Here is a 56,543-nt window from a genome sequence, read left to right on the forward strand (position 1 = left end):
CGACAGCACGAAGTCGACGAAGGCGTATCCGCCGTCAGGGTTGGCGGCCTTGGTCAGCCAGCAGATCGGATAGTCGGTCGAGGCGTTCTGCGCGTCCGGGATGGCAATGCCCCTGACCTTCGTCCCGGCGGCCCGGACGTCGGTCACGTACACCACGGCGGCGTCCACCTCGTTCGTCTCGACCTTGGTCAGCGCGGCCTTGACGTCCGGTTCCAGGGTGACCGGCCTGACCGTCAGTCCGGCGTTGTCGAAGACCTTCTGAGCGGTCGCGCCGCACGGCACCTGGCCCTGGCACAGCGCCACCTTCACGCCGGGCCTGGCCAGGTCCGCCAGGCCGGTCACGCCGGCCGGGTTGGCCGGCGGCACCGCGATCTGCAGAACGTTGCGGGCGAAGGTCGTCGAGTCGACTGCCGCCTTGGCGTCGATCACCTGGGTCATGTTCTTCGCCGAGGCGGAGGCGAACACGTCGGTCGGCGCGCCCTGGGTGATCTGCAGCGCGAGGGCGGAACTGGCGCCGAAGTTCAGCTTGACCTGAATGCCCGGGTGTTCGGCCTCGAACTGGGCGGCCAGGGTGGTGAACGACTCGGTCAGCGACGCCGCGGCGAACACCGTCACGGTGCCGGCGATGCTGTCCACCCACCCGCCGCCCTCCGGTGCCGAGGCGGCGGAGGTGCGGTCCGAGGCGCAGCCCGCGGCGGTCAGCGCCAGCGCGGCCAGCGCGGCGAGGGTTCTGCGGTTCATGGCTGTCCCTCAGCTCTCGGCGGGTACTTCGACGACGACGTTGGTGGCCTTCACCGAGGCGACGGCCAGGGTGCCCGGCTGCAGGCCCAGCTCGTCGGCGGCCTCCCGGCTCATCAGCGACACGATCCGGAACGGGCCCGCCTGCAGCTCGACCTGGGCCATCACGGTGTCGCGCACCACCCGGGTGACCAGGCCGACCAGCCGGTTGCGCGCGGACTCGCTGGCCATCGGCCGGATCGCCGGACGCTCGGCGGTGCCGGCCAGCTCGGTGGCGAAGGCGGCCAGCGCCGCACCCTCGATCGCCAGCCGGCCGCCCTCGGTGACGGTCGGCAGCCGGCCGGCCTCGGCCCAGCGGCGGACCGTGTCGTCACTGACGCCGAGCAGCGCGGCGGCCTCCCGCACCCGGAACGTTGCCATGGATCTCACTATAGAGCCGCAGTTACGGATCTATGAGTCGGTTAGTGCCGCAGATGCCGCATTGACAAGGGTCGGTTATCCGGCTGCCCGGCGCAGGTAGGTTTCCCCGCCGCCGGACAGCTGACCGGGCCGGAGCGCAGTTTCTCAGCTGAGCAGCAGGACGGAGACCTCGTCGCCGGCGTTCACCTGCTGGCCGTCTGCCACCTGGGCCAGCCCGCCGGCGGACGCCGACGCGGACAGCTGGTGCGAGTCCTGACCGGCCACCGGACGGACGTGCAGCCGGCCGTCCGGGCCGAACCGGCAGCCGACCCGCAGGTAGGCGGTGCGGCCGTCGCCGTGCGGGCGGGACAGCGGCGCGTCGGCGATTGCCAGCACCTCGCTCGGGTAGGGATCGGGGTGGCCCATCCGGTGCCGCAGGGCAGGTCGGGCCAGCAGCTCGAAACTGACCAGCGCCGACACCGGGTTGCCGGGCAGCCCCAGCACCGGCACCGGGCCCTCCGGCCCTGGCAGCGTGCCGAACGCGAACGGCTTGGCCGGCCGGATCGCCACCTGCAGCCAGGTCAGCCCGCCGAACTCCTCCAGCGCCGCGCGGACCGGGTCGGAGTCCCCCATCGACACACCGCCGCAGGTCAGCACCGCGTCGCAGTCGCGCACCGCGGCGCTGAGCCGCTGCCGTAGCGCGGGCACGTCGTCGGCGGCCACCCCGAGGTCCACCGGCACGCAGTTGGCCCGGGCCAGCAGCGCCAGCAGCATCGCCCGGTTGGACTCGTAGATCTGGCCCGGACGCAGGTCGCCGGCGGTCACCAGCTCGTCGCCGGTCACCAGGACGCCCACCCGCAGCCGCCGGTAGCCGGTGATCCGCCGGGCGCCGACGCTGGCCAGCACGCCGAGGTGCGCCGGCCGCAGCACCGTTCCAGCGAGCAGCACCAGCTCACCGGCCGGCACGTCGCTGCCGGCCCGCCGGATGCCCGCGCCTTCCGCGACCTCGGCCCGCACCTCGACCTGGTCGCCGGCCGCGCCGAGCTGCTCGGTGCGGGTGGCCGAGGTCCGCTCCACCATCACCACCGCGTCGGCGCCGGCGGGCACCGGCGCACCGGTCATCACCTTCCAGGCCTGGCCCGGCCCTACCGGGCGGTCGGCCACCGTGCCGGCCAGCACCGAGCCGAGCACCGCTAGCCGGACCGGCGCAGCCTCGGACGCGCCTGCCAGGTCGGCGGCGCGTACCGCGTAGCCGTCCACGCTGCTGTTGTCGAAGGGCGGCACGTCGCCCGGCGCGACCACGTCGGCGGCCAGCACGCAGCCGTCGGCCTCGGCCGAGGGCAGCGGCACCGGCTCCAGCGGCGGGCAGGCGGCCAGCAGCAGCCGGCGCGCCTCGACCAAGTCGATCACCGCGTTACCTTATGACCAATCCGTTCCCGGTAGGGCCGCGGCACCCTGCCGTGGCACCACGGGCCGGACGAACCCACCCGGACACCACCGAGCGAAGGAACGGTCATGAAGCTCTGGACGAAGCGCTGCCTCGCGGCAGCCCTGGTGGTCGGCGCGGCCTGGACGATCGGCCCCAGTGCCGCCGCGGCCGACGCGCTCAGCCACCGCACGGTCACTGCTGCCGCCACGGCCTGCGACAACGGCGGAATGATCGGCTCGGGCACCGTCATCTGCTCGCCACCGACTGCCGGCTGACGAGTTCCCGGGACGACCCGGGCGGCGCGGTCCGGCGTGCGCCCGCCCAGGTGATCGAGCCGGCGCCGGGCACCGCGAGGAGCATGCCGGTGGCCACCGTGAGGCAGGCTGGCGATCCTGGGCGGGCTCGCCATCGGGCAGACTGGCCCGGTGCATCCCGCCCAGCCACCGGAGGTCAGCCCGGACGGCGCCGATCCCACCGAGGCGGGTGTCACCGAACTTCCTGCCCTGACCGAGCCCGCCGTCCCCACCGAGCAGCCGTCCCGCACGCTGATCCGGCGCGGGCCGCTGCAGGGACTGCCGGTCGAGGTCGCGGTGCTGTCGGCGGTGGCGTTCTTCGTCGCGGCCGGGTTCGGCATCGTCGCCCCGGCCATCCCGGTGTTCGCCCGCAGCTTCGGGGTGTCGCGGACCGCGGCCGGTGCCGTGATCAGCGCCTTCGCGCTGATGCGGCTGGCCTCGGCGCTGGGCTGCGGCCGGCTGGTGAACCGGCTGGGCGAGCGGGTGGTGCTGGGAACCGGCATCACCATCGTGGCGGTCAGCAGCGCGCTGGCGGGCCTGTCGGCCAACTACGGCCAGCTGCTGACGCTGCGCGGCGCCGGCGGCATCGGGTCGGCGATGTTCTCGGTGTCCGCCAGCTCGCTGCTGCTCAGCGTCACCTCCTCGGGGCAGCGCGGCCGGGCGATGGGTGCCTTCAGCGGGGGTTTCCTGCTGGGCGGCATCGCCGGCCCCGGGCTCGGTGGCCTGGTGACCGGCTGGTCGCTGCGGGCGCCGTTCTTCCTCTACGCCGGCACCCTGGCGGCCGCCGGCGGGGTGGGGCTACTGATGCTGCCCCGCCGGACCCGCCGGCGCGGGCAACCGGCCGAGCAGGCTGCCCGGTCACTGCTGACCGTCCGCGAAGCCGTCCGGCTGCCGGCGTTCCGGGCCGCCGCCGGGGTGAACCTCGCCGACAACTGGGCCGCAGTGGGCACCCGGTCGGCGCTGGTGCCGCTGCTGGTGGTCGAGGCGCTGCACCGATCCCCGATCTGGACCGGGATCGGACTGACCGTGTTCACCCTCGGCAACATCGCGACGCTCACCGTGGGCAGCCGGCTCGCCGACCGGAAGGGCCGCCGGCCGTTGCTGCTGGCCGGCTGCCTGGGCAGCGCCGCCGGCACCGCGCTGCTGGTGCTGCCGCACTCGCTGCCGCTGTTCCTGGTCGCGATGGCGGTCTTCGGGCTGGGCAGCGGGCTGCTCGACGTGGCACCCGGCGCGATGCTCGGCGACGTAGCCGGCGGCCGGGGCGGCACCGTGGTCGCGGCCTACCAGATGGCCGGGGACTTCGGCAGCCTGACCGGACCGGTGCTGGCAGGCCTGCTGGCCGACACCGCCGGCTTCTCCGCCTCGTTCGCCCTGACGACGGCGGTGCTGCTGGCCGCCGCCGGGGTGGCGTTCCGGGCACCGGAAACCCTCCGCAAGGCAGAACCCAACCGCACCTGAGCCGGCCTTTAGCCGCCCTTTTCGGGAATTCGGTATCCGATATGCACGCCAGGGCGGTCGAATCGGATGCGAAACGGCCCCGGGTCGCGTGTGTGATACCCAGCGGTCGTCCTAGCACTCGCTGGGTATTCCACACGCGCTCCTCGAGACGCCGGACGGGGCAACTGTCATAAGGATCGAACGTCCAGGCGGTCGATCCTTATGACAGTCGAGCCCGCGGACTGGAAGGAACCCGGCAGCTAGCGCACGGTTCAGCGGAAGCCGGCGATCGGATGCGGCTGGTAGCCGCTCTCCAGCCGGTCCACCTCGTCGGCGGTGAGCTCGAGCTGCAACGCCGCCACCGCGTCGTCCAGGTGCGAAGCCTTGGTCACCCCGACGATCGGGGCGCTGACCACCGGGTTGCGCAGCACCCAGGCCAGCGCCACCTGGGCCCGCGGCACGCTGCGCTCGGCGGCCACCTCGGCGACCCGTTCGACGATGACCCGATCAGAGTCCAGGTAGAGCGTCTTGCCGAACTCGTCAGTCTCGCTGCGCGCGCTGCCGGCGTCCCAGTCGCGGGTCAGCCGGCCGCGGGCCAGCGGGCTCCACGGGATCGCGCCGACGCCGAGGTCGGCGCACAGCGGCAGCATCTCCCGCTCCTCCTCGCGGTAGAGCAGGTTGTAGTGGTTCTGCATGCTCACGAACCGGGTCCAGCCGTTCCGCTCGGCGACGTGCTGGGCCTTGGCGAACTGCCAGGCGTACATCGACGAGGCGCCAAGGTAGCGCACCTTGCCGGCCACCACCGTCTCGTGCAGCGCCGCCATGGTCTCGGAGATCGGGGTGCGGTCGTCCCACCGGTGGATCTGGTAGAGGTCGACGTAGTCCACCCCGAGCCGGCGCAGGCTGGCGTCCAGCTCGGCGAGGATCGCCTTGCGCGACAGCCCCGCACCGTTCGGCCCCGGACGCATCCGGCCGTGCACCTTGGTGGCGAGCACGATCTGGTCCCGGTCGGCGAACTCGCGCAGCGCCCGCCCGACGATCTCCTCGCTGGTGCCGTCGGAGTAGACGTTGGCGGTGTCGAAGAAGGTGATGCCGGCCTCCAGGGCCTGCCGGATCAGCGGGCGGCTGGCCTCGGGGTCCAGCGTCCAGGGATGGTTGCCGCGCTCGGGGATGCCGAAGCTCATGCAGCCCAGGCAGATGCGCGAGACGTCCATTCCGGTCGAACCCAGCTTGGTGTAGTCCATGCCTTCGACCCTAGGCGCCGAAGCGAACCCGGCCTGTCCCGGAGGCTGCCATCAGGGACGACACGCCGGTGCCGGCTCGGCCGGGCGGCCAACCAGCCGAAAGGGAGGTAGTGGACTATGCCCTGATGCATGGAGATGCCCTGGACTTGGTGCTGGTCGCCCTGGCGTTGCTGTCGGCGCTGGGCGGCTACCGCCGCGGCCTGATCTGCTCGATCACCTCCTTCGCCGGCTTCGTGGCCGGTGCCGCGATCGGCGTCCGGATCGCGCCGGCCATCGGCCGGGCCGTGCTCAAGGCTCCCAGCGACGCGGGTTCGGCGGACCAGGCGATCGGCCAGCGGGTGGTCATCCTGGCCGTGGTGTTCGCCTGCGCCACCCTCGGGCACCTGATCGGCCAGGCGATCGGCAACTGGCTGCGCGCCCAGGTGCACCGCACCCCGTTCGGCCCGGCGGACGGCGTCGGCGGCGCGGTGATCTCGGTGGTCACCCTGCTGGCGCTGGCCTGGCTGCTGGCCGTGGCACTGGCCTACGCGCCGGCGCCCGCGCTGGCCCGCCAGATCCACCGCAGCCTGGTGCTCAACACCATCGACCGGATGGTGCCCGGCGAGGGCCAGCGGGTGGTGGCGAGCCTGCTGCGGCAGTTGCAGCAGCACGACCTGCCGGCGGTGTCCGGGCCGTTCACCACCCTGCTCGCCCCGTCGGTGGCCGCGCCCGACCCGGCGGTGGTGGCACCGGCGATCCGGGTGGCCGGGAACTCGATCGTCAAGATCACCGGCGAGGCGCCGTCCTGCCGGCGGGCCATCGAGGGCACCGGGTTCGTCTTCGCCCGGGACCGGGTGATGACCAACGCGCACGTGCTGGCCGGGGTCACCTCTCCCCGGGTCAGCGCGCCCGGCGGGGGCAGCCCGCTGGCGTCGAAGGTGGTGCTCTACGACCCCAACCGCGACATCGCGGTGCTGCTGGTACCCGGGCTGAACCGGCAGCCGCTGGCCATCGCGGGCCCCGCCGACAGCGGCACCTCGGCGGTGGTGGCGGGCTATCCGGAGAACGGGCCGTTCACCGCCGACCCGGCCCGGATCGCCGGCCGCACCAAGGTGACCGGGCCGAACATCTACCAGGACCGCACCGTCACCCGGCAGGTGTACACGGTGCGCGGCCGGGTGCGGCCCGGCAACTCCGGCGGCCCGCTGCTCAGCGACACCGGCCAGGTGTACGGGGTGGTGTTCGCCGCCAGCGTCGACCAGGCAGGTGTCGGCTACGTGCTGACCGCCGCCGAGGTGGCCCCGGACCTGCAGGCCGGCCGGACCGCCACCGCCACCGTCGGCACCCAGGGCTGCGACTGAGTCAGCTGGGTCGCCCTGAGAGTCAGTCGCGCGGCCGGCTGGCGTAGCGGGCGGCGCTCAGCACCCAGGCGTCCTCGAGCAGCGCGCCGGGCAGGTCGGCACCGAACCGCCGGTCGGCCTGCTGCCGCCAGGCCACCCCGAGCCGGCTGCCGGCCGCGGCGCCGAGCAGCCCCACCACGCTGGCCAGCGCCGTCCGGCGGCGGCTGCCGCCCTCACGGGAGCCGAGGATGGCCCCAGCCACCGCGCCGCAGGCCAGGCGCGGCAGCAGCCCCTCCGGCTGCAACCGGCTCGGGGTCTGCGGCAGCTTGTCACCCAGCAACTCGCCGGCGGTGGCCGTGCCGGCCAGCCGGCGGGTCCACCGGTTGCCCAGCAGCCCGTCCGACGACGGGTTGGTCAGGGTGAGAGCGGCCAGGCCGGACGTGCTCCGGCCGCCGGTGGCCAGGCCCAGCAGGGCGGCGCGTAGGAGAGAAGGCATCCCCGCACCCTATGCAGCCAAGCTGGGCGAACTGGCCGGGAGGTTGCCCGGCAGGCGGCCGTGGCGCACAAAATGCCCGGCGCTGCCGAGTGGCTCCCCGCGTCCCGGCGCCGATGCCCTATCAATGGTCCGGTGGCCATCCAGCACCATCACCAGGTACATCCGGGCGAGCCGCGGCTGCCGGCCGCGCTCGCGGTGCTGACCGCCGTCGCGCTCTACAGCCTGCTGCCCACCCGGCTGCTGATCGAGCCTCGGTTCGTCGTCCCGGTGCTGGAGTTGCTGCTGTTCGTCCCCTTGGTGGCAGCCAACCCGCGCCGGATGACCCGCGGCAACCGCGGCCTGCGCCGGCTGGCGATCGCGCTGGTGCTGCTGATCGCGGCCAGCAACGCGGTCGCGCTGGTGCTGTTGATCCGCCAGCTGGTGGTGGGCCACGCCCAGGAGGACGCGCCGACCCTGCTGCTGGCGGCGGGGCAGGTGTGGCTCACCAACGTCCTGGTGTTCGCGCTGGCCTACTGGGAGCTGGACCGGGGCGGCCCGGTGAGCCGGACCCAGGTCTCCCGGCCGCGGCTGCCGATCGCCGACTTCCGGTTCCCGCAGGACGAGGACCACGACGCCATCTACGAGGTGGCCAAGCGCTCCTCGCAGAAGTCCGGCTGGGCACCGGGGTTCATCGACTACCTCTACGTCTCGGTGACCAACTCCTCGGCGTTCAGCCCCACCGACACCATGCCGCTGTCGCCGCGCGCCAAGATCCTGATGGCGGTGGAGTCGGTGTCGGCCCTGGTGCTGTCGGTGCTGGTGATCTCCTACGGAGTAGGCCAGCTGAAGTAGGCCGCCGGCTCTCGCTCAGTCGGTCTGCGGCTCAGTCGGCCCTGCTCGGTCGGTCCTGGCTCGGTCGGTCCTGGCTCGGTCGGTCCCGGCCCGGTCCGGCGCGGGCAGCCCGGCCAGGGCAGCCGGCAACGGCCGGCGGTGCAGGATGCGCAACCGCTGGGTGGCCCGCGACATCGCCACGTACAGGTCGCTGGCGCCCCGGGGACTGCCGGCCAGGATGGCAGCAGGCTCCACCAGCACCACCGCGTCGAACTCCAGCCCCTTGGACTGCGCCGGGGTCAGCACCGCCAGCCGCTCGCCGGCGCCGGGCAGCTCGCGCAGCTCTTCGGCGAGGCCCGGCTGGTCGGTCGCCGCGGCGATCACCGCCAGCCGGCCGGCCGTCCCGTCGCCCAGCGCCTCCAGCTCCGCGGTGACCACCCGGGCCACCGCCGCGGCCAGCCCGCCCGCGACCCGCTCCGCGGTCGGTGGCCAGTCACCCTGCCGGGCCGAGGTCATCGCGGTGGCCGGGATGCCGGACTCGGCCAGCATCGCGGTCGCCACCTCCACGATCCGGCCCGGTGTGCGGTAGTTGACGGTCAGCTCGGCCAGCCGCCAGCGGCCGCCCACATAGCGGTCCAGCATCTGCTCCCAGGACCGCGCCCCGGCCGGCGAGCCGGTCTGGGCGATGTCGCCGACCACGGTCATCGACCGGGACGGGCAGCGCCGCATCAGCAGCCGCCACTGCATCGCCGACAGCTCCTGGGCCTCGTCGACCACCAGGTGGCCGAACGCCCAGTTCCGGTCACTGGCCGCCTCCTCGACCAGCTCCCGGCGGGACCCGCCCGACCCATAGCGGTCGGCCAGGGCGTCGGCGGTGGTCATCCGGGCCGCGTCCGGGGCCAGGTCGGCGACCATGTCCAGCACCCGGCCGGCGTACTCCACCTCCCGGGCCCGTTCGGCCGCCTCGGCCGAGCGGGCCGCGGCGTCGGAGTCGGCCTCGTCCGGACCCAGCAGCTCAGCCGCCTCGTCCAGCAGAGCCACGTCGGCCGGCGTCCAGGGCGCCGACCGGGGCCGGTGCAGGGCCCGTCGCTCGGCCGCGGACAGCCACGGCGCCAGGACAGCCAGCGCCTCGGCATCGGCGTACAGGTCGCGCAGCAGCCGCTGCGGGGTCAGCGGCATCCAGCACAGGTTGATCTCGCGCCGGACGTCCGGTGAGTTGCGCAGCGCGTTGATCAGCTCGCCGCGGGTGTCGGCGTCCAGGTCGGTCCGCTGCGCCTTGGCCAGCCGGCCGGCCAGCAGCTCCAGCAGGTCGCCGACGAACCGGGCCCGCGCCTCGTTGTGCGGCTTGCGGGAGTGCTGCGCCCGGCCGCGGGCCTGCTCCACGTCGCGCGGGTACAGCGTCACGGTGCTGCCCTCGACCTCGAGCCGGACCGGACCCGCCGGGATCCGCTGCCGGGCCTTCACGGCCGCTGCCAGCAGCCGGGTCATCCGCAGGTCGCCCTTGAGCACCGCCGCCTCCGGGCTGTCGCTGGCCTGGGCCTCCACGCCGGGGAACAGCTGGCCGGCGGTGGCCAGCACCACGCCGGTCTCGCCGAGGCTGGGCAGCACTTGCTCGATGTAGTGCAGGAACCGGTTGTTCGGCCCGACCACCAGCACCCCGCTGCGCGAGAGCCGGTCGGCGTGCGCGTAGAGCAGGTAGGCCGCCCGGTGCAGCGCCACCACCGTCTTGCCGGTGCCCGGCCCGCCCTGCACCACCAGGACGCCGGCCATCGGCGCCCGGATGATCTCGTCCTGCTCGGCCTGGATGGTCGCCACGATGTCGCGCATCCGGCCGGTGCGCTGCGCGTTGAGCGCCAGCATCAGCACCCCGTCGGCCGACACCCCGGCGGTGCCGGCCTCGGAGGCGGCGAACCGGTCGAGGTCGAGCACCTCGTCGGATACCCCGGTGACGGTGCGCCCGGAGGTGCTCAGGTGCCGGCGGCTGACCACGCCGTCCGGTGCCGCCGGGGTGGCCCGGTAGAACGGCTGGGCGGCCGGCGCCCGCCAGTCCAGCAGCAGCCGGGTGCCGTCGGCGTCGGTCAGCCCGATCCGGCCCACGTACCGGTCGCTGCCGTCGGCCATCGCCAGCCGACCGATGCACAGCCGCTCCTCCACCGCGGCCAGCCGCTGCTGGTGCTGCGCGGTCAGGGTCAGGAACGCCTCCCGCTCCACCCGGGCGGCCGGGGTGCCGGCGGTGGCCGACCGGCGCAGCTGGGCCAGGGTGCGCTCGGTCTCGGCCCGCACCTCGTCCAGCCGGGCATAGCGGACGTCGAGGTCGGCCTGCTCGGCGCGCAGCAGCGCAGCCATCGCCGCCTCGGTCACTCAGGCCTCTCCCTGCGCTCGTGCCAGTCCGCGGGCGTCGATCTTGCCCTACCGGGCGGACGGGCCGGCGGGCGGGCCAACCAGACAAGGCGGACGGGCCGACCAGACAAGGCGGACGGGCCGACCAAACAAGCGGGCCAGCCGGACAAGGCGGGCGGGAGCTAGCCGGGCACCCGTTGCGGCACGGGCTTGTCGACGTCGACCTTGCCGAGCTGGATGACCGACGCGCCCAGCAACGCCATCAGCACCACCAGGCCCAGCCCCGACCACGGCCCGCGGTGGATGTGCTCGTCATAGACCAGCACCCCGACCACGATGCTCAGCAGCGGGTCCACGGTGGCGATCGCCGGCAGGCTGGCGGTCAGCGGGCCGGCCTGGAAGGCCAGCTGGCTCAGGAACAGCCCGATGGCGCCCACCACCACCACGGTGTAGAGCTGCCAGCTGGTCAGCATCACCAGCGGGCCGTGCACCGCGCGGTCGGTCAGCCCCTTCAGCAGCGCGGCGGTGGCGGCGTAGACCACCCCGACCGCCACCCCGATCAGCGCGGCGGCGTCGGCGGCCGGCCGGCGGCGGTGGGCCAGCACCAGGCAGGCCAGCGCCAGCACCAGCCCGGCGACCGCCGCCACCACGGCCGGCAACCGGTCCGGGCCGTCCCCGCCGGCGCCGGGATCGGTGCCGGCCAGCGACAGGAACCCGACCAGGCACGCGGTCAGCACCAGCGCCCAGCGCACCTCGGCCCCGGTCACCGGACGGCCCTGCCGGCGGCGCAGCAGCAGCGAGAACAGCAGCCCGCTGATCAGCAGCGGCTGCACCACCGCCAGCGCGCCCAGGTGCAGGGCCAGCACCTGCAGGGTCAGGCCGATGCCGTCGGCGACCACGCCGGCCAGCCACAGCCGGTGGCTCAGGGTGGCCGTGACGAAGCGGGCCAGCACCCCGACCCGCAGCCGGCTGACGTGCGGAACCTGGGCAGCGCTGGAGTGCTTGAGGTTGGTGGAGACCGCGAAGGCCAGTGCCGATCCCAGGCTCAGGACGACGACGAGCCAGTGCACGGACATCCCCAGCTCCGTTCCGGCCCGCCCAGCGGCTCCCTCACGACCTCGTTCCGGTCGGCCAGCGAAGGGTAACCCGGGCCCCGCTGCCGCCCTCGGAGTTGGCCGCCGTGGCGGTGCCGGAATGCGCCCGCATCACGCTGCGCACGATCGCCAGCCCCAGCCCGGTGCTGGCCTGCCCGCCGCCGTCGCGCTCGGGACGGCTGCGGGCCGCGTCGTGCCGGCTGAACCGTTCGAAGGCCACCGGCAGGAACTCCGGCGCGAAACCCGGCCCGGAGTCGGTGACCTCCAGCTCGGCCAGCCGCGACTCGCCGGCCAGCACCCGGACCGCGATCCGGACCTGGCTGCCGGCCGGCGCGAACCGCAGCGCGTTGAGCAGCACGTTGTCCAGCGCGCGGCGGATCCGGTCCGGGTCGCCGCACACCGGCAGCGGTGCCTCCGGGGCGTCCACCACGATCTCGACCGACCGGCTGCGCGGGGCGGACCACGCCGCCCGGCGGGCCTGCTCGGCCAGCTCCACCAGGTCGAACTCGGTGAACCGGACCGCCTCCCGCTCGTCCCGGTCGAGCACCAGCAGGTCCTCGGCCAGCCGGATCAGCCGCTCGGTCTGCTCGGCGGCGATCTCGACGGTGGCGACCAGCTGCTCGCGGGTACGGCCCGGCCGGCAGGCCAGCTCCAGCTCGCCGCGCAGCACGGTCAGCGGGGTGCGCAGCTCGTGGCCGGCGTCGGCGACGAAGGCGAACTCCCGCTCGTAGGCCTCGTGCAGCCGGCCGAGCAACCCGTTGAGGGTCTCCCCCAGCCGGGAGATCTCGTCCCGGCCGCCGGGCACCGTCAGGCCCGCCCCGGCGTCGCGGGCCTCCAGCTCGGCGGCCTGGGCGCGCATCCGCTCCACCGGACGCAGCGCCGCGCGGGCCAGCAGCCAGGCGCCGGGACCGGCCAGCAGCAGCACGATGGCGCCGAGCACCAGCAGCTGGATGGCGGCCCGCTCGGCAGCCTCGTCGATCACCTCACGGCTGGTGGCGACCGCGACCACCAGGCCGGGCCGGGTGGCGGGCTCGGACAGGATGCGTACCTGCTGCCGGCCCCGGCCCTGGTCGGCCGGCAGCTCGCCGTCGAAGAGGTGCTCGCCCTGCTGCCTGGCCGCCGCGGCCTGCGCCGGGGACAGCAGCGGCCCGGAGCGGGCGTCGTCGGTGGCCAGCACCAGCCGTCCGGAGCTGTCGAGCACCTGCCCGTAGCTGCCGCTGGGCAGCCGCAACCGGCCGACCGGGCCGCTGCTGTCCGGGCCGGTGGCGTCGTCCAGCTGGGCGATCAGGTCGTCGGCCCGCGAGCGCAGCCCGCTGTCCATGCTGCGCTGCAGGTCGGAGCGCAGGTCCAGCACGAACAGCGTGCCGACGGCAAGCAACAGCAGCAGCGTGACGACGCTGAACTGCAGGGCGAGCTTGAGCCGGAGCGGCACCAGGAGCTAGCCGACCGGGACCGGGCGGGGCCTGGCCGTCGCCAGCAGCCGGTACCCCGAACCCCGGACGGTCTCCAGTTGCTCCACCCCGAACGGGCGGTCGATCTTGCGGCGCAGGTAGGCGACGTACTGGTCGACCACGTTGCTCACCCCTTCGTAGGCGAAGTCCCAGACGTGTTCCAGGATCCTGGCACGGCTGAGCACCTCGCCGGGGTGGCGCAGGAAAAGTTCCAGCAGCGCGAACTCCTTGGCCGACAGCTCCAGCACGGTGTCCTCGCGCCAGGCCAGCCGGGCCGCCGGGTCCAGCCGCAGGCTGCCTGCGGTGAGCACCGTCGGCCGGCGGGGGCTGCCGCGCCGGATCAGCGCCCGCAGCCGGGCCGACAGCTCGCTGAAGCTGAACGGCTTGGCCAGGTAGTCATCGGCACCGCTGTCGAGGCCCGTGATGCGGTCCCGCACGTCGGTGCGGGCGGTCAGCAGCAGCACCGGCGCCCACCGGTTGGCCTGGCGCAGCCGGCGGCACACTTCGAAGCCGTCCGCCCCGGGCAGCATCAGGTCCAGCACGATGGCGTCGTAGTCGATCTCGGTCGCCTGCCACAGCGCCTCGAGGCCGTCGCTGACCACGTCGACGGCATACCCGTCCTCGCCCAGGCCACGGCGCAGCATTGCCGCCATCCGGACATCGTCTTCAGCCACCAGAATTCGCATAGCCCGCACTGTAGGAACTAGAACATGTGAGGAGGATGTCACCGTACTCCCCGCTAGGCGTGCCGGGCCCTCGGGCCGGGGCCAGCATGGCTACCATTCGCGCAATGCCTGCTCATCCCGCCCCGCGTAGCGCTGCCCGGCACCCGGCCGGGCAGCGGTGTGTTCGCGGCCGGCAGCCCGGTGGCCGCCGCGGATGAGGATCGCCCACGTCACAGACTGCTACCTGCCCCGGATGGGCGGCATCGAGCGCCAGGTCCACGGCCTGGCCACCGCCCAGCTGGCCGCCGGCCACGACGTCACGGTGCTCACCTCGGTGCCGGCCGGCAGCCCGGACGGCGCTGACAGCACAGACGGCATCCCGGTGCTCCGGCCGGCCGGCGCGGGCTCCCGGCCGGGCGCCATCCGCTACCAGGCCAGCCTGCGCGGCCGGCAGGTGGCCGCCGGCTACGACCTGGTGCACGTGCACCTGTCCACCTTCTCGCCGCTGGCCTTCACCGCCGCCGCCGCGGCCCGGCGGGCGGGGGTTCCGACGGTGGCCACCGTGCACTCGCTGTGGTCCTACGCCACCCCGATCTTCCGCGGCTCGGATGCCGCGCTGGGCTGGCGTTCCTGGCCGCTGGCCTGGACGGCGGTGAGCAGCGTGGCAGCCCAGGAGCTGGCGCGGGTGCTGCGGCCGGGCACCGAGATCTCGGTGCTGGCCAACGGCGTCCGTCCCGAGCTCTGGCAGCTGCCGGCCCGCGGGCCGCGCGCGCAGGACCGGGTGGGGATCGTCAGCGTGATGCGGCTGGCGGCCCGCAAGCGGCCGATGCAGCTGCTGCGGGTGCTGCGGGCGGTCCGCGACCAGGTACCGGCCGGCATCGCGCTGGAGGTCCGGATCATCGGCGACGGCCCGCAGCGCGAGGCCATGCAGGACTACCTGCGCCGGCACCGGATGACCGGGTGGGTGGAGCTGACCGGCCAGCTGGACCAGCCGGCGATCCGCGACCGGTTCGCCGACGCCGACCTCTACGTCTCGCCGGCTGTCCTGGAGTCCTTCGGCATCGCCGCCCTGGAGGCCCGGTGCGCCGGGCTGCCGGTGCTGGCCTTCGCCGGCACCGGGGTGGCCGACTTCGTCACCGACGGCCGCGACGGCGTGCTGGTCGGCAGTGACGGCCAGCTGGTCGCCGAGCTGGCCCGGCTGGCCTGCTCGCCGGCGGCCCGGGCCGAGCTGGCCGGCTACCAGCAGGGCGGTCCGGGCTCCCAGCAGGGCGGTCCGGGTTCCCAGCAGGGCGGCTCGGGCTACCGGTGGGAGGAGGTGCTGGCCACCTGCGAGCAGGTCTACCGGCGTGCCTTCGCCCAGTCCGGCCGGCCGGTGCTGGAGCCGGTGCCCGCCGTCCGGTCTCGATGAGCTTCTGCCTGGTCTCCTTCCACGCCCATCCCGACGACGAGGCGCTGCTGACCGCCGGCACCCTGGCCCGGGCCGCGGCCGAGGGGCATCGGGTGGTGCTGGTGGTCGCCACCGGCGGCGAGGCCGGACTCAGCGACACCGAGCCGGGGAGCGAGCTGGCCGCCCGGCGGGCCGGTGAGCTGGACCGGTCGGCCGCCGCGCTCGGCTGTGCCAAGGTGATCCGGCTGGACTACCCGGATTCCGGGATGCGCAACGAGCACCGCGGCTTCGCCTCGCTGCCGGTCGAGGAGCCCGCCGAGCGGTTGGCCGGCATCCTGCGTGCCGAGCGGGCCGACGCGCTGACCGTCTACGACCGCAACGGCGGCTACGGCCATCCCGACCACGTGCAGGTGCACCGGGTCGGGCACCGGGCGGCCAAGCTGGCCGGCACCCCGCTGGTGCTGGAGGCCACCGTGGACCGCACCGTGCTGTTGCGCGCGGTGGCACTGGTGCGCTGGACCGGGCTGCTGCCCGCCGGCGCCGACCGGCTCCGGCACAGCTACAGCGACCGGACGGCGATCACGCACCGCATCGATGTCCGGCGCTACGCCGGTGCCAAGCGCCGGTCGATGGCCGCGCACGCCAGCCAGGCCACCGGTGGCGACCGCCGGACGCTGGCCCTCTTCACCAGGCTCCCCGGCCCGCTCTACCGCCGGGTTTTCGGCACCGAGTGGTTCATCGAGGCCGGCCGGCCGCCGGGCAGCCCGCCGCTGGGCGATCTGTTCGCCAGCCTGCGCCCGACGGGCTGAGCTCCGGAAAAAGAGTCTTGACAGCTGGCAGATGTTACGTAAAGTAACCGTTCGAAAGCCGCTAAACCTTCGTGTCTCCCCCGTGGCAGGAATGGCGTAGCGGCTTTCGCCTTGTCCGCCAGCCCGGCCTACCGGCCCGGGTTCCCGGCCGACAGGCGGGTAACCGGCTACAAAGCTTCCCGCCGTTGCAGCCACTGCATCGCCAGCCAGCCGGCCGGCACCGGCAGCCAGAAGGTGGCCAGCCGGAACAGCAGCACCGCGCTGATCGCTGCGGCGCTGGCCATGCCGGCCGCGGCGAGCCCGGTGGACAGTGCCACCTCCACCGCACCCAGCCCGCCCGGGGTGGGCGCCGCCGCTCCGATCGCGGACCCGGCCAGGTACACCACCGCCACCTGCGCCAGCGCCGCCCCGCCACCGAAGGCGTGCACCGAGAACCACAGCGCGGCGATGTAGCAGCCGTTGAGCAGCAGCGCGCCGAGCAGTCCCTCGGCGAGCTTGGCCGGTCTGGTCAGCAGGTTGAGCAGCCGGGGCAGCGCCTCGGCCAGCGGCGGCAGCAGCCGGGCGAGCAGCCAGCGCCGGGTGGCCGGCACCGCCAGCGCCACCGAGACCGCCACCCCGAGCGTGCCGAGGGCGAAGAACGCCCAGCCCGGGATCGGCACGCTGTGCCGGGTGGAGACCCCGGTGGCCGCGGCGAAGGCGATCAGCAGCACCACGTGGGACGCGCCGTTGACCACCTGGGCCATCCCGACGCTGGTCGCGGCGTTGGCGGTGCGCAGGCCGGCCTTGCGCAGGTAGCGCAGGTTGACCGCGAGCCCGCCGACCGCCGGCGGGGTGACGAAGCCGGCGAACGAGGCCGCCAGCTGCACCAGCACGGTGCGCAGGAAGGACAGCCGCTCCCCGACGTAGCCGGTCAGCGCCAGCGCCGCGCCGAGGTAGGTGCCCGCCGAGGCGGCCAGCACCAGTGGCAGCCACTCCCAGCGGGCGCTGGTCAGCACCGTGAGCAGGTCGACCGAGCCGAGCTGGCCGACGATCAGGTAGCCGGCCACCAGCACCGCCACCACCGAGATGATGGTGCGCGGCCGGACCCGCTCCACCCTGGCCGGATCCGGCGCCGGTTGCCGGGTCTGCCCCTCGATCTCCTCGCGGACCGCCTCGATCAGGCCGGGGTTGTTGCGGATCGCCTCCCGGGTCTGGGGGGTCAGCGCGATCGGTTGCAGCACCGCGACGATGGCGGCGAGCTCTGAGTCGGTCAGCGTGCCGCGGGCACTGCGCACCGCCCGCGGCACGCCCACCAGCGCGGCGGTGCTGACCAGCAGCTCCACCCGGTCCAGGTTGATCCGCAGGTCGGTGGCGAACGGGGTGCCGTCCCGCGGAATGGGCAGCAGCACCCGGCCGTCCGGCTCCACCAGCAGGTTGGCCGCCCGCAGCCCGCGATGGGTGATCCGGCTGCGGTGCAGCGTCAGCACCCCGGTCCACAGCTGGTCCAGCTGCCGGTCGGTCGGCTCGGTCAGCGGGCTGCCGGTGACCCGGTCATAGACCAGCGCGATCGCGTCCGGGCCGCAGCGCACCCCGGCCACCAGCCGGGGCATCGCGACGCCGGTGGCGGCGGCCGCCATCGCCAGCAGCGACCGGTGCTCGGCCACCCGTTCCAGCGACAACGCCGGCGACGGGGCGATCTCGGCCCGGATCCGGATCAGCCGGTAGAGGTTGTAGACCGCCCCGGAGGCGATCAGGTCCCGGTCCAGCACGTGCACCTGCAGCTGCCGGCCCTCGCAGTCGGTGCCGAGGTAGCTGCGGTGCTCCTCGCCGTCCGGCGCGGTGCGCTCCAGCCGGCGCAGCGCGATGCCCCGCTCGGCCAGCGCCGCGGCGATCTGCCGGCCGTCCGGGCGCCGGTTGAGGCTGCCGGCGAGGTAGCGCACCGCGACGCCCACCACGGCCCCGATCACCAGGCTCAGCATCAGCGACAGCAGAGACACCTTGGTGGCGGTGAACACCGAGATGACGTACAGGCCGGTGGTGGCGACCAGCAGGCCGCGCCAGCGCGGGTCCTGGCTCACCCCGACCACGGTGACGAAGGCCAGCAGCGCCGCCAGGTAGGTGTCCAGCGGGCGGACCGAGGCCGCTGCGCCGGGCCGGATCAGCGCCTCGTGCAGCGCCTCGGAGGCGAAGGCGTCGATCAGCCGGTCGGCCACCTCGACCACCGCGATCGCGATCATGCCGGTGACCAGCGCCTCGATCAGCCGCCGGGTCTGGGCCCGGACGAGCTCGCGCACCATGAAGGCGATCGGCACCACCAGCGCGCCGAAGGCGGCCAGCGTCCGCAGCGCCCGCACCAGCACCGGCGGCGCCTCGGCCAGCAGCCGGACCAGGTCGTCGTTGACGCCACGGCTGGTGTCGCTGGCGACCAGCCCCAGGCCGGTCAGCAGCAGCGCGGCCAGCAGCAGGCCGACCAGCCGGACCAGGTCCAGCGGCCGGCGGACCCGGGCCGGGGTGACGTCGACGACCTCGACCGACGGCGCCACCGGCTGCGGGCGCTGAGGCTTCACTGGCGTTGACACCGTCCGGTCCGGAAGGCGGGCTGGGGACAAGCGCGAGGGTATTACAGCGCCCGGACGGCGATGGGCGCCCGCGCGGGAGCCGGACGACATGCCGAGGGTGCCTCGGTCCGCGCGGGAAGCGGAACGACTAGGTGCCGACGCTGAGCAGCCGCAGCCGGGGCGCGGACTCGTCCCGGCGGGCCAGCCAGGTGCGCAGGTCGGGCCCGGAGATCGGCCGGCTGATGTAGTAGCCCTGCGCGACCTGGCAGCCCAGCCCGCGCAGCTCGTCCAGGGTGGCTAGGTCCTCGACGCCCTCGGCCACGATCCGCAGGTTCAGGTCGGCACCCAGCCCGATGATGGTCTTGATCAGCGCGCGGGTGCTGGCCCGGTTCTCCCCGGACAGCCCCTGCACGAACGACCGGTCGATCTTGACCTCGCCGACCGGCAGCCGCTGCAGGTAGGACAGACTGGAGTAGCCGGTGCCGAAGTCGTCCAGCGAGATGCACACCCCGAGGTCGCGCAGCTTGTGCAGCACCGGCAGCGTCTGTTCCGGGTCGCCCATCACGCTGCTCTCGGTGATCTCCAGGATCACCCGGTCGGCCGGCAGCCCGACCCGGGCGATGGCCTGCGCCACCCGGTCGGGCAGCAGCGGGTCGGAGATGTTGCGGGCCGACAGGTTCACCGCGACGCTGATCGGGTAGCCGTCGGCGGTCCAGGTGCGGCACTCGGCGAGGCCGGCCTCCAGCACCAGCGGGGTGAGCCCCTCGATCAGGCCGGTGGACTCGGCCAGCGGGATGAACCGGTCCGGTCCGAGCACGCCCAGGGTCGGGTGCGCCCAGCGGACCAGGGCCTCCACGCCGGTCACCAGCCCGGTGTTCAGGTCGATCTTGGGCTGGTAGTGCAGCAGCATCTGCTCGGGGTGATCCGACAGCGCCATCCGCAGGTCGGCGACCAGCGCCAGCCGCTCGATCCGGCCGCGGTCCATCTCCGGCCCGTACACCGCCACCCGGCGGTCGTTGGCCTTGGCCTCGTACATCGCGGTGTCGGCCTGGCGCAGCAGGTCCGGCGGCGCCGACAGGCCGGTGCTGGTGATGGCCACCCCGACGCTGCTCTCCGGGGTCAGCATCGCCTCGTCGAACTGCACCGGCTCGGCCAGCGTGTCGGCCACCAGCTCGGCGAGCTCAGCGGCGTCGGCGGCGTTGGGCAGCAGGACGGCGAACTCGTCGCCGCCCAGCCGGGCCACCGTGGCGTTGGCGGGCAGGCAGCCGCGCAGCCGGTCGGCGACCACCTTCAACAACCGGTCGCCGACGTCGTGGCCGAGGATGTCGTTGACCTCCTTGAACCGGTCCAGGTCCAGCAGCAGCACCGCGGCGTCGCCGGTGCCGGTGGTGAGCACGTGGGTGATCTGCTCGCTGAGGTGGGCCCGGTTGGACAGCCCCGTCAGCGAGTCGTGGGTGGCGTCGTAGCCGAGCTTCTCGACCAGCCGGGTGCTGCGGATGGCGACGGCCAGGTGGCCGGTCAGCGTCTGCAGCAGGGTCAGGTCGTCCTCGACGAAGGTGGCCGTCTCGCCGAGCCGGTCCATCACGGTCAGGGTGCCGGCCGATCCGCTGGACAGCGGCAGCGCCACCACCACCGCGTCGCGCACCCCGCGCTCCATCAGCCAGCGCCGCAGCCCGCGGTCCTTGGTGGTCCGGGCGGCCAGCGTCGGCTCCTCCTGCACCAGGGCCCGCACCGCGATCCAGTCGGAGTAGTCGACGGTGCGCCGGCCGAGCACCAGGGCCTCGTCCTCGCCGATGGTCAGGGTCAGCGCCGCGGTCGGCTCGGCGTCGGCCCGGACGGTGGCGAGGTTGGGCAACTGGCCGTCGACGATCATCACCTCGACAGTGGCCGCCCGCAGCAGCTGGCGGATCCGCGAGAGCAGCTGGCCGGCCAGCTGCTCCAGCGACTCGGCACCGACACCCTCGGAGACGAACTCGTGTATCAGGGTCAGCGCCTGGTGGCGCCGCCGGGTCGAGGCGTGGCCGCGGTACGCGCCGGCCCCCACCACGATCACCAGCACCACCAGCGCCGCGCCCAGCGCGCCGTTGCCCAGCAGCAACAGCACGATCACCGCGAAGGCGCTGGCCACCGCGCTGAGCGCGGCGGCCGAGACCAGCACGTCGGCGATCTCGCGACCGCTGAGCGGGCCGTTGTGCAGCCGGATCAGGCTCAGCACCAGCAGGCTCATCAGCTGGTCCACCCCGGCGATCACCACCAGCACCACGACGGCCGTCCAGAAGTCCACCCTGGGCATCGGCTGCAGCCACAGGTGGATGATGGTGGCGTCCAGCGCTGCCTCGCAGGCGTACGCGGCGCCGTTGTAGAGCATCTTGTCGACGTTGATCCGCTGCAGCACGAACGCCACCATGGCCGCGCTCACCCGGGCGATGACCAGGGTCTGCGGTGGGACCAGCAGCACGCCGAGCACCAGCGGTACGCCGGCCAGCGTCAGCGAGTGGGCCTGCCGGCGGAACTCGACGTTCATCAGGAACTGCTCGGCGAGCAGGAACAGGGCGGCCAGGGCGGGCGCCAGCAGCACCGCGGGCACCTTGTTCAGGACCAGGATCGGCGGTGCCTCGGCGTGCCAGGTCAACCCCACGGCCACCGCAGCGAGGATGGCGCTGAGAATCAGCGTCCACCTGGCTGCGCCACCTCGGGTCGATCGGGCCATGTTCTAGTCCCAGCTCGCATCTGACCAGCGCGCCGAGGACCACCGCGCGGACGACCAGCGGGCCGAGGACCACCGGGCCGAGGCCCAGTCGGCGTCCGACCAGCGGGCCGAGGACCAGCGCGCGGACGACCAGCGGGCCGAGGACCACCGGGCCGAGGCCCAGTCGGCGTCCGACCAGCGGGCCGAGTCCAGGTCGTCGGTGCTGGACGCCCAGCCCGGACCGGTCCAGGTGGCGCCCATCCAGTCGCCGCCGTTCCAGGAACGCAGCTGGGAGGACGCGGCCCACCAGGCAGCGGCGTTCCAGGGGTTGCCCTGCACGTCGATCTCGCCGGTCAGCGCGACGCCGTCGGCGTCGACCAGGCTGTCCCCACCGCGGGCGGCGTCCAGCGAGCCCTGGCCGGTGGAGACCGGGAAGCTCTGGGCCGGCGGCTTGAGCAGCCCGCCGAGCAGCTTGGACTGGCTCAGCCGCACCGAGGCGAGGGCCGCGGCGACGTTGAGCTGGCCGGCGCCGGCGTACAGCGGGCTCGCCAGCACCGGGGTGGCGGTGCCGACCAGGGCGGCCTTGACCTGGTCCGGGGTCAGGTTCGGGTAGGCCTGCAGCAGCAGCGCGGCGGCGCCGGAGACCACCGCGGCGGCCTGGCTGGTGCCGCTGCCGCGGAACAGCCGTCCGGTGGTGTCACCGGCGACCCGGCCCTCCGGGTGGTAGGTGTCGATGAACGAGCCCGGGTCGCGCAGCGAGACGATCGAGGCGCCGGGTGCCAGCAGGTCGACGTGCCGCTGCCAGGAGCCGCCGCTGGAGAACGGCGCCACGTTGGGGACGGCCCAGCCGGTCAGGCTGTTCTTGGCGTCGGACGCGCCGACCGCCAGCACGTACGGGTCGATGGCCGGGTCGGTGAGCCGGCCGGCGGACAGGCCCTCGTTGCCACCGGAGACCACCACCACCAGGCCGTGCCGCCAGGCGTTCTCGGCGGCCGCGGCCAGCGGGTCGAGCTGGTAGGACTGCACCGAGTCGGTGCCGAAGGACAGGTTGACCACCCGTACCCGGCTGCCGTCGTAGCTGGTCTGGTGCTCGGTGACCCAGTTCAGGGCCGCGATCACCTGGCTGACGTCGGTGCTGCCGTCGGTGGTGGCCAGCTTCAGCGACAGCAGGCCGGCGTCCGGTGCCACGCCCAGCTGCACCGCCGGGCTCAGGCCGGCGATGGTCTTGTCGGTGAGGGTGGCGGCGTCCCGGCCGGCGATGATGCCGGCCAGGTGGGTGCCGTGGCCGAAGGTGTCGCGGTCGGTCAGCACCCCGTTGGCCTCGATGGACAGGTCCGGGCCGAAAGCGAGCTTGCCGGGTGCGTCCAGGCCGCTGACCGGCGCGGTGCCGGAGTCCAGCAGCGCCACGGTGACGCCCTTGCCGGTGATCTGCCGGCTGGCCGAGTCGCGCTGCTGCCAGACCGACCGGGCGCCGATCGCCCGCTCCACGGTGTAGAGCGAGCCCGCGTCGGCGGCGGCGTCGTTGTGGCCCAGCAGGTCCAGGGCGAGCGTGTCGGCGAGGGCGTCGCCCCAGCGGGCGTCGTTGAAGGAGGCATGCCGGACGGTGCCCGGTGCGGCCTGCAGCGAGGACGGGCTGACGAACGTCGAGGCCGCCAGCGACAGGCCCAGGCTTGCCAGCCCCGCCACGCCGGCGCACGCTGCGCGCAGCCCCGCTGAAGTCGTACCTGTGGCCATCCTTGGCCTCCTTCTCCCGGGGCGTTCCTCGCCCGTATCCGACTGGCTACTGTCAGCCACTTAACACAAACCCTACATTGCGTCGTAGACGCTTCTCAACCGATTCGCAGGATTTGGTCCGCGGCCTTGCAGCCAATTTTCCGCGTTCCTCACCGGTCCGCCTTATCGGCAGATCGACTAGAAAAGTGAGCAGTCAGCGGGCGGCGGCGGGCAGGGTCCGGCGACCGCCGGCGGCAGGTCGCCGGTACCGGGACGGCGAGGCGGGCTCAGGTATCGGCGGACGGCGTCCGGCCCGGTTCGTCCGTCCGGGTCCGGACCGGTTCGGCGTGCGCTCCGTCGCTGCGGGCGTGGCTGCCGGTGACCGGGCCCGTCCCGACCCGGCCGGAGCTGCCGGCAGGATCCGGCGCGGTGGCCGCCCGCTCGCTGAGCCGGCGGTTCTCCCGCAGCAGTTCGCGGCGTTCCCGGCGCAGCCGGATCCGGTGCGCCGCGCCCACCCGCAGCGTCCACAGGCCCAGCGCCAGCACGGCCATGATCGCCAGGCCGGCGATCGCCAGCCAGTAGGCGGCCACGTGGTAGTCGGCATCGAAGACGTGCACCGTGATGGTGCCGTCGTTCTGCACGACCAGGATGATTGCCGCGGCGACCGCGGCGGCTATCAGAAGCAGGCCTATCAGCACCATCTGGGGTCTCCCCACGTGCGGTTCGGACGGGCGTGCGCTGTTTGCCACCCGGGGCCATCTGAGCGGGATTCTACGTCCCGCCCTGCCGCCGAGCGCGCCGGTCCGGCTCTAACGCGGCTCGCGCAGCGGGGCGCCGAGCGCGTGCAGGTAGCCCAGCGCCGCCCGGTACGAGCCGAGCAGGCTGGTCTCGGTGTAGGAGATCCGGTGCTCCTGGCAGTACTGGTGGACCAGCCGGCGCGCGTGGCGCAGGTTGGGCCGCGGCATGCTCGGGAACAGGTGGTGCTCGATCTGGTAGTTCAGCCCGCCCAGCAGCAGGTCGGTGAACCAGCCACCCCGGACGTTGCGGGAGGTCAGCACCTGCCGGCGCAGGAAGTCCAGCCGCTCCCCCGGCGCGACCACCGTCATGCCCTTGTGGTTGGGGGCGAACGCGCAGCCCATGTAGATGCCGAAGACCGCCTGGTGCACCGCGACGAAGGCCAGCGCCCGGACCGGCGAGAGCACCAGCAGGACGGCGGCCAGGTAGCCCACCAGGTGCACCGACAGCAGCAGCCACTCGGTACGGCGGTAGCGGCGCTGCCGGCCGCTGATCAGCGACTGGACGCTGGCCACGTGCAGTTGCAGGCCCTCGAAGCACAGCAGCGGGAAGAACAGCCAGGCCTGGTAGCGCGCCACCAGCCGGTACAGCCCGCCGGTGCGGGCCGCGACGTGCGCGGTGGTGAAGGCCAGGATCGACTCGCCGATGTCCGGGTCGTGCTCCTCGTGGTTGGGGTTGGCGTGGTGGCGGTTGTGCTTGTCCAGCCACCAGCCGTAGCTCAGCCCCACCAGCAGGCCGCCGATGCCGATGCCCAGCAGGTCGTTGGCCCGCCGGGTCTTGAAGATCTGCTGGTGGCCCGCGTCGTGGCCGAGGAAGGCCAGCTGGGTGGACACCACGCCGAGCACCGCGGCGGTGCCCAGCTGGTACCAGCTGTCACCGCCCAGCACGAAGCCGGCCGCCACCGCGACCAAGGCCAGCACCGTGACCGAGATCCGCATCGCGTAGTGGCCGCCGCGCCGGCCGAGCAGGCCGGCTGCCCGTACCTGCCGGCACAGCAGTGCGAAGTCGCTGCCCCGCGTGGTCTCGGCGGTGGCGGTCAACGCGGCGTCCGGGCTGGGGTGGCCGGACCGGCGAGCGGCCGTCGCAGGAACCTGGTCGGGGCTAGGGGCATGAGATCAGCCTGACTGCGCCGCAGCCGGCGCCTAGATAGACGGGCGGCGGCCCGTGAGCTGTCACCGGCCGCCGTCTGTGATGTGGGAACTGACACCTTCGACCCTACCGGTTCCGCCGGGCCGTCCGGTTGTTCTCGATGGCGATACCGTGGAGGCATGGACGGCGGTACCCCACGTCGACGCCCGTCCGCCGGGCAGTGGCTGTGGTACAGCGTGGGCGGCCGGTTGCCGGCGGACCTGTCGGAGTGGGTGCTGCACGACACCACCTGCCGGACCTGGGCGTTGCGCCAGGTGGCGCGCTCGCTGCTGGCCATCTCACCCCCTGATCCTGGTGCTGCTGTTCGTGGTGCCGGGCCCGTTGTGGATTAGGGCGCTCAGCGCGCTCGGCGGCGTGCTGATGAGCCTGCTGTACTCCCTGGGATTCGTCTCCGAGACGGCCGAGCACCGGCTGGTCAAGGCCGGTTACCCGGCCGGGACCGGTGCGGCGGTCCGCCAGCAACGGTCGGTCGAGGGGCGGACCGCGGCCACCGAGCGGCGGCGCGAGAAGATGTTCCGCCGGCTGGACAACCGCCGGCGCTGAGCCGGCCCGAGGGTGCCCACTCAGTCGGCCGGCTGGTCGCGCAGGTACAGGTACCAGTAGGCCCCGGCGACGAACAGCGCCGCGCCGACCGCGTTGCCGAGGAAGGCGAAGATCAGGTTCAGCACCATGTTGGAGGCGGTGACGCCGCCGGTGTGCAGGAACATCGCAGCCGGCAGGAAGAACATGTTGGCCACCACGTGGTCGAAGCCCAGCGCCACGAACGCGGTGATCGGGTAGATGATGGCCAGGATCTTGCCGGCCACGTCGCGGGCCGCCAGCGCCAGCCAGATCGCCAGGCACACCAGCCAGTTGCAGCCCACCGCCCGCAGGAACTGCTCCAGGTGGGTCTCGCTGGCCGCCTTGCCCATGGCGATGGCCCCGAGCCGGGCGTAGCTCTGGGTCGCGGTGACCCCGCCGGTCTTGGCGATCACGCCGGTCTTGTCGGCGAGCACGTAGGCCACGAACACCGACCCGACCAGGTTGCCGATGGTCACCCACAGCCAGTTCATCAGCATCTGCGCGACCGTGACCCGGCGGGCCAGCACCGCGATCGGGACCAGCGCCATGTTGCCGGTGAGCAGCTCGGCACCGCCCACGATCACCAGGATCAGGCCCAGGCTGAACACCAGGCCGGTGAACAGCGTGATCAGGCCGCCCCACTGCTGCGGGTTGAGCCCCGCCGAGACGACGATCGCCAGCAACCCGCCGAAGGCGATGTAGGCGCCGGCCAGGAAGCCGCCGACCAGCGCGTTGCCGGGCCGCAGCAGCGCCTTGGTGGTGCCGGACGCGACCGCGGCCACCGCGATCTGCTGCGGGGTGTTGTACGCGGCGGTGCTGGTCGGCGGGCTGTCGACCCCTGAGGTGCTGCCGGTCGCCGGCGCGGTGCGCGCTGCCGGGGTGGTGCTGCGGTGCTCTCCGAGGTCGTGGGCCATCGCGGCCTCCCAAGGGTCACGGGAGGGCGCTGTTTGCCCTTTCCGCCAGTCAACTCCGCCCGGCCGGGGCGGCGCAAACCGGCGCACCGTCCGGGGCGGCCGGAAGGTGCGAGCACACTGGATCGATGCGGATCGCGATCACCGGAGCCAGCGGCAACATCGGGACGGCACTGCTGCGGCGGCTCACCGCCGGCGGCGAGCACGAACTGGTGGCGATCGCCCGCCGGATACCGGACGGCGGCGCCCCGTACGCCGCGGCGTCCTGGCACAGCGTGGACCTCGCCGCCGGGGATGCGGCCGCCCGGCTGGCCGGTCCGTTCGCCGGCGTGGACGCCGTGGTGCACCTGGCCTGGGCCTTCCAGCCCTCGCACGACGTGGACTACCTGCGCCGGCTGGGCGTGGGCGGCACGGCGGCCGTGCTGCAGGCGGCACGGACGGCGGGGGTGCGGCACCTGGTGCACATGTCCTCGGTGGGCGCCTACTCGGCGGCGCCGCACCGGCGGGTGGACGAGTCCGCCGCCCGGGACGGCATCGCCACCCTGGCCTACAGCCAGCACAAGGCCGAAGCGGAGCGGCTGCTGGACGCCTATGAGCGGGAGGCCGGTGCTTCGGCGATGCTGGTGAGCCGGCTGCGGCCCGGCTTCGTGGTGCAGCCGGACGCGGCCAGCGGGCTGCTGCGCTACGGCCTGCCCGGCTTCGTGCCGGCCCGGATCATCACCCTGCTGCCGGTGCTGCCGCTGGATCGCAAGCTGAGCATTCCACTGGTGCACTCCGACGACCTCGCCGACGGGATCGCCCGCGTGGTGGAGCGCCGGCTGCCGGGTGCCTTCAACTTCGCCGGCGAGCCGCCGATCACCCGCAACGACATCGCCGAGGCGATGGGCGCCCGGCCGGTGCACGTGCCGGCCAAGGTCTTGAGCCTGCTGGCCGCCGCCGGCTGGCACGCCCGGCTGCAGGCGCTGGACCCGGGCTGGATCGACCTGGCCTTCGCGGTACCGCTGGTCGACACCACCCGGGCCCGGACCGAGCTGGACTGGACGCCGGCGGTCGACTCGCGAGAGGCGCTGCGCGAAACCGTCCAGGCGATGGCACACCGGCGGGGTGCCGGCAGCCCGGTGCTGCGGGTCCGGTCCGGGCTGGACCAGCTGCGCAAGCTGGTCACCTCCGGGCCGCTGGGCAACCGCCGGCTGCCCTGAGGTAGGCAACCCCGTGAGGCTCCGGACCGGCGGCGCGCCGGTCGCCCTGCCGGCCGCAGCCGTGCTGCTGGCCGCGGGCGTGCTGCTCGCCGGCTGCACCGGCCATTCCGGCCGGCCGGGCAGTCGTCCCGCGCCGTCCTGCTCGCCGGCCGCCGGCGCCGGCTTCTCCTGGCCGCCCGGCATCCCGGCGAACCTGCCGCTGCCACCCGGCGCGCGGCTCGGCGAGGTGCGACAGCTGGCCAGCGGCTTCACCCTGGTCACCTTCACCGCCCCGGGAACCGTCCGCACCAGCCTGCTGGAGATCACCGCGGCGCTGCAGGCCGCCGGCTACACGGTGGGACGCGGCATCGTGGGCACCAGCCGGAGCCGGTTGCCGTTCACCCGGGACGGCAGGCCCGGCGTGCTGGAACTGACCGCGGTCGACGCCTGCACCACCCGGTGGCAGGTGCAGGCCTGAGCCCGGCACCGGACCAGCTCCGGCCCCGGCTGCTGCCTCCCGCACCCGGCCGGCCCGGTTCGTCAACCGGCCCGGTTCGTCAGCCGGCGCCGCTCACTGGGCGACCGCGGGCAGCTGGGTGGACAGCGCGTCATCGGTCACCGGGGCGAACCGCATCGCGGAGAACCGGCCGAAGTACATGTCGCTGGAGCTCACCCCCTCCCGGTCGTCCGGGCCGAAGCCGCGCTGGTCGCCGTTGGCCCCGGTCACCGACGCACCCTCGACGGCGGCCAGCAGCGGCGCCCCGGTAACGCCTGCGGTGAGGGTCAGCGCGGCCGAGACCAGCAGCATCGCGTCGTAGGAGAACATCGCCCAGTCCGGCGGCTGCAGCACCGGACGGCCACCCGCGCTCACCCCGACCGGGTCGGCGCCGTAGCGCTGCTGGTAGGCGGCCCGGAACCGCTCGAACGGCGCCGGCCCCTGCTCGCTGGTGATCCGGAACGAGACGAAGGTGGCGCCGTCCAGCCAGGCCGGATGGTCGGCCAGCACCTGGCGCACCAGCGGGTCCTCACCGGTCGGGCTGAGGTACACCGGCACCGTCCAGCCGGTCGAGCGGGCCGCCCGGATCACCTGGGCGAGCACCGGCGCGCCGGCCCACACCACCAGCGCCCCGGCCCGGGCCCGCCGGGCGGCCAGCACCTGGGCGCTGACGTCCGGCGCGGCCGCCGGCAGCACGATCCGGGCAACCACCGGCACCCCGCTGTAGGCGAGGTCGGCGTCGAGTTGCCGGGCGCCGTCGCGGCCGTAGGAGGAGTCGTCGCTGAGCACCGCGACGGGCTGCCGGTGCCGGGCGGCCAGGTAGTCGGCCAGCCGCCGGCTCAGGTACCTGTTCGCCGGCGCCAGCCGGAACACCGTCGGATGCGCCTGCGGATCCAGGAACGAGCCGCCGCCGTCGAAGACCACGAACACCGGCAGCGACGCCGGATCGGTCACCCGGGACACCGCCAGCGCGCCGGTGCCGTCGGTGATCAGGGCCGCGGCGTGCTCGCGCACCGCGGCCCGGGCGATGGCCACCGCGGCACTCGGCGAGGCGCCGTTGTCCACCACCCGCACCCTCGGCACCGCGCCCGGCGGGCTGCCCGAGCGGGCCAGCACCGCCTGCGCCAGCTCGGCGCCCCGGGCCACCGACCGCCCGATCCAGGGTTGCGAGGCCAGCGGCGCCGACACCACGACCAGCGGCGCACCGGCTGCCGAGCCCCGCTCGGCGGCCCGGCAGCCGGTGCCGGCCAGCAGCGCGCAGGCCAGCAGCAGCGCACCCAGCACCCGCATGCCCGCACCTCCCCCGCACGACCCGTTCCTGAGTACTTTGGCACCACCAGCCGGCTGGCAGCAGACGGAATCGGGGGTTGTGGATGACGCGAAGCGGACTGGCTGCCCTGTGGACGACGATGACGCTGCTGGGCGCAGCGCTGGCCGGCTGCGCCAGCGGCCCGAGCCCGCAACCGGCCGCCACGATCTCGGTCTCGTGGGGCACTCCCGGCACTCCCACCGCTGCCCCGTCCGTCGCCGCCACCGCCGCGGACTGCGAACAGCGGACGGTGCCGCGGCCGGAGCTGGCCGGCCAGCTGCCGGTCGGTTTCGCCACAGTGGCCGGCTGGCAGCCGACCGGGGCGATGGACCAGGCCCGGACCCGGGTGGTCCGGGGGGTGCTGCCCGGCGGGCCGGCCGACCTGGAAGCCGTCCGGGACCGCGCCGTCGACCAGCTCATCGACGCCGGCTACCACCTGACCGGCACCGACGAAGAGGCCGGCTACGAGGCCGAGGCGGAGCTGGCGGGTCCGCGCGAGGTGAACATCAACGTCAGGCCGCTGTGCCGTGCCTACCTGGTCCTCAGCTACTCGGTCCGGCAGTAACCGCGCCGGCAGTAACCGCGCCGGCAGTAGCCGGGTGCGGCGGGCCGGCCTGCTGGCCGGGGTCATCGCGATGCTGATGACTTCTCCCGCACGAGCCGACACCGTCGACCTGCCCGCGCCGCAGGCCGACCAGCTGGGCGGCAGCGAGCTGTTCGGAGCGCTCGGCGCCGGCCGGGACGAGCTGCCCGGCTACCTGGCACCGGGTCCGCTGCGCAACGACGAGCTGGTCTCGGTCGAGGTGTCCGGCGACGGCCGGGTCAGCCGGGTCAGCGACCGGCAGCAGATCCTCCTCACCGGCACCGGGGACTACTTCGTCCGCGAGTCCGGCCCGGCCCGGGCCGCGGTGGCCGTCGGCGGCGAGGCCCCGGTGCTCAGCCTCGGCGACATCGTCTGGCAGGGCTTCTCCCCCGGCAGCCGGCAGCTGGCGGCCCGGATCGAGCTGGATCCCGAGATCGAGTCCCGGCACCTGCCGCTGCGGATCGGGCTCAGTTTCACCGCCGGTGGCCGCCGGACGGTGCTCGGCCCGCAACGGCAGCTGCCCAGCGCCGGCACCCTGACGCTCACCGTGGACAACGCCACCGGGCAACCAGCCACGCTGCCGACCGCGACGGACGCCCCGGCCCGGCAGCTGGCCGCGGCGCTGGACCGGCTGCGGGCCGCGGCGAACAGCCCGGCCGCCAGGCTGCCGACCACCCGGACCGGCATCCCGCCGCAGCTGCCGGTCACCGGGGCCGGCACCCGGACCGGCACGCAGCTCGTGCCGCTGCAGCTGCACGCCAGCCTGGCCGTGCACCCGGACGGGCCGGCCGCGGGGAACCAGCAGGACAGCACCGTCCGGCTCGACACGCTGCTGTTGCGCAGCACGCAGGTCAGCCTGCCGGTGCCCGGTCCGGGCATCGTCACGCTGCAGCTGATCGCGGTGCCGGCGCTGGATCCGGCCGGCCTGGTACCGCCACACTCGGCGCCGTCCTGGGCCGCCTGGGCCGGCACCGATCCGCCGCGGGCCGAACGCCGGGCCGCGCTGGAGCTGCTGGTGCAGGCGGCGGCGACCGGGTCGCGCGCGTCGGCCTTCAGCCCGTACCTCGGCTCGCAGCTGGAACCCCGCGGCCACACCACGTTCTCCTACTCGCTGGCGACCGCCCGGACGCCCGGGCCGGCACCGGTCCGGCTGGCCCCGCGGCCGGTACCGATCACCCTCACCGTGCTGGGCTTGCTGGCGTTGCTGGGCGCCGGCGTGCTGTGCTGGCGGCGGTCCTGACGCCGGGTGCTATTCCTCGCCGAGCAGCGCCCGCCGCACCCGCGGCTCCGCGCGCACCGTCGCGGCAGCGCCGCTGGCCAGCACCCGGCCGGCGTCCAGCACGGTGATCCGGTCGGCCACCGCGGCGACCAGGCGCAGGTCGTGCTCGACGATTGCGACGGCGGCGCCGCGATCGGCCAGCAGCCGCAGCACGTCCCGCAGCACCGCGCGCTCGGCGGCGGTCATGCCGGCGGCCGGCTCGTCGAACAGCAGCACCGGCGCGCCGGTGGCCACCGCCCGGGCCAGCTGCAGCAACTGCCGCTCGCCGGTGCTCAGCCGGGACGGGTCGGCCTCGGCGAGCCGGCCCAGCCCGAGCGCGTCCAGGATGCCGGCTCTCCAGGCGCGCAGCTCGGCCGCCTGCACCCGCGAGAGCGGGGTGCCCAGCAGCTGGCGCAGCCCGGCGTGCGACCACCGGCCGTTGCCGCTGGCACCGAGGGCGACCTGCCGCGCCGGCGGAAGCCCGGCCGGCACCACCGGCTGCTGCGGGGTGCGTACCACCCCGGCGCGGGCCCGGTGGACGGGCGTCCGGGCCCGGTGCGGCACCCCGCCGAGCCGCACCGCGCCGGCGTCCAGGCTGCCGGCCAGCACCTCGAGCAGGGTGGACTTTCCGCTGCCGTTCGGGCCGATCAGCGCATGCACCTCGCCGTGCCGCAGGGTCAGGCTGACGTCGTCCAGCACCGGGCCGCCGGAGTGGCGCACGCTCGCCGAGACCAGTTCCAGGGCCGGCTGTGGACGGGCCGCGACCGTCGGCCAGAGCTCCGGCAGCCGGTCCGGCCGCGGTTCCAGCGGTTCCAGCGGTTCCAGCCGGTGTTCCAGCGGTTCCGGCGGTTCCGGCTGCGCGGGCCTCAGAAACCCCGGGAGAACAACCCGCCAGCCGCGCAATCGCGCCGACCGGACGACCAGCGGTACCACCACCCCGGCGAGCAGCAGCAGACCGACCAGCATCCCGCGCGCCGGCACACCGCCGGACCCGGCTCCGGCCAGCGGGCCGGCCGGCAGCACCGCGAGCAGCGCGACGCCCGGCACCGGTCCCCACCACCGCGCCGGACCGATCAGCACCGCGGCCAGCAGCTCCAGCGACAGCAGCGGGCTGACGTCCGCGGGCGAGATCACCCCGGTCAGCACAGTGGATCCGGCGCCGGCCAGCCCGCCGAGCGCGGCGGCCCAGGTCAGCACCGCACGCCGGCGAGCGGCGACCGGAACCCCCAGCGACGCGGCGAGCGGGGCGGACTCGCGCAGCCCGGCCAGCTCCAGGCCGAGCGGTCCGCGGCCGAGCCGGGCAAGGGTCGCCAGCGCCAGCAGGCAGCAGCCGGCGGCCAGCAGAAGGCTGGTCCGGTCGGTGAGCGTCACCTCGATGCCCAGCGTCCGCGACACCAACCGGGCCGGTGCCGGCCGGGAGAATCCCTCGGTGCCGCCGAGCAGATCCGGAAAGGCGGTCGGCGCGCGCTGCACCAGCCAGGCCAGTGCCCAGGTGGCCAGCGCCAGGTAGCCGCCGTCCAGCCGGGCGGTGGCCAGGGCCGTCAGGTAGCCGGCGGCCGCGGCCAGCGACACCGCCAGCCCGGCCGCGACGCCGAGCGGCAGCCCGGTGCCACCAGGGCCGAGCAACACCACCGCGTAGCCGCCGACCGCCACGAACGCACCCTGCCCGAGCAGCGGAATGCCCGCGTAACGCACCGGCAGGGCAAGGCCCAGGGCCGCCAGCAACAGCCAAAGCGACTGGGCGAGCCCGACGGCGGTCACCGGGGAGCGGCCGCCGCGGACCGGCCGGACGGCAGGCGCCGCATCGGTCGTCCGGTCAGCCGGCCGCCGCGCCCGGACGGCGGCCGGACGGCCAGCACCGCCACCAGCAGTACCAGCGGCAGCAGGTCTGCGACGCCGGTGCCGAAGGCGTACCCGGCCAGCGCCTGCAGGCACCCGATCAGCAGGCCGCCGGCCAGCGCACCGCGCGGCGAGCCGATCCCGCCGAGCACGGCCGCAGCCGCCGCGGCCAGTCCCAGCAGGGCGCCGTCGCCGACCGAGACCGCCCGGCCCGGCGTGGCCAGCAGGCCCGCCAGCCCCGCCAGCAGCCCGGCCAGCGAGAACGCCGCCACCATCACCCGCCGGGCCGGCACCCCGCACAGCGCCGCGCCCGCCGGGTCGTCGGCCACCGCGCGCACCGCGGCGCCGAACCGGGATCGGGCCAGCACCGCTTCGGTGGCGAGCCCCGCGGCCAGGCCGATCGCCAGCACGCACACTGCCCGGACCGGCACCGTGCCGCCGCCGGGCAACCGCAGCAGCCCGCCGGGTGCCAGCGCGTCGACGTGCAGCGCATCCGGCAGCGCATAGGCCTGCTGCGCAAGGACGAACGCCAACCCGGCGCGCAGCAGCAGGCCGGCCGCCAGGCCACCGGCGATCCAACTCTCCGGCCCGGGCTGCCGCGCCCCGTCCGACAGCACCGTGAGCCCGCCGACCAGCCCGGACAGCGCCGCACCCGCGGCCAGGGTGAACACCAGCAGCGCGACCGAGGCGAGCCGGCCCGGCGGTGCCGCGGTCGGGGTGCGGCCGGCCACCGCGAGCACGGCGAGGAACGCCGCGCCGACCACGATGTCGCCGTGCGCGAACGGCAGCACCCGGGCGGTGCCGGCGACCAGCGAGAACCCGAGCGCCACCAGTCCCAGCACGACCCCCTGGGCGAGGCCGGCCAGCACCACCTGGAGCAGCACACCGGCGATCATGGCGCCAAGGTAGCCGACCCGGCGGTCGGATCCGGAACGTCACCGCCGTACCGCCCGGCCACCCCACCAGCTGCGGTCTCTTAACACCGTCTACATATTCATCTAACGCACTTCACACAGCGGTGCGTTCGCTAGTGCAGCGGCCGGTGCAGTGCAGACAGTCAATATTGCCAAGCCCACAACCAATCGCCCGCGACCCAACCCGCACGAGCCGGCTGGCCGACCGGTTCTCCGGACCGGCATCGCGGTGCGAGAAGTGCCCGGAAGCAGCGCCGTGCGCACTTTCCTGGCATACGCGCGAAAAACGAAAGGTGAGCCTGCATGAGCGTGGATTCGTCACAAGCCGTCGAGGAGCTACCCAAGGACTTTCTGGCGCACCCGTACGAGATCCTGGAGCGGCTTCGCGCCGCCGGACCGGCCCATCCGGTGATCTTCCCGCACGGCGCCAAGGTGTGGCTGGTGACCCGGTACGACGACGTCCGCCAGCTGCTGACCGATCCGCGGGTGAGCAAGGACGGCAGCCGCGCCAACCACCTGTTCGCCCGCCATGCCGGGATGATCACCGACGAGGACGAGACCGGCGGCATCGGCGTCAACGACGAGCTGACCATGCACATGCTCAACAGTGACCCGCCGCGGCACACCCGGTTGCGCTCGCTGGCCAACCAGGGACTCACCCCGCGGCAGATGGAGGCATCCCGCCCCCGGCTGGAGCAGGTCGCCGACGAGTTGCTGAACGCCCTGGACGACGGCCGGCCGGTGGTGGACCTGCTCGCCGGCTTCACCCAGCCGATGACGATCACCACCATCTGCGAGGTGCTCGGCGTGCCCGCCGAGGACAAGCCGCTGTTCCACCAGTGGGCCGCCGAGCTGGTGGGTGCCGGCCACGACCCCGAGGTGGTCGAGGCGGCTTCCAACAGCGTCATCTCCTACGCCCGGGCCAGCATCGAGGCCAAGCGCGCCAACCCGGGCCAGGACATGCTGAGCATGCTGGTGCACGGCAGGGACGGCGGCGACCGGCTCACCTCCGACGAGCTGGTGAGCATGTTCTTCCTGATCATCATGGCCGGTCACGTCACCTCGATGCACACCCTGACCAACGTCATCCACAGCCTGCTGACCCATCCGGAGGAGCTGGCCAAGCTGCGGGCAAACCTGTCGCTGCTGCCGGTGGCGATCGACGAGCTGATCCGGTACGACTCGGGCGTCTCGGTCGGCACCTTCCGGTTCACCAAGGAGGCCATCGACCTCGGCGAGGTCACCATCCCGGCCGGCGAGATCCTTGCGCTGTCGATGAGTTCCGCCCACCGGGACAGCACCAAGTACCCCGATGCCGACCGGTTGGACGTCACTCGCTGTCCCAAGAACCACCTGGGCTTCGGGCACGGCACCCACTACTGCATCGGCGCGCCGCTGGCCCGGATCCAGCTGGAGGTGGCGCTGACCAAGCTGCTCACCCGGTTCCCGGACCTGCAACTGGCGGCACCGCCCGAGTCGCTGGAGTGGGAGCACGGCGCGCTGATGCGCGGCCTGGTCGCGCTGCCGGTGTCGCTGCACGGGACGGCAACCGGCTGATCCCGCCGTCCGGGCGGCGGGCGGTTTCCCCTGCCCTGGTAAGGAGTCGTCCGGTCCGGCTGTCGGGCCGGACGGCCCCGGCGCCGCGACATCAGGGACGCCGGACGGTGCGGCGCCCGGCGCGACGCGCGGAGCTGACGCGCCGCGACGCCGGCCGGGCGGCATACTTCCAGGGTGCTCGGTGCCGGATTCGCCACGGTTCTCCGCGCCGCCCAGCAGGGCGACGAGGAGGCCTTCGCCACCCTGTGGCGGGATGCCAACCCGGCGCTGCTGCGGTATCTGAAGGTGCTGGACTCCCAGACCGCCGAGGACGTCGCCGCCGAGACCTGGCTGAGCGTGATCGGCGGGCTCGGCAGCTTCTCCGGCGACGAGCTGGCCTGGCGGGCCTGGGTGTTCACCATCGCCCGGCGCCGGCGCACTGACGACCTCCGGCGGCGGCTGCGGCAGCCGTCCGGCCCGCTGGGCTGGCCGCACGGCGACGAGCGTGGCGGCGTCACCCCGGATGCTGCCGAGGAGGCGCTGGGCAGGCTCGACACCCGGGCGGCTGTCGAACTGGTGGCCACGCTGCCGCCGCTGCAGGCCGAGGTGATCATGCTGCGGGTGGTCGCAGGCTTGCCGGTGGAGACGGTGGCCGGCATCGTCGGCCGCAGCCCGGGTGCGGTGCGGGTGGCCGCGCACCGGGGTTTGCGCACCCTGGCCCGGGTCGTGGCCAGCGGTGGTGTAACGCTGTGAGCGGCGATCGCGATCTGAGAGGTGACATGTCCCTTCCACCGTGGCACCTTCACTCCAACGACCGCTCCAGCGAGGAGCGGTCGTTCGAGGCACTGCTGGGCAGAGCACCCCTGCCGCCGGACGCGCTCGCGACGGACGCGTTCCTCGCCGACATCGTGGACGCGCTCACCGCTCCGGCGGTGTCCGACGAGCTGGCGGGCCTGACCAGGGTGCGCGCTGCCTACACCACGCTGTACGCAGCGCGGCAACGCCGCGGTGGGACGTACCGACGGAGGTCATCGATGCGTTCCCCCTTGTCCCACCCCAAGATCGCCACCGCGCTCGCCGCCGGAGTCTTCGGCCTGGGCGGCTTCGGAGCGGCCGCGTACGCCGGTGCGCTGCCGGATGCCGCGCAGCAGGTGGTGCACCACGTGATCGGAGCACCGGACAGCCACCCCGGCAAGGGCGCCGGCCACGCGCCGCAGCCGGCCGGCGCGCCGAGCAGCACACCGGCCGGCCCGGACGCGACGGGTGCGGCGGCCTTCGGGCTGTGCAACGCCTACGCGCACGCCGACGACATGGCGGCGGACAAGTCGGTCGCGTTCGCGAACCTGGCCGCGGCGGCCGGCGGCGCGGACCAGATCGAGGCGTACTGCGCGACGATCCCGCACCCGGGCTCGGCCACCGCCTCGCACCCGGCCGGCCCGCCGAGCACCGTGCCCAGTGACCACCCGACCGGCAAGCCGACCGCGCTGCCCTCGCACCCCGTGGGCCCGCCGAGCACCGTGCCGACCGACCATCCCACCGGCAAGCCGACCGCGCCGCCCTCGCACCCGGTCGCACCGCCGAGCGCCGTCCCCTCGCACTCCCACCCGACCGGCAAGCCCAGCACCGTGCCGCCGTCGCCGAGCGGGCACCCGACCGGTCACTGAGCTCATGCCGGCGCCGGGCCCCTTGCCGCCCGGCGCCGGCGGCTCTGCACGGCTGACCGGCGCGGCGCGCCAACCCGGAAAGAGCTGACAAACACCGCGCCGCTCGGCCATGATCCAGGGTTGGCGTGGGCGTCCTCGCGCGCGAAGTGTGCAGCCGCTGACAGCGGCATGGCTGTCTTGGGGGTGGTCATGACGATCGGGCTCGCGGTGCTGGCGGCTTGGTGTGAGTTCGGTTTGTTGTTGGTGTTGCTGGCCTTCGTGGTGCTGCGCGGCGACCGCCGCAAGCCCCGATGACCGGCCGGCGGATCGCGGCGGCGCTGGCCGGCACACTGCTGGCCTGCGCGGCCTGCGTGGGCCCGGCCACCACCACCTCGGTGTACCGGGGCAAGGCCGGCCACACCGCCGAGGATGCGCTCTCGCAATTGGAAACCGCCCGGCTGGCGGTCGAGACCGACCGGCGCGGCAACCTGCTGCACGCCTCGCTGGAGGTGATGCTGACCGAGGCCGAGGACGGCTTCAGCTCGATCCAGGCCACCTTCGACTCGATCCAGCCGCCGGACAGCACCGAGGCCGACCAGCTCCGCGACAAGCTGGACAAGATCCTCGCCGCCGGCTCCGACGGCCTGGCCCAGCTGCGGATCGCGGCACGGCGCGGCGACAGCGCGGTGCTGTACTCGACCAGCGCCGAGCTCGGCGCGGTGTCGGAGCAACTGCAGGCCTTCAGCGACAACCCGCACGCATGAAGCGGATCTTCGCCGTCGCGCTCGGCATCCTGACCGCCATCGGCGGCTTCGTCGACATCGGCGACCTGGTGGCCAACGCCCTGGTCGGCTCCCGGTACGGGCTGTCGCTGGCCTGGGCGACCATCGGCGGCATCGTCGGCATCTGCCTGTTCGCCGAGATGTCCGGACGGGTCGCCGCGGTCACCAGCCGGGGCACGTTCGACCTGGTACGCGAGCGGCTCGGTCCGCGGGTGGGCCTGGCGAACCTGGTCGCGTCGTTCCTGGTGACCATGCTGACCTTCACCGCCGAGATCGGCGGCATAGCGCTGTCCATCGAGCTGGTGACCAGCGTGAACTACCTGCTGTGGGTGCCACTGGTGGCACTGGCGGTGTGGCTGATCATCTGGCGGGTCAAGTTCTCGCTGCTGGAGAACGTCTTCGGCATGCTGGGGCTGTCCCTGGTGGTGTTCGCGGTCGCGCTCTGGAAGCTCAATCCCGACTGGAGCACCCTGCTGCACCAGATCGCCGTTCCGGACAAGCCCGGCAAGGAAGGGCTGCTGCCCTACTTCTACTACGCCATCGCGCTGTTCGGGGCGGCCATGACACCGTACGAGGTGTTCTTCTTCTCCTCCGGCGGGGTCGAGGAACGCTGGACGGAGAAGGACATCCGCACCTCGCGGGTCAACGTCTTCGTCGGCTTCCCGCTGGGTGGCCTGCTGTCGCTTTCCATCGCCGCCGTCGCGGGGCTGACCCTGCTGCCCCGCGGCATTCAGGTCGACACGCTGTCCGGGGTGGGCCTGCCGGTCGCGGTCGCGGTCGGCAAGATCGGCCTGGCGGTGGCGATCCTCGGCTTCGTCGCCGCCACCTTCGGCGCGGCGCTGGAGACGGGACTGTCCTGCGGCTACGCCGTCTCGCAGTACTTCGGCTGGCAATGGGGAAAGTACGTCAAGCCCCGCGACGCCGCCCGCTTCCACGTCGTGGTGCTGCTGTCGCTGATCGCGGCGGTGGGCATCGTGCTGACCACCGTCAACCCGATCACCGTGACCGAGTACTCGATCGTGTTCTCCGCGGTGGCGCTGCCGCTGACCTACTTCCCGATCCTGGTCATCTCCAACGACCCGGATTACATGGGCGAGAAGGTCAACGGCCGGGTCTCCAACACCCTCGGCACGCTGTTCCTGATCGTCATCCTGATCGCGGCGATCGCGGCAATCCCCTTGATGCTGCTCACGAAAGCGGGTCAGTGACATGGCCGAACACTCAGCCGGACGGCAGCTCGACCTGCACCTGCACCTGCTCGATCGGCAGGTGCAGGACGAAGACGGCCGGATGGTGTGCAAGGTCGACGACCTGGAGTTCGAAGTCGACGCCACCGGCCGGCCGTACGTGACCGCGATCCTGGTCGGGCCGCGTGCGCTCGGCCCGCGGCTCGGCGGCCGGCTGGGCCGCTGGGTGGCCTCGATCGCCGGCCGGCTGGCGACCGCCGACCAGGCCGAGGTGCCGCGGATCGACTTCGGCTACGTCACCTGGATCGGCAACTCGGTGACCATCGCACGCCATCCGGACGAGCTGCCGGTCGCGCCGCTGGAGGACTGGCTGGACCGGCACGTGATCTCGCGGATTCCCGGGAGCCGGCATGAAAGCGAGTGACCTGATCCACCAGCCGGTCTTCGACGACACCGGCCGGCGGATCGGGGTGGTGACGGACCTGCGCTGCGTGCAGGACGGGCCGCTGCGCGGCGCGATGGCCGCCCCGCGGGTGCACCAGGTGATCGTCAGCCGGCGCCGGACCGGCTCGCTGCTCGGCTACGACCGCCGCGAGCAGCAGGGGCCGTGGCTGATCCGGCGGATCGTCCGCTGGCTGCACCGGGACCTGATGGTGGTGCCCTGGGAGTCGGTGCGGATCAGCGGCGACGACGGCCCGCGAACCGTGGTGGTGACCGGTCCGGCCGCCACTGACCGGACGTAGCCGGGGACTCCGGGCCTCAGCGCGCCACCAGGTAGCGCAGGTAGACGACCTTGGAGGGGAAGGTGCGGGTCTCGACGAGGTCGAGATCCGTCCGGCGCTCGCGCTGGGGGAAGAACGGAATGCCACCGCCCACCAGCACCGGGTAAACCTTGGGCCGGTACTCGTCGATCAGGCCCAGCGCGGCCGCCTCGGTGGCGAGCGTCGCCCCGCCGATCGCGATGTTGCCCTCCGCCGGCTCGGCCCGCAACCGCTCGATCTCCTCCGCCAGGCCGCCGGTGGCCAGCCGGGCATGGCCCCGCACCGCCGGCAGCGTGCGGGAGAACACCACCTTCGGCAGCGGATTCCAGAGCGCGACCCACTCGCGCTGCGCATCGTCGAGCGAGTGCTCCCGCTCGGCGGTCTCCCAGTACAGCATGGCCTCGTACAGCCGCCGTCCCATCAGGTGGACGCCAACCTCGCGGATCTGGTCGATGGCGAAGCGGAAGACCTCCTCATCGGGCGCGGTCCAGTTGAAGCCGCCGTCCGGACCGACGATGTAGCCGTCCAGGGAGACGCCCATCGAGTAGGTCACGCTGCGCATCGGAAGTCCTCCTCGGTGCCGGATTCGACTGAGTACACACCCTGGGGGTGACAGGCTGCACACCGCGGCGGAGTTCCGCTGATCAGTACTGTGTGACATAGTACTGACGTGGCTCGGGTGGTGGTCGTCGGCGCTGGCATCGTGGGTGCCGCGTGCGCCTTCTACGCCAGCCGGGCGGGCCTCGATGTCACCGTCCTGGAGCGCGGTGCGGTGGCCGCCGGCACCACCGGCGCCGGCGAGGGCAACCTGCTGCTGTCGGACAAGGCGGCCGGCCCGGAGCTGGATCTCGCGCTGCGGTCGGCCGCGCTGTGGAATGTCCTCTCCGACGAGCTGGGCGGCGAGGCGTTCGAACTGGAGCGCAAGGGCGGCGTGGTGGTCGCCGGCAGCGCCGAGGGGCTGGCCGCGCTGCACGCCTTCGCCGCCGAGCAGCGCGCGGCCGGGGTGGCGAGCATTCCGCTGGACGCCGGCCAGCTGCGCGACGCCGAGCCGCACCTGTCCCCCGCGCTGGCCGGCGGCGCCTTCTACCCCGGTGACATGCAGGTCCAGCCGGCACTGGCCGCCGCCGGGCTGCTCGCCGCGGCCCGGGCCGCCGGCGCCGAGCTGCGCACCGGCGTCGAGGTGCTCGGCAGCGAGCTGGCCTCCGGCCGGCTGACCGGGGTGCGCACCAGCGCCGGCCTGGTGCCCGCCGACTACGTGGTAAACGCGGCCGGCACCTGGGGCGGCGAGGTGTCGGCCCGCCTCGGCGGCGCGGTGCCGATCCTGCCCCGGCGCGGCTTCGTGCTGGTGACCGAGCCGCTGCCCCGGGTGATCCGGCACAAGGTGTACTCGGCCGACTACGTCGCCAACGTCGCCTCCGACCGCGCCGGCCTGGAACTGTCGCCGGTGATCGAGGGCACCCGGTCCGGAACGGTGCTGATCGGCGCCAGCCGGGAGCGGGTGGGCTTCGACACCACCATCTCGATCCCGGTGGTGCGCCAGCTCGCCGCGCAGGCGGTGCGGCTGTTCCCGGTGCTGGCCGGCATCTGCCTGATGCGGGTCTACGCGGGGCTGCGGCCCTACTGCCCGGACCACCTGCCGGTGATCGGGACGGACCCGCGGGTGCCCGGGCTGTTGCACGCCTGCGGCCACGAGGGCGCCGGCATCGGGCTGGCACCGGCCACCGGCGAGCTGATCGCCGACCTGATCACCGGCCGGCCGGCCACTGTGGATCCAGCGCCGTTCGACCCGGTTCGCTTGATCGGAGCTGCCGCATGACCGCGTTCAGCTTCGACGGCCGGCCCGTCGACTTCGCCGAGGGCCAGACGGTGGGTGCCGCGCTGGTCAACGCCGGCATCTACAGCTGGCGGGTGACCCGCCGGCACGGCACCCGGCGCGGGCTGTTCTGCGGCATCGGGGTCTGCTACGACTGCCTGGTGCGGGTGGACGGCGTCCCGAACCAGCGCGCCTGCCAGGTGGCCGCCACGGACGGCATGACGGTGACCACCCAGACCGGAACGGGCCACGATGACTTCGCCTGCTGAGGCTGTCGAGCCTGTTGCGGCCGTGCAGGTGGCGGTGATCGGCGCCGGGCCGGCCGGGCTGGCCGCGGCCGTGCATGCCGCCGAGCAGGGTGCGGTGACGGTGCTGCTGGACTCCGGCGCCCGGCTCGGCGGCCAGTACTGGCGGCACTCTTCGGCCGGCCTGGACTCCCCCGGCGAGGCGTCGCTGCACCACGACGTCGCCACCTACCGTGACCTGACCCGCCGGCTGGCCGCCCTGGCCGACCGCGGCCGGCTCACCGTCCGGCTGGAGCACCACGTCTGGTCGGTGCGGGCCGACGAGTCCGGCTGCACCGTCGCCGCGATCGACCGCCGGGATCTCCGGCGGCCGGCCGAGGTGGTGCTGCGGGCGTCCGTCCTGGTGCTCGCGGCCGGCGCCTACGACCGCCAGCTGCCCTTCCCCGGCTGGGACCTGCCCGGCGTGCTCACCGTGGGCGGCGCGCAGGCGCTGCTCAAGGGCAGCGGGGTTGCGGTCGGCCCTCGGGTGCTCGTCGCCGGCACCGGGCCGTTCCTGCTGCCGGTCGCCACCGCGCTGGCCGCCCGTGGCGCCGACGTGCTGGGCGTGCACGAGGCCAACAGGCCCGGCCGCTGGTTGCGGCAGCTGCCCGCGGCACTCTCCCAGCCGGCCAAGCTCACCGAGGCCGCCGGGTACGCCCTCGCCCTGGCCCGGCACCGGGTACCGCTGCACACCCGGTCGGTGGTGATCGCCGCGCACGGCGGCGACCGGCTGGAGGCGGTGACCGTGGCCCGGCTGGACTGGGCCGGCCGGGTGCGCCGGGACACCTGCCGCCGGCAGCCGGTCGACGTGCTCGCGGTCGGCTACGGCTTCAGCACCTCCGCCGAGCTGGCCGCCCAGGCCGGCTGCACGCTGCACCCGACGTCCGACGCGACGCTGGCGGTGACCACCGACGGCGCGCAGCGGACCAGCAACCCGTGGGTCTTCGCGGCCGGTGAGATCACCGGTGTGGGCGGCGCCCAGCTGGCCGTCGCCGAGGGCATCGTGGCCGGCGCCGGCGCGGCCGCTGCGAGCGAGTCAGCCGCCGGCGGGCCGGTGTCGGCCGTCCTGCCCGCCGCCGTCCGGACCCGGGACCGGCTGCGCCGCTTCGCGGCCGCGATGCACGAGGTCTACCCGGTACCGCCGTTCTGGCTGGACACCCTGGAGCCGGACACCGTGGTGTGCCGGTGCGAGGAGGTGACCGTGGCCGAGATCGACGCCGCGATCTCCGCCGGCGCCCGGGACTCCCGGTCGGTCAAGTTGCTGTCGCGCTCCGGCATGGGCTGGTGCCAGGGACGCGAATGCGGCTACGCCACCAGCTGCCTGGTCGCCGCCCGCACCGGGCAGCCGGTGGACCTGGCCAACGGCGCCGGACGGCCGGTCGCAGCACCCATCCCGCTCGGCCTGCTCGCCGGGCCCGGCGCCGACCTGTCCCCCTGACAGCAGAACCCGTTGCAAACACACGCGATGACCGAGGAGCACCAGATGGACCGCAAGCCCTGGCACGGAGTACTCGTCGCCACCCCGCTGCCCTGGAAAGCAGGCGAGCAGGACGACACCCCCGACCTGGACGCCTACGCCACCCACGTGGCCTGGCTGGCCGCCAACGGCTGCGACGGGGTGACCCCGAACGGCTCGCTCGGCGAGTACCAGAACCTGACCGACGCCCAGCGCGAGGCGGTGGTGCGCACCGCGGTGCAGGCCGCGCCGGACGGCTTCACGGTGATGCCCGGGGTCGGCGCCTACGGTGCCAAGCAGGCCCGCCGGCACGCCGAGGTCGCCGCGGACGCCGGCTGCCCCGCGGTGATGCTGCTGCCGCCGAACTCCTACCGGGCCCGCGACGTCGACGTGATCGAGCACTACCGCATCGTCGCCGAGGCCGGCGTTCCGATCGTCGCCTACAACAACCCCTACGACACCAAGGTCGACCTGGTGCCGGCCCTGCTGGCCAGGCTGTACGGCGAAGGGCTCATCGTCGCGGTCAAGGAGTTCTCCGGCGACGTGCGCCGGTTCTACGAGCTGCGCGAGCTGGTCCCGGACCTCGACGTGCTCGCCGGCAGCGACGACGTCGTCCTGGAGCTCGCCCTGGCCGGCTCCCCCGGCTGGGTCGCCGGCTACCCGAACGCGTTCCCGGCCGCCTGCGCCGAGCTGTTCGCCGCCGCCCGGGCCGGTGATCTGGAACGCGCCCTGCCGCTCTACCGCACCCTGCACCCGCTGCTGCGCTGGGACTCCAAGACCGAGTTCGTGCAGGCGATCAAACTGTCGATGGACCTCAACCCGGCCGCGATCGACGGGGGCCGCTGCCAGCCGCCGCGCGGCCCGCTGTCGGACGCCGACGCCGCCGCCATCCGCGAGGTGACCGAGAAGGCGCTGGCCGCCGGCCTGCGCTGACCGGGAATCGGCCGTACCAGCAAAGGAGAAACGGACATGAGGTCGGTACGCACGCTGCACGCGGTCGACTCGCACACCGAGGGCATGCCGACCCGGGTCATCGTCGGCGGGGTCGGCGTGCTGCCGGGGGCGACGATGGCCGAGCGGCGGGTCAACTTCCTGCGCGACCAGGACGACCTGCGGACGCTGCTGATGTTCGAGCCGCGCGGGCACAACGCGATGTCCGGCGCAATCCTGCAACCGCCGACCCGGCCGGACTGCGACTGGGGCGTGCTCTACATCGAGGTGTCCGGGTGCCTGCCGATGTGCGGGCACGGCACCATCGGGGTGGCCACCGTGCTGGTCGAGACCGGCATGGTGGCGGTCACCGAACCGGTCACCACCATCCGGCTGGACACCCCGGCCGGGGTGGTGGTCGCCGAGGTCGCGGTCGAGAACGGTGCCGCCCGCGCGGTGACCATCCGCAACGTGGCGTCGTTCTCGCTGGCCCTCGACCAGCAGGTGGAGGTGCCGGGGCTGGGCATGGTGGACTACGACCTGGCTTTCGGCGGCAACTTCTACGCCATGGTGGAGCTCGCCAAGCTCGGCTTCGCCTTCGACCGCGCCCAGCAGCAGGGCATCGTGGAGGCGGGACTGGCCGTCATGGACGCCATCAACACCAGCAGGCTCCCGGTGCACCCGACCGATCCTCTCATCACCGGCTGCCACCATGTGCAGTTCGTCGCCGCCGGCTCCACCGCTCGGCATTCCCGGCACGCCATGGCGATCTATCCGGGCTGGTTCGACCGCTCGCCGTGCGGCACCGGCACCAGCGCCCGGATGGCGCAGCTGCACGCCCGGGGCGAGCTGCCGCTGCACACCGACTTCGTCAACGAGTCCTTCATCGGCACCCGGTTCATCGGGCGGCTGACCGGCGAGACCGAGGTCGGTGGGCTGCCCGCGGTGCTGCCCACCATCACCGGTCGCGCCTGGGTCACCGGGACCGCGCAGTACCTGCTCGATCCCACCGACCCGTTCCCGGCCGGATTCCGCTTCTAGTGCAACGGAAAAGCCCAATGAGAGAGTACTCATGATCATCTCGACGTCCCCGCAACGCCCGGACGACATCGTGGTCAGCGTGCCGGCCGGTACGCCCGCCGAGGTGCGCGCCGCCGCCGAGGCGGCCCGCAAGGTGCAGCCGGACTGGCTCGACGCGGGTGCCGCCGCCCGGGCCGCCGCGCTCGGCCGGGCCGCCGACGCGGTGCAGGCGGCCGCTGCCGAGCTCACCGAACTCGCGGTGCGCGAGGTCGGCAAGCCGCTGGCCGAGGCCCGGGGCGAGATCGCGCGCTCGGTGTCGATCCTGCGCTACTACGCCCAGCAGCCGTTCGAGGAGGTGGGGGCGGTGCATTCCCCGTCCGGAGCGGGGTTGCTGTTCACCACCCGGCGGCCGCGCGGGGTGGCCGGGCTGATCACGCCGTGGAACTTCCCGTTCGCGATCCCGCTGTGGAAGGCGGCTCCGGCGCTGGCCTACGGCAACGCGGTGCTGCTCAAGCCCGCCGAGCAGGCGAGTGGATGCGCGCTGCGGTTGCACGACCTGCTGGCGCCGGTGCTGCCGGCCGGCCTGTTCAGCGTGCTGCCGGGCGACGGGGACACCGGCCGGGCCGTCGCCGAGGAGGCCGACGTGGTGTCCTTCACCGGTTCCACCGCGGTCGGCCGGACGGTGGTGGCCGCCGCGGCGCAGCGCGGCATCCCGGTGCAGGCCGAGATGGGCGGGCAGAACCCGGCGATCGTGCTGCCGGACGCCGACCTGCCGGCCGCCGCCCGCAGCATCGCCGCCGCGGTGGCCGGCTACGCCGGGCAGAAGTGCACCGCCACCAAGCGGGTGCTGGTGGTGGGCGACCCGGAGCCGTTCACCGAGGCGCTGGTGGCGGCGGTCCGCAGCCTGGTGGTGGGCGACCCGGCGCGGGAGGACGTCAGCGTCGGGCCGGTCATCGACGCCGCGGCCCGGGACCGGGTGCTCGCCGCGGCCGAGAGCGCCGGCCCGGCCGGCGGCCGGGTGCTGACCGGTGGGGTTTCAGCCGGGAACGCCGGCTGGTTCGTCGCCCCCACCGTGGTGTCCGGGCTGCCCGCCGACCACCCGCTGGAGTGCGACGAGGTGTTCGGCCCGATCTGCTCGGTCAACGGGGTGGCCTCGCTCGACGAGGCGATCAGCCGGGCCAACTCGGTTCAGCAGGGACTGGTGGCCGGGCTCTACACCCGCGATCTCGGCAGCGCGCTGGCCGCCGTACACCGGCTCGCGGCCGGCATGATCAAGGTCAACGCGCCGACCACCGGGGTGGACTTCTACCTGCCGTTCGGGGGGACCAAGGCCTCCGGCTACGGCAGCAAGGAGCAGGGCAAGGCCGCGGCCGACCTGTACACCAGCGTGCACACCGTCACCGTGGAAGCGGGGTGAGCAGGCCATGACTGGTGCCGCGTCGAACCTGCCACCCGACGACAAGCTGGTGTTGCAGTCGGTCGGCTCCCGGACCAGCCTGCGCAACGAGGCCATCCGGACGTTGCAGGCCGCCATCATCGCCGGTGAGCTGCGGCCGAACGTGGTGTACTCCGCCCCGGCGCTGGCCGCCCAGCTGGGCATGTCGGCCACCCCGGTACGCGAGGCGTTCCTCGACCTGGTCAAGGAGGGACTGGTGGAGACCGTCCGCAACAAGGGATTCCGGGTGGTGGAGCTGGCGCCGTCCGAGCTGGACGAGCTGACCGAGATCCGGCTGCTGCTGGAGGTGCCCTCGGTACGCGCGCTGGCCCGGCGCGGGCTGTCGCCAGCCGAGTACCGGCAGCTGAAACAGCTGGCCGGCCAGATCGAGCAGGCCGCCGTGCGCAACGACGTGGTGGCCCACACCAAGGCGGATCTGGCGTTCCACACTGCCCTGCTCGGCCTGCTGGGCAACAAGTCGCTGATCGCCATCGTCGGCTCGTTGCGCATCCGGTCCCGGCTGTACGGCCTGTCCGCGCTGGCCGGCAGCGGTCAGCTGCTGCCCACCTCGCACGAGCACGCCGAGCTGATCGAGCTGATCCGGCGGCAGGACGCCGACGGCGCCGCGGACCTGATGCGCCAGCACATCGGCCATGTCCGCGGCTCCTGGGCGACCGGCATTGCCGACGGCTGAGCCGGTGCCGGCCGGCATGCCGCGCCGCTGCGTCGACGGCCGGGCGGTCGGTGCGGTGGGCCTGGGCTGCATGCCGATGAGCTGGTTCTACGACCGCGGCGCGACCAACGACACCGAGGCGGCGGCGGTGGTCTCCGCCGCGCTCGACTGCGGTGTGACGCTGCTGGACACCGCCGACGTCTACGGCCCGTTCGCCAACGAGACGCTGGTCGGGCAGGCGCTGCTCGGCCGCCGGGACGAGGCGTTCCTCGCCACCAAGGTGGGCCTGCTGGTCGACGGCGCGGGCAACTATCTCCGCGACGGCTCGCGGGCGCACATCGTGGCGTCCTGCGACGCGTCGCTGCGGAGGCTGGGTACCGACCGGATCGACCTGTACCAGCTGCACCGGGTGGATCCGGCCGTGCCGGTCGAGGAGAGCGTGCAGGCGCTGGCCGAGCTGGTGCAGGCCGGCAAGGTGCGCGCGATCGGGCTGTCCGAGGTGAGCGTGGCCGAGCTGGACCGGGCCGCCGCGATCGCCCCGATCGCCTCGGTGCAGTCGGAGTTCAGTCTGTGGACCCGCGATCCGGTGCGCAACGGTGTGCTGCAGTGGTGTTCCGACCACGGCGCCGCGCTGCTGGCCTACGCCCCGCTGGGTCGCGGGTACCTGACCGGCAGCATCCGGTCGGCCGCGGACCTGCCCGCCGACGACTGGCGCCGGCAGAACCCGCGCTTCCAGCCGGCGGCGTTGCAGGCCAACGAGCGGTTCCTGGCCACCGTCTCAGAGGTCGCTGCCCGCAGCGGCGCGACGGCGGCGCAGGTGGCGCTGCGCTGGCTGCTCGGCTTCAGACCGTGCGTGATACCGATCCCGGGCACCCGGCGGCCAGCCCGGGTGATCGAGAACGCCCTTGCCGCGACGGTGGATCTGAGCCCGGACGACGCGGCGCTGCTGACCGCCCTGCCCGAACCGGCAGCGCCGCGCTATTGATGTGGCACCCGTTCGCGGGTTGCTCCAGCGGCGGATCGATGCGCCGCGCCGAAGGGATGACCCGCATCGACGCACGACCGGTGACCGGCTCAGGCCAGCGTGCCGGGACCGCAAGGCATGGACGTACCAGCAGGCTATTGACAGCGGTATTTACTCTGCCCTACGCTGCCGAAACTCAAATAATGCGCAAATGGTACAAGCACCCCGCTTGTTCTAAGGAGCACCCGCCTGCAGGAGCTGGCGCAAGTCTGACGGAGCTGGCCTCCCCGAGCTCGTAACCGTGCGTGTCACGCGTGCCTGGACACCGGTGAGGCGCGGCGTACCGCCTGTCGTTCGGCAGGTACCCACCCTTACCAGAAAGGTGTTCCATGCCTCCCACCCCTCGTCGTCGAATCGCGACGGTGGCCGCGCTCGGCCTCGCGGTACCGACCGTCACCGGCCTGGTGCTCACCACCGGCGGTCCAGCCACTGCCGCACCCGGCCCCAAGGCGTCCCCGAACGCACTCGCCGCCCAGTCGGCAGCCGGCCTGGTCGCCGCCCGGCCCGCCGCCATCCATGCCAGCAAGGACGATACCTTCATCGCGCACCCGGTGATCTCCACCCGTGAGGGCCTGCAGTACGTGCCCTATACCCGCACCTACAAGGGCCTGCCGGTCTACGGCGGCGACTTCGTCGTCACCACCGACGCCACCGGCAAGGTGCTGTCCACGTCGGTGGCCCAGCACGCCGCGATCGACGTGTCCACAGCGGCGACCCAGTCCCCCGCGCAGGCAGCCAACACCGCCCGCGGCAGGGCTGCGGGCAAGGTGGTGGATTCGGCACCGGCCGGCCGAAAGGTGGTGTACGCGCTCAGTGGCACACCGCGATTGGCCTACGAGACAGTGGTTTCCAGCCATACCGGCGCCACGCTCAGCACGTTGCACGTGTTCACCGACGCCAGCACCGGCACGGTGCTGTACTCCTACGACGAGGTCCGCGAAGGCTCGGGCACCGGTCGCTACAACGGCCCGAGCCCGCTGACCATCGACACCAGCCACCCGACCAGCACCACTTGGACGATGACCGACCCGACCCGGTCGAACGTCTCCTGCCGCACCTACCCCAGCGGGGCACCGCTGTCCGGCACCGATGACGTGTGGGGCAACGGGGTCGGCACCAACCTCGAAACCGCCTGCGTCGACGCCCTGTTCGCCCTCAAGACCGAGTGGACCATGCTCTCGAACTGGCTGGGGCGCAACGGTATCAACGGCTCCGGCGGCGGCTTCCCGATCTACGTCGGCCTCAACGACATCAACGCCTACTGGAACGGCTCCTCGGTCGCGATCGGCCACAACAACGCCGGCGAGTGGATCACCTCCCTGGACGTGGTCGCCCACGAGTTCGGCCACGCCATCGACGCCACCACCCCCGGCAACATCGGCTCCAGCTCGGTCGCCGAGTTCACCGGTGACGTCTTCGGCGCGCTGACCGAGCGCTACGCGAACGAGCCCGCAACCTACGACCCGCCGGACTACACCGTCGGCGAAGAGGTCAACCTGACCGGCAACGGGCCCATCCGCTACATGTACAACCCGTCGCTGGCCGGTGACCCGAACTGCTACTCCAGCGCCATCCCCAGTACCGAAACCCATTCCGCGGCAGGACCGGGCAACCACTGGTTCTACCTGGCCTCCGAGGGCAGTAACCCGGCCAACGGCCAGCCGGCCAGCCCGACCTGCAACGGCTCCACCGTCACCGGCATCGGCATCCAGACCGTCGGCAAGATCTTCTACAACGCCATGCTGGCCAAGACCACCGGCATGACCTACCTGCAGTACCGCGTCGCCACGTTGAATGCCGCCAAGAACCTCTACCCCGGCAGTTGCACCAACTTCAACGCCATCAAGGCCGCCTGGAACGCCGTCAGCGTCCCGGCCCAGACCGGTGAGCCGACCTGCACGGCCAGCGCGGTCGTCGTCACCAACCCGGGTGCGCAGACCGGCACTGTCGGAGTCGCGAAGAGCCTGACCATGACCGCCTCTGGTGGCACTGCGCCGTACACCTGGTCGGCCACCGGCCTGCCCCCAGGGAAGACCATCAACGCCTCCACCGGCGTGATCTCCGGCGCCCCGACCACCGCCGGCAGCTACACCAGCACTGTCACCGCCAAGGCCTCGACCAACGCAACCGGCTCGGTCAGCTTCAGCTGGACGATCAGCGGCAGTGGCGCTCTCAGCGTGAGTTCCCCGGGTGCCCTGACCGGCTACGTGGGCATTAGCGACGATCTGTTCATGGGTGCCAGCGGCGGCACCACCCCCTATACCTGGTCGGCCACCGGCCTGCCGCCAGGCAAGACCATCAACGCGAGCAGCGGCCGGATCTCCGGCGCTCCCTACGTAGCCGGCAGCTACGGGGTGCGGGTCACTGCCACGGATTCCGTCGGCGCCTCTGACTTCACGAGCTTTACCTGGACGGTCGACACCGGCCCCCTCACTGTGTACCCCCGCGACCAGAAGGGTGTCGTGGGCACCGCCGATAGTGTGCCCTTGGTCGCTAGCGGCGGGACCGGGCCGTATACCTGGTCAGCCACCGGCCTTCCGCCCGGCTTCGACATCAGCGCCGACGACTCGGTGTCCGGCACTCCTACCACCGCCGGCACGTACAGCGTGACGATCACTGCCACGGACGCCGCCAACACCACCGCCTCGGCCACCTTCAGTTGGTTCATCAGCGGGCTGCACGTGATAAACCCAGGTACGCAGCGTTGGGAAGAAGGTATCCCCGTCAACCTCCAGATGCAGGCGGCAGACGGCGCTTCGCCCTACACCTGGTCAGCCACCGGCCTGCCGTCCGGCGTATCGATCTCATCGACGACCGGCCTGATCAGCGGTACACCTACCGGCCAGCCGAACCATTGTTTTTGCCCGCAGGTGAGCGCACGGGACAGCACTGGGGTGACGGCCTCCACCACATTCAGCGCATTCGTAGCCAGCCCGCTCGATCTCCCTCCAATCGCTGACCAGACCGCTGTCGTGGGACAGCCATACCAGTATCAGGTGAGCGCTTCCTTCGGGGTGAAGCCCTACACGTTCTCGGCGGGCATCGGCTTGCCAGCGGGTCTCACCATCACTCCCGACGGGTTGATATCAGGAACCCCTACCACCGCCGGTAGATACCTCGTGAGCATCCGGGTGACCGACAACGTCGGAGCGACCGACACCCGCTCCGCAACCTGGACTGTCACCTGACCCGGACAGACACCAGATCTGAGTTCCACGGGCCGGGGTGGCAAGCCTGAATAGCTTGCCGCCCCGGCTCATGCTCATGGCGGTGCCTGGTCGGACCGGGCCTCAGTCCTCGGTCGGGTCGGGAATCTCGCCGAGCAGTTTCTCCAGCACGTCTTCCAGGGTGGTGACCCCGAGCTGGGTCGAACCCGAGGTGACGATCGCCATGTGGGTGCTGGTCCGCTTCATCGCCTCCAGCGCGGCGGTCATGATGGTGCCGGCCGGGAGTTCGGTCATCGGCCGGTAGTCCTCCCGCGGCAGCGGCGCGTCCGGTCCCAGCGCCTCCAGCCGGAGCAGGTCCTTGGCGTGCACGAAGCCGGCCAGCCGGTTGCCGGAGCGGATCGGGTAACGGGAGTAGCCGCTGCTGGCGATCGCCCGCTGCAGGTCGCCGACCCGGGCGCCGGGGCTGAGGGTGACCAGCCGGTCGAGGGGAATGACGATGTCGGCGAGGGTGAGCGTGTCCAGCGCCAGGGCCTGCTGCAACCGGCGCTGGTCGTCGGGAAGAAGCAGCCCCTCGGCGGCGGACTCGTCGACGAGGTGCACCAGATCCTCGCTCGAATAGGTGGCGTTGAGCTCGCTGGTGGGCTCCACCCCGACGAGCCGGAGCAGCCCGTTGGCGAGCGCGCTGATCGCGGTGAGCACGATCCCGGTCAGCTTCGTCCAGCCAGCCATCACCACCCCGAGCACCAGGGCGCTGGGCAGCGGGTTGGCCAGCGCGAGGTTCTTGGGAACCATCTCGCCCAGCACCATGTGGCAGAAGGACACGAACAGCAGGGCAAGCACGAACGCCGCCGGATGCAGCACCGACGCAGGCAGCGACCAGGCGTCGAACAGCTGCTCGAGCCGGTGCGCGAACGCCGGCTCGGCAACCGCGCCGAGCCCGAGGGAGCACAACGCGATGCCCAGTTGGGAGCCGGCCAGCATCCGGTCCAGGCCGCGCATCTGCGCCAGCGCGATCGTCGCCCGGCGGTTGCCGGCCTGGGCCAGCGGCTCCATCTGGTCCCGGCGGGCGGTGATCAGCGCGAACTGCGCGCCGACGAAGGCGGCGTTACCGAGCAGGAACACGACGGCCAGCGCGATGCTCACGGCGTGCCCTCCGTCGCAACCGGCGGCGGGGTGGCGATCAGCCGGTCGATGCGATGGCCGTCGAGGCGGTCCACGCGCAGGTCCCAGCCCTCGATCGTGAGGTGCTCGCCCCGGTCGGGCAGGTGCCCCAGCCGGGCCAGCACCAGTCCGGCCAGCGTGTCGAACGGTCCGGTCAGTTCCGGCCAGCCGAACACCTCGGCGAAGTCGTCGGTGTGCAGCCGCCCGCTCACCGAGCGCCGGCCGTCGGTCAGCGCGATCACCTCCGGCACCTCGCCGGTGTCGTACTCGTCGCGGATCGGCCCGGTGATCTCCTCGATCAGGTCCTCCACCGTGACCACGCCGGCGGTGCCGCCGAACTCGTCGATGACCACTCCGAGCTGCAGGCTGCCGCGGCGCAGGGTGTGCAGCAGCGGCTCGCAGTGCAGCGTGGTGGGCACCCGCTCGGCCTCCACCATCAACCGGTCCACCCGGACCGTGGTGCGCGCATGCCGGTCCACGCCAAAGGCGTGCTTGATGTGCACCACGCCGGTGATGTCGTCCAGGTCCGTGCCGTAGACCGGGAACCGTGACCTGCCGCTGGTGCGGGCCGCCGCTAGCAGCTCGGCCGCGGTGGCATGGCGCGGCAGTGCCACCACGTCCACCCGCGGCGTCATGACGTCGGCGGCGATCTTGTTCCCGAAGGACAGGCTGCGCCGCAGCAGGTCCGCGGTCGCCGTCGGCAGCGCTCCCTCGGCGGCCGAGGAGGAGATCAGGTAGCGCAGCTCGGCCGGGGACCGGGCCGAGCGCAGCTCCTCCTGCGGCTGCACCCCTAACGCCCGGACCACCGCGTTCGCGGCGCCGTTGAACGCCGCGATGACCGGCCGGAACACCCTGGTGAATCCCAGCAGCAGCGGCACGATGCGGCGGCTGGTCGGCAGCGACCGGGCCAGTGCCAGGTTCTGTGGCACCAGCTCGCCGAACAGCATCTGGGCGATCGTGGCCAGCAGCAGGCCCAGGATCAGCGCCACCACCTCGCTCGCCTCGCCGAGGCCGACCGCGTCGGTGACCGGGTGCAGCGCGGCCGAGACCACCGGCTCGGCGACGAAGCCGAGCAGCAGCGAGCAGACGGTGATGCCGAGCTGCGCGCCGGACAGCTGGAAGGACAGCGTCGAGGTGGCCCGCTGCACCGCCCGGGCGCGCCGGTCGCCGCGCTCGGCGTCGCGGGCGACCCGGCCCCGGTCGACCGAGGTCAGGCCGAACTCCGCGGCCACGAAGACGGCGTTGGCGGCGATGAGGACCCCGACCGCCAGCCAGCCCAGCAGGGTCAGCACCGTTCGTCACACCTTCCAGCCGCTGCCGCGGACCGTGCGGCTAGCTTTCGACGGTACTGGCCCGAGGTACCGGCCCGGACCGGCCACGACAGTGTCGACATCCTGAGCACGCAGCGCGTCAGGCGATGCTGCCTCGCTCGGCAACCCAGCGATGCTCGAACGGCACTACCTCCGAGACGATCTCGAAGTCATTGTCGTAATGAATCACGGTCAGGCGATGTTCGGCCGCGAGGACGGCGGTGAGCAGGTCTGCCACAACGACCGCCCGATGGCGGCCGGTACGGGCCAAGCTGCGCTGGGCGTCGAAGGCGCGCTGCCAGTGGTGGTCGTCGGTGGCCAGATACTCGTAGGCAACCCGTCGATCGGCGCGTACCTGCTCGTACTCATCGGGACTGCGCGTGCTGTCCAGCGCTTCGGCATCCAACCTGGCGCAGGTCGCTACCACACCGCCCTCGATGAGCGGAGCCAGCCGACGACTGACAGCGGGCTGCGACATCCGCGCTGCCGCGCTGGTGTCGATCAGGAAGCGCGCCAGGTTCGCCACCGGGCTACCGCCAGACTTCGGCTCGCCGCTCCGGGTCGCTCAGTTCGGCTGGGCACCAGCTACCGCGGCTCGCAGATGCCTCGGGCCGGCCAGGTAACCTGGCCGGCCCGGACATCTACCGCGTCACGCGATCCTGGTCAGGAAAGCTGGTGCCCCGGAACGTCGAAGCGGTCCAGCATCATCACCTTGTCCCAGGCGGCCACGAAGTCCCGGACGAACTTCTCCTGCGCGTCGTCGCTGGCGTACACCTCGGCGATGGCCCGCAGCTGGGAGTTGGCTCCGAACACCAGGTCGACGGCGGTGGCCGTCCACGTGACCTCGCCGCTGTTGCGGTCGCGGCCCTCGTAGACGTTCTCGGCCGACTCCGACACCTTCCACTCGGTGTTTTCGTCCAGGATATTGACGAAGAAGTCGTTGGTCAGCGTGCCCGGCCGGTCGGTGAACACCCCGTGCTCGGACTGCCCGTAGGTGGCCTTCAGGGCCCGCATGCCACCGACCAGCACCGTCATCTCCGGCGCGGTCAGCGTGAGCAGGTTCGCCCGGTCCAGCAGCTTGACCTCCGGCGGCAGCTTCTCACCGCTGCGCAGGTAGTTGCGGAAGCCGTCGGCGCTCGGTTCGAGCACCGCGAAGGCCTCCACGTCGGTCTGCTCCTGCGAGGCGTCGGTACGTCCCGGCGTGAACGGAACGGGAATGTCGTGCCCAGCGTTCCGGGCCGCCTGCTCGACGCCCGCGCAGCCGCCCAGCACGATCAGGTCGGCCAGCGAGATCTGAGCACCACCGGCGCTGTTGAAGTCCTGCTGGATCTGCTCCAGGGTCTGCAGCACGCTCGACAGCTGGGCCGGCTCGTTGACCTCCCAGTCCCGCTGCGGGGTGAGCCGGATCCGGGCGCCGTTGGCCCCGCCGCGCTTGTCGGTGCCGCGGAAGCTGGCTGCCGACGCCCAGGCGGTGGCGACCAGCTGCGAGACGGTCAGGCCGGAGTCTGCGATCTTGCCCTTCAGCGCCGCGATGTCCGCCTCGCCGACCAGCTCGCCCTCGACCGGCGGCACCGGGTCCTGCCAGATCTGCGGCTCCGCCACCCACGGCCCGAGGTAGCGCGAGACCGGACCCATGTCGCGGTGCAGCAGCTTGTACCAGGCCCGGGCGAAGGCGTCGGCGAACTCCTCCGGGTGCTCCAGGAAGCGCCGCGCGATCTTCTCGTAGGCCGGGTCCATCCGCAGCGCCAGGTCGGTGGTGAGCATCATCGGCGGCCGGTTCAGCTCGCCGGTCTCCGGGTCCGGCACGGTGTTGGCCCCGGCGCCGTCCTTGGGACGCCACTGCTTGGCACCGGCCGGGCTCTCGGTCAGCTCCCACTCGTAGCGGAACAGGTTCTCGAAGAAGCCGTTGCTCCACCGGGTCGGCGTCGAGGTCCAGGTGACCTCCAGGCCGCTGGTGATGGTGTCCTTGCCCTTGCCGCTGCCGAAGCTGTTCTTCCAGCCCAGGCCCTGCGCCTCGACCGGAGCGGCCTCCGGCTCCGGGCCGACGTACTCGGCGCCGGCCGCGCCGTGGGTCTTGCCGAAGCTGTGGCCGCCGGCGATCAGCGCCAGGGTCTCCTCGTCGTTCATCGCCATCCGGCGGAAGGTCTCCCGGATGTCGCGGGCGGCGGCCAGCGGGTCGGGGTTGCCGTTCGGGCCCTCCGGGTTGACATAGATCAGGCCCATCTGGACCGCGCCCAACGGGCCGGACAGCTCGCGCTCGCCGCTGTAGCGCTCATCGCCGAGCCAGGTGTCCTCCGGTCCCCAGAAGACCTCTTCCGGCTCCCAGATGTCGGGACGGCCGAAGCCGAAGCCGAAGGTCTTGAAGCCCATCGACTCCAGCGCGACGTTGCCGGCGAAGACCAGCAGGTCGGCCCAGGAGATCTTCTTGCCGTACTTCTTCTTGACCGGCCAGAGCAGCCGGCGGGCCTTGTCGAGGTTGGCGTTGTCCGGCCAGCTGTTGAGCGGGGCGAACCGCTGC

The 56,543-nt window shown here is 73.2% G+C and carries 51 protein-coding genes; 28 read left to right on the forward strand and 23 right to left on the reverse strand.

The window, feature by feature from the left end; genetic code table 11:
- From modA to glp, 3 genes are all read right to left on the reverse strand, one after another.
- A partial coding sequence (modA, locus tag VLJ82_RS12420) for a molybdate ABC transporter substrate-binding protein (RefSeq protein WP_408663669.1) occupies positions 1-741 on the reverse strand: 741 nt, incomplete at its 3' end.
- Positions 742-750: 9 nt separating this feature from the next.
- On the reverse strand, positions 751-1,158 hold the full coding sequence (locus VLJ82_RS12425) for a TOBE domain-containing protein (RefSeq protein ID WP_408663670.1): 408 nt from the start codon (positions 1,156-1,158) through the stop codon (positions 751-753).
- Between the two features lie 144 nt (positions 1,159-1,302).
- Positions 1,303-2,547: a gephyrin-like molybdotransferase Glp gene (gene glp / locus VLJ82_RS12430; RefSeq protein WP_408663671.1), complete on the reverse strand. Its 1,245-nt coding sequence runs from the start codon at positions 2,545-2,547 to the stop codon at positions 1,303-1,305.
- Positions 2,548-2,652: 105 nt separating this feature from the next.
- Here glp and VLJ82_RS12435 point away from each other — a divergent pair, with 105 nt between their 5' ends.
- Entirely contained in the window at positions 2,653-2,841 is a 189-nt protein-coding gene (locus VLJ82_RS12435; RefSeq protein ID WP_408663672.1) for a hypothetical protein, read from the forward strand.
- A 150-nt stretch (positions 2,842-2,991) separates the two neighbouring features.
- On the forward strand, positions 2,992-4,317 hold the full coding sequence (locus VLJ82_RS12440; RefSeq protein ID WP_408663673.1) for an MFS transporter: 1,326 nt from the start codon (positions 2,992-2,994) through the stop codon (positions 4,315-4,317).
- A 251-nt stretch (positions 4,318-4,568) separates the two neighbouring features.
- Here the strand turns inward: VLJ82_RS12440 and VLJ82_RS12445 are convergent, their stop codons facing one another.
- Positions 4,569-5,540, reverse strand: coding sequence for an aldo/keto reductase (locus tag VLJ82_RS12445; protein ID WP_408663674.1), 972 nt, complete (start codon positions 5,538-5,540; stop codon positions 4,569-4,571).
- 125 nt (positions 5,541-5,665) lie between these two features.
- On the opposite strand from VLJ82_RS12445, the gene VLJ82_RS12450 reads away from it, so the two are divergent.
- On the forward strand, positions 5,666-6,880 hold the full coding sequence (locus VLJ82_RS12450) for a MarP family serine protease (protein ID WP_408663675.1): 1,215 nt from the start codon (positions 5,666-5,668) through the stop codon (positions 6,878-6,880).
- Positions 6,881-6,902: 22 nt separating this feature from the next.
- Here VLJ82_RS12450 and VLJ82_RS12455 read toward each other — a convergent pair whose 3' ends face one another.
- Entirely contained in the window at positions 6,903-7,355 is a 453-nt protein-coding gene (locus VLJ82_RS12455; protein ID WP_408663676.1) for a hypothetical protein, read from the reverse strand.
- A 132-nt stretch (positions 7,356-7,487) separates the two neighbouring features.
- On the opposite strand from VLJ82_RS12455, the gene VLJ82_RS12460 reads away from it, so the two are divergent.
- The gene (locus VLJ82_RS12460) at positions 7,488-8,186 is read left to right on the forward strand and encodes a hypothetical protein (protein WP_408663677.1); all 699 of its coding nucleotides are present in this window, start codon (positions 7,488-7,490) and stop codon (positions 8,184-8,186) included.
- Between the two features lie 15 nt (positions 8,187-8,201).
- Here the strand turns inward: VLJ82_RS12460 and VLJ82_RS12465 are convergent, their stop codons facing one another.
- From VLJ82_RS12465 to VLJ82_RS12480, 4 genes are all read right to left on the reverse strand, one after another.
- Positions 8,202-10,526, reverse strand: coding sequence for a HelD family protein (locus VLJ82_RS12465; RefSeq protein ID WP_408663678.1), 2,325 nt, complete (start codon positions 10,524-10,526; stop codon positions 8,202-8,204).
- Positions 10,527-10,687: 161 nt separating this feature from the next.
- Positions 10,688-11,581 carry a DMT family transporter gene (locus VLJ82_RS12470; protein WP_408663679.1) on the reverse strand — a complete coding sequence of 298 codons (894 nt, stop codon included), beginning with the start codon at positions 11,579-11,581 and terminating at the stop codon, positions 10,688-10,690.
- A gap of 34 nt (positions 11,582-11,615) precedes the next feature.
- Positions 11,616-13,031, reverse strand: coding sequence for a sensor histidine kinase (locus tag VLJ82_RS12475; RefSeq protein ID WP_408663680.1), 1,416 nt, complete (start codon positions 13,029-13,031; stop codon positions 11,616-11,618).
- A gap of 6 nt (positions 13,032-13,037) precedes the next feature.
- On the reverse strand, positions 13,038-13,736 hold the full coding sequence (locus VLJ82_RS12480) for a response regulator transcription factor (RefSeq protein ID WP_408663681.1): 699 nt from the start codon (positions 13,734-13,736) through the stop codon (positions 13,038-13,040).
- 193 nt (positions 13,737-13,929) lie between these two features.
- On the opposite strand from VLJ82_RS12480, the gene VLJ82_RS12485 reads away from it, so the two are divergent.
- Entirely contained in the window at positions 13,930-15,123 is a 1,194-nt protein-coding gene (locus tag VLJ82_RS12485; protein ID WP_408663682.1) for a glycosyltransferase family 4 protein, read from the forward strand.
- Positions 15,120-15,911 (forward strand): PIG-L deacetylase family protein, encoded by a 792-nt coding sequence (locus VLJ82_RS12490; RefSeq protein WP_408663683.1) that lies wholly within the window; start codon positions 15,120-15,122, stop codon positions 15,909-15,911. Before VLJ82_RS12485 ends, VLJ82_RS12490 begins: the two co-directional genes overlap by 4 nt.
- 167 nt (positions 15,912-16,078) lie before the next feature.
- Here VLJ82_RS12490 and VLJ82_RS12495 read toward each other — a convergent pair whose 3' ends face one another.
- The 5 genes from VLJ82_RS12495 to VLJ82_RS12515 all read right to left on the reverse strand — a co-directional run bounded on the left by VLJ82_RS12495 (position 16,079) and on the right by VLJ82_RS12515 (position 24,685).
- Entirely contained in the window at positions 16,079-18,457 is a 2,379-nt protein-coding gene (locus VLJ82_RS12495) for a lysylphosphatidylglycerol synthase transmembrane domain-containing protein (RefSeq protein ID WP_408663684.1), read from the reverse strand.
- Positions 18,458-18,596: 139 nt separating this feature from the next.
- Complete coding sequence (locus tag VLJ82_RS12500; protein ID WP_408663685.1) at positions 18,597-21,092, reverse strand: putative bifunctional diguanylate cyclase/phosphodiesterase; 2,496 nt, start codon at positions 21,090-21,092, stop codon at positions 18,597-18,599.
- A 69-nt stretch (positions 21,093-21,161) separates the two neighbouring features.
- Entirely contained in the window at positions 21,162-22,871 is a 1,710-nt protein-coding gene (locus VLJ82_RS12505) for a S8 family serine peptidase (protein WP_408663686.1), read from the reverse strand.
- A gap of 266 nt (positions 22,872-23,137) precedes the next feature.
- A complete protein-coding gene (locus VLJ82_RS12510; RefSeq protein WP_408663687.1) occupies positions 23,138-23,551 on the reverse strand; it encodes a hypothetical protein in 414 nt (137 codons plus the stop codon).
- Between the two features lie 108 nt (positions 23,552-23,659).
- Positions 23,660-24,685: a fatty acid desaturase family protein gene (locus VLJ82_RS12515; protein ID WP_408663688.1), complete on the reverse strand. Its 1,026-nt coding sequence runs from the start codon at positions 24,683-24,685 to the stop codon at positions 23,660-23,662.
- A 228-nt stretch (positions 24,686-24,913) separates the two neighbouring features.
- Here VLJ82_RS12515 and VLJ82_RS12520 point away from each other — a divergent pair, with 228 nt between their 5' ends.
- Positions 24,914-25,126 (forward strand): DUF5313 family protein, encoded by a 213-nt coding sequence (locus VLJ82_RS12520; RefSeq protein WP_408663689.1) that lies wholly within the window; start codon positions 24,914-24,916, stop codon positions 25,124-25,126.
- Positions 25,089-25,337: a DUF5313 family protein gene (locus tag VLJ82_RS12525; RefSeq protein WP_408663690.1), complete on the forward strand. Its 249-nt coding sequence runs from the start codon at positions 25,089-25,091 to the stop codon at positions 25,335-25,337. Before VLJ82_RS12520 ends, VLJ82_RS12525 begins: the two co-directional genes overlap by 38 nt.
- Before the next feature lie 20 nt (positions 25,338-25,357).
- On the opposite strand, the gene VLJ82_RS12530 is transcribed toward VLJ82_RS12525, so the two are convergent.
- The gene (locus tag VLJ82_RS12530; RefSeq protein WP_408663691.1) at positions 25,358-26,269 is read right to left on the reverse strand and encodes a formate/nitrite transporter family protein; all 912 of its coding nucleotides are present in this window, start codon (positions 26,267-26,269) and stop codon (positions 25,358-25,360) included.
- A gap of 125 nt (positions 26,270-26,394) precedes the next feature.
- Between VLJ82_RS12530 and VLJ82_RS12535 the strand changes: the two genes are divergently transcribed.
- Positions 26,395-27,465, forward strand: a complete 1,071-nt coding sequence (locus tag VLJ82_RS12535; RefSeq protein ID WP_408663692.1) for an NAD-dependent epimerase/dehydratase family protein — start codon at positions 26,395-26,397, stop codon at positions 27,463-27,465.
- A gap of 13 nt (positions 27,466-27,478) precedes the next feature.
- Entirely contained in the window at positions 27,479-27,922 is a 444-nt protein-coding gene (locus tag VLJ82_RS12540) for a hypothetical protein (protein ID WP_408663693.1), read from the forward strand.
- A 93-nt stretch (positions 27,923-28,015) separates the two neighbouring features.
- On the opposite strand, the gene VLJ82_RS12545 is transcribed toward VLJ82_RS12540, so the two are convergent.
- On the reverse strand, positions 28,016-29,230 hold the full coding sequence (locus VLJ82_RS12545) for an ABC transporter substrate-binding protein (protein ID WP_408663694.1): 1,215 nt from the start codon (positions 29,228-29,230) through the stop codon (positions 28,016-28,018).
- A gap of 83 nt (positions 29,231-29,313) precedes the next feature.
- On the opposite strand from VLJ82_RS12545, the gene VLJ82_RS12550 reads away from it, so the two are divergent.
- Together VLJ82_RS12550 and VLJ82_RS12555 are read left to right on the forward strand one after the other, a co-directional pair.
- On the forward strand, positions 29,314-29,814 hold the full coding sequence (locus tag VLJ82_RS12550) for a hypothetical protein (protein WP_408663695.1): 501 nt from the start codon (positions 29,314-29,316) through the stop codon (positions 29,812-29,814).
- Positions 29,815-29,848: 34 nt separating this feature from the next.
- Positions 29,849-31,072, forward strand: a complete 1,224-nt coding sequence (locus VLJ82_RS12555; protein ID WP_408663696.1) for a hypothetical protein — start codon at positions 29,849-29,851, stop codon at positions 31,070-31,072.
- Between the two features lie 9 nt (positions 31,073-31,081).
- Here VLJ82_RS12555 and VLJ82_RS12560 read toward each other — a convergent pair whose 3' ends face one another.
- Both VLJ82_RS12560 and VLJ82_RS12565 read right to left on the reverse strand, forming a co-directional pair.
- Entirely contained in the window at positions 31,082-32,851 is a 1,770-nt protein-coding gene (locus tag VLJ82_RS12560; protein ID WP_408663697.1) for a branched-chain amino acid ABC transporter ATP-binding protein/permease, read from the reverse strand.
- Entirely contained in the window at positions 32,848-33,825 is a 978-nt protein-coding gene (locus VLJ82_RS12565; RefSeq protein ID WP_408663698.1) for an ABC transporter permease subunit, read from the reverse strand. The genes VLJ82_RS12560 and VLJ82_RS12565 overlap by 4 nt, the downstream gene beginning before the upstream one ends.
- A gap of 321 nt (positions 33,826-34,146) precedes the next feature.
- On the opposite strand from VLJ82_RS12565, the gene VLJ82_RS12570 reads away from it, so the two are divergent.
- The 7 genes from VLJ82_RS12570 to VLJ82_RS12600 all read left to right on the forward strand — a co-directional run bounded on the left by VLJ82_RS12570 (position 34,147) and on the right by VLJ82_RS12600 (position 39,734).
- Complete coding sequence (locus VLJ82_RS12570) at positions 34,147-35,400, forward strand: cytochrome P450 family protein (protein ID WP_408663699.1); 1,254 nt, start codon at positions 34,147-34,149, stop codon at positions 35,398-35,400.
- Positions 35,401-35,574: 174 nt separating this feature from the next.
- Entirely contained in the window at positions 35,575-36,132 is a 558-nt protein-coding gene (locus tag VLJ82_RS12575; RefSeq protein ID WP_408663700.1) for an RNA polymerase sigma factor, read from the forward strand.
- A 26-nt stretch (positions 36,133-36,158) separates the two neighbouring features.
- Entirely contained in the window at positions 36,159-37,043 is an 885-nt protein-coding gene (locus VLJ82_RS12580) for a hypothetical protein (RefSeq protein ID WP_408663701.1), read from the forward strand.
- A gap of 290 nt (positions 37,044-37,333) precedes the next feature.
- Complete coding sequence (locus VLJ82_RS12585; RefSeq protein WP_408663702.1) at positions 37,334-37,786, forward strand: hypothetical protein; 453 nt, start codon at positions 37,334-37,336, stop codon at positions 37,784-37,786.
- Positions 37,783-39,012, forward strand: a complete 1,230-nt coding sequence (locus tag VLJ82_RS12590) for an NRAMP family divalent metal transporter (RefSeq protein ID WP_408663703.1) — start codon at positions 37,783-37,785, stop codon at positions 39,010-39,012. The genes VLJ82_RS12585 and VLJ82_RS12590 overlap by 4 nt, the downstream gene beginning before the upstream one ends.
- A gap of 1 nt (position 39,013) precedes the next feature.
- A complete protein-coding gene (locus tag VLJ82_RS12595; RefSeq protein WP_408663704.1) occupies positions 39,014-39,415 on the forward strand; it encodes a hypothetical protein in 402 nt (133 codons plus the stop codon).
- The gene (locus VLJ82_RS12600) at positions 39,402-39,734 is read left to right on the forward strand and encodes a PRC-barrel domain-containing protein (RefSeq protein ID WP_408663705.1); all 333 of its coding nucleotides are present in this window, start codon (positions 39,402-39,404) and stop codon (positions 39,732-39,734) included. Before VLJ82_RS12595 ends, VLJ82_RS12600 begins: the two co-directional genes overlap by 14 nt.
- A gap of 16 nt (positions 39,735-39,750) precedes the next feature.
- On the opposite strand, the gene VLJ82_RS12605 is transcribed toward VLJ82_RS12600, so the two are convergent.
- Positions 39,751-40,314, reverse strand: a complete 564-nt coding sequence (locus VLJ82_RS12605; protein ID WP_408663706.1) for a dihydrofolate reductase family protein — start codon at positions 40,312-40,314, stop codon at positions 39,751-39,753.
- A 108-nt stretch (positions 40,315-40,422) separates the two neighbouring features.
- Here VLJ82_RS12605 and VLJ82_RS12610 point away from each other — a divergent pair, with 108 nt between their 5' ends.
- The 9 genes from VLJ82_RS12610 to VLJ82_RS12650 all read left to right on the forward strand — a co-directional run bounded on the left by VLJ82_RS12610 (position 40,423) and on the right by VLJ82_RS12650 (position 51,575).
- Positions 40,423-41,568, forward strand: a complete 1,146-nt coding sequence (locus tag VLJ82_RS12610) for an NAD(P)/FAD-dependent oxidoreductase (RefSeq protein ID WP_408663707.1) — start codon at positions 40,423-40,425, stop codon at positions 41,566-41,568.
- On the forward strand, positions 41,565-41,834 hold the full coding sequence (locus tag VLJ82_RS12615) for a (2Fe-2S)-binding protein (RefSeq protein WP_408663708.1): 270 nt from the start codon (positions 41,565-41,567) through the stop codon (positions 41,832-41,834). The genes VLJ82_RS12610 and VLJ82_RS12615 overlap by 4 nt, the downstream gene beginning before the upstream one ends.
- Positions 41,818-43,287, forward strand: a complete 1,470-nt coding sequence (locus tag VLJ82_RS12620; RefSeq protein WP_408663709.1) for an NAD(P)/FAD-dependent oxidoreductase — start codon at positions 41,818-41,820, stop codon at positions 43,285-43,287. The genes VLJ82_RS12615 and VLJ82_RS12620 overlap by 17 nt, the downstream gene beginning before the upstream one ends.
- 27 nt (positions 43,288-43,314) lie before the next feature.
- Positions 43,315-44,238: a dihydrodipicolinate synthase family protein gene (locus tag VLJ82_RS12625; RefSeq protein ID WP_408663710.1), complete on the forward strand. Its 924-nt coding sequence runs from the start codon at positions 43,315-43,317 to the stop codon at positions 44,236-44,238.
- Between the two features lie 36 nt (positions 44,239-44,274).
- The gene (locus VLJ82_RS12630) at positions 44,275-45,276 is read left to right on the forward strand and encodes a proline racemase family protein (protein ID WP_408663711.1); all 1,002 of its coding nucleotides are present in this window, start codon (positions 44,275-44,277) and stop codon (positions 45,274-45,276) included.
- Positions 45,277-45,307: 31 nt separating this feature from the next.
- Positions 45,308-46,672 carry an aldehyde dehydrogenase family protein gene (locus tag VLJ82_RS12635; protein ID WP_408663712.1) on the forward strand — a complete coding sequence of 455 codons (1,365 nt, stop codon included), beginning with the start codon at positions 45,308-45,310 and terminating at the stop codon, positions 46,670-46,672.
- Positions 46,673-46,679: 7 nt separating this feature from the next.
- Positions 46,680-47,384: a GntR family transcriptional regulator gene (locus VLJ82_RS12640; protein WP_408663713.1), complete on the forward strand. Its 705-nt coding sequence runs from the start codon at positions 46,680-46,682 to the stop codon at positions 47,382-47,384.
- A 16-nt stretch (positions 47,385-47,400) separates the two neighbouring features.
- Entirely contained in the window at positions 47,401-48,348 is a 948-nt protein-coding gene (locus tag VLJ82_RS12645; protein WP_408663714.1) for an aldo/keto reductase, read from the forward strand.
- Positions 48,349-48,749: 401 nt separating this feature from the next.
- Positions 48,750-51,575: a putative Ig domain-containing protein gene (locus VLJ82_RS12650; protein ID WP_408663715.1), complete on the forward strand. Its 2,826-nt coding sequence runs from the start codon at positions 48,750-48,752 to the stop codon at positions 51,573-51,575.
- Positions 51,576-51,677: 102 nt separating this feature from the next.
- Here the strand turns inward: VLJ82_RS12650 and VLJ82_RS12655 are convergent, their stop codons facing one another.
- The 4 genes from VLJ82_RS12655 to katG form a co-directional block, all read right to left on the reverse strand.
- The gene (locus VLJ82_RS12655; protein WP_408663716.1) at positions 51,678-52,697 is read right to left on the reverse strand and encodes a hemolysin family protein; all 1,020 of its coding nucleotides are present in this window, start codon (positions 52,695-52,697) and stop codon (positions 51,678-51,680) included.
- Positions 52,694-54,007: a hemolysin family protein gene (locus tag VLJ82_RS12660; RefSeq protein ID WP_408663717.1), complete on the reverse strand. Its 1,314-nt coding sequence runs from the start codon at positions 54,005-54,007 to the stop codon at positions 52,694-52,696. Before VLJ82_RS12660 ends, VLJ82_RS12655 begins: the two co-directional genes overlap by 4 nt.
- A gap of 118 nt (positions 54,008-54,125) precedes the next feature.
- Complete coding sequence (locus VLJ82_RS12665) at positions 54,126-54,551, reverse strand: PIN domain-containing protein (protein WP_408663718.1); 426 nt, start codon at positions 54,549-54,551, stop codon at positions 54,126-54,128.
- 137 nt (positions 54,552-54,688) lie between these two features.
- The coding region (gene katG / locus VLJ82_RS12670; protein ID WP_408663719.1) for a catalase/peroxidase HPI at positions 54,689-56,543 on the reverse strand (1,855 nt) is incomplete at its 5' end.

The organism is Jatrophihabitans sp. (genome assembly GCF_035474675.1).
Classification (GTDB): domain Bacteria; phylum Actinomycetota; class Actinomycetes; order Mycobacteriales; family Jatrophihabitantaceae; genus Jatrophihabitans_A.

Bases quoted from the DNA above. Each gene is read 5' to 3' on its own strand.
- VLJ82_RS12425 (WP_408663670.1), bottom strand. From the start codon at position 1,158: ATGGCAACGTTCCGGGTGCGGGAGGCCGCCGCGCTGCTCGGCGTCAGT.
- VLJ82_RS12435 (WP_408663672.1), top strand. From the start codon at position 2,653: ATGAAGCTCTGGACGAAGCGCTGCCTCGCGGCAGCCCTGGTGGTCGGC.
- VLJ82_RS12445 (WP_408663674.1), bottom strand. From the start codon at position 5,540: ATGGACTACACCAAGCTGGGTTCGACCGGAATGGACGTCTCGCGCATC.
- VLJ82_RS12450 (WP_408663675.1), top strand. From the start codon at position 5,666: ATGCATGGAGATGCCCTGGACTTGGTGCTGGTCGCCCTGGCGTTGCTG.
- VLJ82_RS12455 (WP_408663676.1), bottom strand. From the start codon at position 7,355: ATGCCTTCTCTCCTACGCGCCGCCCTGCTGGGCCTGGCCACCGGCGGC.
- VLJ82_RS12470 (WP_408663679.1), bottom strand. From the start codon at position 11,581: ATGTCCGTGCACTGGCTCGTCGTCGTCCTGAGCCTGGGATCGGCACTG.
- VLJ82_RS12480 (WP_408663681.1), bottom strand. From the start codon at position 13,736: ATGCGAATTCTGGTGGCTGAAGACGATGTCCGGATGGCGGCAATGCTG.
- VLJ82_RS12485 (WP_408663682.1), top strand. From the start codon at position 13,930: ATGAGGATCGCCCACGTCACAGACTGCTACCTGCCCCGGATGGGCGGC.
- VLJ82_RS12490 (WP_408663683.1), top strand. From the start codon at position 15,120: ATGAGCTTCTGCCTGGTCTCCTTCCACGCCCATCCCGACGACGAGGCG.
- VLJ82_RS12505 (WP_408663686.1), bottom strand. From the start codon at position 22,871: ATGGCCACAGGTACGACTTCAGCGGGGCTGCGCGCAGCGTGCGCCGGC.
- VLJ82_RS12510 (WP_408663687.1), bottom strand. From the start codon at position 23,551: ATGGTGCTGATAGGCCTGCTTCTGATAGCCGCCGCGGTCGCCGCGGCA.
- VLJ82_RS12520 (WP_408663689.1), top strand. From the start codon at position 24,914: ATGGACGGCGGTACCCCACGTCGACGCCCGTCCGCCGGGCAGTGGCTG.
- VLJ82_RS12530 (WP_408663691.1), bottom strand. From the start codon at position 26,269: ATGGCCCACGACCTCGGAGAGCACCGCAGCACCACCCCGGCAGCGCGC.
- VLJ82_RS12535 (WP_408663692.1), top strand. From the start codon at position 26,395: ATGCGGATCGCGATCACCGGAGCCAGCGGCAACATCGGGACGGCACTG.
- VLJ82_RS12545 (WP_408663694.1), bottom strand. From the start codon at position 29,230: ATGCGGGTGCTGGGTGCGCTGCTGCTGGCCTGCGCGCTGCTGGCCGGC.
- VLJ82_RS12550 (WP_408663695.1), top strand. From the start codon at position 29,314: ATGACGCGAAGCGGACTGGCTGCCCTGTGGACGACGATGACGCTGCTG.
- VLJ82_RS12565 (WP_408663698.1), bottom strand. From the start codon at position 33,825: ATGATCGCCGGTGTGCTGCTCCAGGTGGTGCTGGCCGGCCTCGCCCAG.
- VLJ82_RS12570 (WP_408663699.1), top strand. From the start codon at position 34,147: ATGAGCGTGGATTCGTCACAAGCCGTCGAGGAGCTACCCAAGGACTTT.
- VLJ82_RS12580 (WP_408663701.1), top strand. From the start codon at position 36,159: ATGTCCCTTCCACCGTGGCACCTTCACTCCAACGACCGCTCCAGCGAG.
- VLJ82_RS12585 (WP_408663702.1), top strand. From the start codon at position 37,334: ATGACCGGCCGGCGGATCGCGGCGGCGCTGGCCGGCACACTGCTGGCC.
- VLJ82_RS12590 (WP_408663703.1), top strand. From the start codon at position 37,783: ATGAAGCGGATCTTCGCCGTCGCGCTCGGCATCCTGACCGCCATCGGC.
- VLJ82_RS12595 (WP_408663704.1), top strand. From the start codon at position 39,014: ATGGCCGAACACTCAGCCGGACGGCAGCTCGACCTGCACCTGCACCTG.
- VLJ82_RS12600 (WP_408663705.1), top strand. From the start codon at position 39,402: ATGAAAGCGAGTGACCTGATCCACCAGCCGGTCTTCGACGACACCGGC.
- VLJ82_RS12605 (WP_408663706.1), bottom strand. From the start codon at position 40,314: ATGCGCAGCGTGACCTACTCGATGGGCGTCTCCCTGGACGGCTACATC.
- VLJ82_RS12615 (WP_408663708.1), top strand. From the start codon at position 41,565: ATGACCGCGTTCAGCTTCGACGGCCGGCCCGTCGACTTCGCCGAGGGC.
- VLJ82_RS12620 (WP_408663709.1), top strand. From the start codon at position 41,818: ATGACTTCGCCTGCTGAGGCTGTCGAGCCTGTTGCGGCCGTGCAGGTG.
- VLJ82_RS12625 (WP_408663710.1), top strand. From the start codon at position 43,315: ATGACCGAGGAGCACCAGATGGACCGCAAGCCCTGGCACGGAGTACTC.
- VLJ82_RS12630 (WP_408663711.1), top strand. From the start codon at position 44,275: ATGAGGTCGGTACGCACGCTGCACGCGGTCGACTCGCACACCGAGGGC.
- VLJ82_RS12635 (WP_408663712.1), top strand. From the start codon at position 45,308: ATGATCATCTCGACGTCCCCGCAACGCCCGGACGACATCGTGGTCAGC.
- VLJ82_RS12640 (WP_408663713.1), top strand. From the start codon at position 46,680: ATGACTGGTGCCGCGTCGAACCTGCCACCCGACGACAAGCTGGTGTTG.
- VLJ82_RS12645 (WP_408663714.1), top strand. From the start codon at position 47,401: ATGCCGCGCCGCTGCGTCGACGGCCGGGCGGTCGGTGCGGTGGGCCTG.